This window comes from Mesorhizobium sp. CA8 (genome assembly GCF_020164955.1).
GTDB lineage: Bacteria > Pseudomonadota > Alphaproteobacteria > Rhizobiales > Rhizobiaceae > Mesorhizobium.
This window is the reverse complement of the sequence record NZ_JAIUHG010000039.1, coordinates 1-48,883: the sequence shown is the minus strand read 5'-3', so window position 1 is coordinate 48,883 and position 48,883 is coordinate 1. Positions and strand designations below refer to the sequence as shown.

The following is a 48,883-nucleotide window of genomic DNA, read 5'->3' as shown; positions in this document are numbered from 1 at the left end:
CGTGAACCGCTTCGACGCAAACTGAAGCGGACAAATGATGTGCTACCAAACCGGACAACTTGATTAGCTACCGACACCCCTCGCCTTGAGGTCGGCCAAGATTTTTTCGCGACGCGAACAAAATCTTTCTCCCGAGGCGGCAACGCCGGTATCAGATTAGTTGATTGGTGCCAAAAGCAGGCCAAGACCGATATTTCTTTGTGATTCCAGCGACTTTCGGCTCCTCTCCGCATCCGCGATGCCGGCGGCGCGACCTTGCCGGTTGATCACGAAGATTGGCAATCTGTAACGTTTCAGTATATTGAGCCGAGCCGCAAACTGAAGGTCGCGCAAATGTCACCGCCGCACGATTGCCGGTCGGCCCCGCGACTGCTATGCGCCTGACGGGCGGGACGATGGATAGACGGATAACGAAGAAGGGCGACGACGACACGTCGGGCAAGGAACGGCCGACGCTGAAGACGCTTGCCTTCATGACCGGGCTGGGCGTCACGACGGTCTCGCGCGCGCTGAAGGATGCGCCCGAGATCGGCGCCGAGACCAGGCGTCGCGTCCAGCTCGTCGCCAAGCAGATCGGCTATCGCCCCAACCGCGCCGGCGTACGTTTGCGGACCGGCAAGACCAACGTCATCTCGCTCGTGCTGAACACCGAGCACGAGCTGATGAGCTTCGTCTCGGACATCATCTACGGCGTCACCGAGGTGATCGCAGACACGCCCTACCATCTGATCGTCACGCCCTATTCGCGCTCGCAGGACCCGCTGGACCCGGTGCGCTATCTGGTCGAGACGGGCTCGGCCGATGGCGTCATCATCTCACGCACCCAGCCCAACGATCCGCGGGCGCGCTATATGCTGGAGCGCGGCATTCCCTTCGCCACGCATGGCCGCACCGACATGGGGCTGGTGCATCCCTATCACGACTTCGACAATTACACCTTTGCCGGCGAAGCCGTGCGCTATCTCGCCGGCAGGGGCCGCAACCGGCTTGCGCTTGTGACGCCGCCGGTTGGCCTCACCTATTACGGCCATACGATCGCCGGCTTTGCCGATGCGCTGAGCGAGGTGGGCGCCAGCGAAGTGCCGTTCAACACCGTCTCCATCGACCAGTCGATCGAGCAGATCAGGATGCGCACAGCGCAATTGATGCGGCGCAAGGACCGGCCGGACGGCTTCGTCAGCAGCGCTGCCGCCGCGACGCTCGCCATCGTGGCCGGCATCGAGGACGCCGGGCTGAAGCTCGGCCGTGACGTCGACGTGGTGTCGAAACAATCGTCGGAGCTGCTGCATCTGTTCCGGCGAGAGCTGCTCGTCGTCAACGAGAATTTCCGGCTGGCCGGCTCCGAACTCGCCCGCGCGGTGCTCGGCTGGATCGGCGGCGCCGACCCCGGCTCGCTGCAATCTCTCAGTACGCCGAGCGAGGTTTTGCCCTATCGCGGTTGATTGGCGCGACTTGAGGGGCAGGTCAGGCCGAGTCGAAAATGGTGGCTTCCGAGAACCGGGGCGGAGCGTACTTAAAGTACGTGAGCACCGGAAGCGCAGGAAGCCGCCATTTGCAGGCCGGCCTCACCTGGCCCTAGGCGGCCCCACTGCCCCATGGGCCATGAAACGCCCCCTCTTCCCCGACGCGCTCGAAGCCGTGCGCGCCGAAGAAGTCGCGCTGCGCCTGGATCAGGTTCGAGGTGCCGCGTCCTTGGCGGTAGCTGTCGAAATAGGCGAGCGCCGACGACAGCGCCGGCACCGGCGAGCCGGCTTCGGAGGCGCGCGCCACGATGCGCCTCAGCGACGGATGCGCCTCCTTCATCATGGCAATGAAGGCCGGCGCCATCAGCAGATTGGTGGAAGCGCTGCCTGAACCGAACGCCTCGGCCATCGTGTCCAGCATCTGCGAGCGGATGATGCAGCCGGCGCGCCAGATCCTGGCGATGGTCGGCATCGGCAGGTTCCAGTTGAATTCCTTGGAGGCGCCGCTCATCACCGCGAAGCCTTGCGCGTAAGCCGCGATCTTGCCGGCGAACAATGCCAGCTCCAGGTCCTTGAGCAGCGCGCCCCTGTCGCCGGAAATCTTTTCGACGCCGATATTGCCATAGGCCTTTTCCGCCGCCTGCCGCTCATTCTTGATCGAGGACAGCACGCGCGCCGCGACCGCCGCCTCGATCGCCGTCGCCGGAATGCCGAGCTGCTGCGCTTCGATGACCGACCATTTGCCGGTGCCCTTCTGCCCGGCGCGGTCGAGGATAATGTCGGCAACCGGCTTGCCGGTCTTGGGATCGTCGGCGGCGAGAACTTTTGCGGTGATCTCGATCAGGTAGGAGTTGAGCCGGCCCTTGTTCCATTCTTCGAAGACCTTGCCGATCTCCTTCGGCGCCATGCCCAGGCCGTCGCGCAAGATGCCGTAGATCTCGGCGATCATCTGCATGTCGGCATATTCGATGCCGTTGTGGATGGTCTTGACGAAATGGCCGGCGCCGTCGGTGCCGAGCCAGGCGGCGCAGGGCTCGTCCTTGAACTTGGCCGAGATCGCGGTCAGCACCTTCTCGACCCGCTTCCAGGACTCTTCGGTGCCGCCGACCATGATCGACGGACCGTGGCGCGCGCCCTCCTCGCCGCCCGACACGCCCATGCCGATGAAGGTCAGGCCCGAGCCGGACAGCTCCGAGAAGCGCCGCATCGTATCGCGGAAATTGGCGTTGCCGGCATCGATGACGATGTCGTTGTCAGACAGCACGCCGCGCAGCGCCGCGATCTGCTCGTCGACCGGCTTGCCGGCCAGCACCATGATGATGATCGGCCGCGGCGGGCGGATCGCCGCGGCGAGTTCCTCCAGGCTGTAGCAGGCAACGACCCTGTCCTTCAGCGAACCGGCGCTCTCTACGAACGCATCGGTGCGCGACGGTGTGCGGTTGAAGACGGCAATGCGATGCCCATGCTCGGCGATGTTGAGCGCCAGGTTGGAACCCATCGTGCCAAGGCCGATCAGGCCGATTTCGGCTTTTTCCATCGTTTCTTCCCTGCGTTCGGATGCTTATTATGGGTTGCGTCCTGGAGAACGCCTTTCCCAGATGAATGACGGGCCTTGGCGGCTGCGTCAACCGTCTCGCAGGCCGGCCTCACCTGAATATCACTCACCGCGGATATCGATCGGCGCCTCGATCTTCACCATCTCGAAGTCCGAAACGAGGATATCGAGCCGGGCGTTCCAGCGGCCGGGGAGCGGGATAGCGAGATTGTCGATACGCCAGGTGCCGTCGCCGGGTTTTCTCGCCGGCCGCTTGATCGGCTCGATGCCGGAATCCGGCTTCGACAGCACCAGCGTCACCGCCTTGGCGTCGAGAGGCCCGAAATCGCCGGTCATGATCATAATCGAAGCGGCGACCTCGCCGGCATGGCCTGGCGTGATGCTGAGATCGGCCATCGCCTTCAGCGCATGGACGTGGATCGACACCGGCTGCGCGGCGGCAATCGCCAGCGCGCGCGGCGGCGGGGTGAAGCGCCAGCCGTCGGCGACGCCGAAGATGGCCAGCACGATCAGCATCTCGATACCGATCGAGCGCACCATCCGCCGCTGCACCTCGGTGTCGCCGGCCTGGGCGGGCGCTGTCAACGTCCAGCGGTTGATGGCGGCCAACGTGAACAGGAAGAGGAGCAGGGTGAGCTTGAGCAGCAGCAGCCGGCCATAAGCAGTATGGATCAACGCCGCCGGCTGCTGCACCTGGATGATCGCCAGCACGATACCGCTGGCGGCAAGGACAGCCACGACCGGCAGGATCGCGCGGGAGAAGCGCCGCAGAAAGACCTTTGCTTCCGCCGGCTGCTGCCGCAACGCCAGCCCGAGCGGCGCCAGCGAACCGGCCCAGAAGGCGATTGCGGTGCCGTGCAGGAACACCAGTGGCCGCGTCAGCCATTGCGGTTCGGCGGCGCTGGCATGGCCGCTGACCGCAAGGGCGGCGCCGACAGCGAGCAGTGCTGCGCTTGCCGACAGCTTGCGAAGACCTGATGGACCGGCAAGCGAAACCAGCGCGAGACCGAGCGCGATCAGACCGATCACCACCGTCCAGACGAAGCTCGTTTCCAGCGCGGTCCTCCAGACTGTCGGCGCCGCAAACTGGGCGAGCGGCGCGCCAAGCCCATCCAGCCCTTGCAACCCGAGCGACAACGGCGCGCTGGCGAGGCCGAAAAGCAGTGCCGCGGCGACAAAGCGCTGGCCGCAGCGCCGGTCCTCGGCCAACCAGGCAAGCGCGAATGCGCCGCCGACGCCGAGAAAGAGGCCGGCATAGAGAAACAACCTGGCCACCCAGACCATCGCGCGCAGCGTCCAGTCTACGGCTTCGCCCGCCACCGGCGCGGCACTTGGCGCGCCGATGGAAAAAAGCGCTGAACCGCCGACCGGATGGCCGTCGACCGACACCACCCGCCAGCTCAGCACATGCGTGCCGGATTTGAGCGTTTCGGGATTGTCGATCTCGACCGTCTGGTCCTTGAGACGGAAGGATGTCAGCGCAAGCTGCGAGCCGTCCGGCCGCACAAGCGTCAGCACAAGCGGCGAGACAGGCTCGCTGAAGGTCAGTGAGAATTGGCCGGGACCTTGCGTCAGCACGGCGCCGTCAGCCGGGTCGGTCGCGACGAGCGCCGCATGCGCCAAGGCGCGGCCGGGCATTGCCAACACCAGCATCGCCACGAGCATTGCCACCAGCCAGGCAAGCGAGCCGGCAAGCATGCGGTTCATCGAGGAAGGCAGTGCTGCGTTCATGCCGTCATAACAGGAAATGGTGGCGCGCCCCGAGGGAGCGCGCCAACAGAGATCATTTCTTCGGCAGCAATTTGATGCCGGGCGCCGGCGTTTCCAAGGCATCCTCATCCTGGCCAGCCGCCGGGATCTCGATCCAGCGCTCGGCGGCATCGCCGCATTCCTGCACCACCGGGAAATAGAGCATCTGGCCGGCCGGCAGATCGGCCGCCAGCGAAGCGCGAAAGACGAACTCGTCATAGAATTCGTCGGGCAGATTGCCGCCGCTCCAGTCCACTTCCTTGACGCCAGTGGTCAACGTCTCGCCATAGAGCTGGTAGGATTTCTCGTATTTGCCCTTCTTGACCTGCAGCGTCCAGCCGGGCTTGGGCATCGGCTTCACCGCGATGACGCCTTCGGGGATCTGCACACGCACGGCGGTCGTCGCCTTCCCCTCGCAGCCATGCGGCACGCGCAAGACCGCCTTGTAGGTCGAGCCGACGGCCGCTTCCTGTGTTTCGAGCGTAATATGGGCGAGCGCGGCATTGGTCCCGAACGCGCAAAGCACGCCCGCCGCCAAAAGATACTTTTTCATGAATTGTCCCTCTGATTTCGAATTGGCGGATTATTCGGCGTGATCCATGTCGCCCATATCGCCACTGCCCGTCTCGCCCATGCCTTCGACGGCGAACTCGACCTTGACGCTGCCGGCCTTCTCGAAGGTCAGCGTCGCGGGGAATTTCTCGCCCTGCTTCGGCTGCCGCTTCAGGCCGGTGAACATCAGGTGGTAGGCGCCTGGCTTCAGCGCGACCTTGCCGCCGGCCGGGATCTCCAGGCCGCCCTCGACCGGTCGCATGATCATGACGCCGTCCTTGACGCCCATCTCATGCAGCTCGGCCTTTTCGGAGATGTCGGAGGAAATCGACAGCAGCCGGTCCGGCACGCTGCCTTTGTTGACCACGGTGAAATAGCCGCCGGCCACCTTGGCGCCGGGCGGCGTCGCCCGAGACCAGGGATGCTCGATCTCGAGATCGCCGACCTTGAACTCATGCGCGAGGGCGGCGGGAATGCAGGCGAAGAGCAAAAACAGGGTGAGCACTGCAAGACCAACGCGCTGCTGGAGGTGAAACGGCGGCGCGCCGCGAAGGGCGAAGGCTTGCGCCTTGGGAAGAAGATTGGACATGGTTGCTCCATGAGTACGGGATCGCGCCGGAATGCGGCCGCGAACAGTCTGATCTTTGGATGAATAGGCCTGCGGAAGGTTCCGCGGATCAGACCATCGCCGGCGGCGCGCGAGGATTGGCCGGAGAGCGGTCGCGGGCGAAATCCTGGTGCCGGAAGGCCGGAAGCTGGAAGGCGACGGCCTCGAAAAGCTGGGTCCTGGCCAGGGCGACGGCCTCTGGCGGCGGCATATGCGCCGCCGAAACCATGTTGCAGCCGACCGAGCAGCAGGCCGGCAGATGTTGTTGGTGGGAATCGCCGCCGGGGAGTTTTACAGCGCCTTCATGCGTGCAGATGACGTTGCCGAAGGCGTCGACCTGCGAAGGCGCGCCGAAGGCGAAAGGGCCGAGAGAGGTCTGAAGCAATAGAAGCAGCGCCGCGACGAACGCGGCCGGCATGCTCCATCGTCTCAGGCGGATATCCAACGCAAAGCCTCTCCCGGAAACGCGTCGACGGTAGCACGGGGAATGCGCGCGGGAAATCGGCAAAACCGCGCTGCGGCAACGCGGCGCGACAGGTCGTCGTGGATCGCGGCCCGCCTGTCAGGCGGGCTGCATCTGCCGCCCTTCAGGAATGGAGGTCAGCAGCGTCTGGCGCGCCGACTTCAGGTGCTTGCGACAGGCGGCGTCCACCTTGCCGGGATCGCGGGATTTCAGCGCCGCGATGTAGGCGAGATGCTCCTGGATAGCGACCTCGTTGCGCTGGCGCTCCTCAGCCTTGTTCCACTGATAGTGGTAGTGGAAGATCATAGCGATGACATCGTAGAAGTCGACGATGAAGCGATTGTGCGAGGCGCGGTGGATCAGCCGGTGGAAGCGCTCGTCGAGCTCGGAGAATTCGTTGAAGCGCGTGGCGATCTCGCTGGCGAGCTGGCGATGCTCGAGCTCCAGCCGGTCAAGATCGGCCCATACCGCGCTATCTTCCGGCAGCGCGGCGAAAGCCGCCGCCGAACGCAGCTCGAAAATCTCGCGGATCTCGGTCAGCTCCAGCGCGAAGGCGCGTGTGAAACCCTTCAGCACCCAGTGGCTGTTGCGCCGCTTCTCGATCAGCCCGAAGCGCGAGAAGCGGATCAGGAATTCGCGCACGCTGGTGGTGCCAACGCCGATCTCGCGCGCCAACTCCAGCTCGTTGATCTGCATGCCGGCTTCCGCGCCGCCCGCAAGCAGGCGACGCATGAAGGAGCGCTCGATGATCTCGGCCAGCGAGTCGGTCTCCTCCTCGGGGAAGAAATCCTCCGGCCGCGGCGCCCTGAGCACCGTCTTGTTGCGCTTGTTCCAGTCGATCAGCCCGGTTTCTTCCATGCGCGCAAGGATGCTGCGCACCGTGGTACGGCTGACGCCGAGCAGCGTGCCGAGCTCCGGTTCCGACGGCAGGCTCTTGGTCTCGTCGAGCAGCCGCAGACAGCGGTTATAGGCGTCCTTGTAGACGTTGTTGCTCTTCGACATGCCCCGTATCCCCAGCGCTTGCGGCGGCCTGCCGGAAGCGCGATATGATCGGTGTACCTAGCGCAAGCTTCCGAAAAGCGGAACGCCTTTCGCCGGCTTGCCGGAAAGACAATCATGCGCGTCCCAACGATGCGCATTGCCCGCGACGAAAAAACAATTGACGCAAAAATGTTTTTTCCCGATAAAAGACATTACCTTTAAACGGGCGCAAGTCAATCCGCCCGCATTCCCAGGATCACCCAGGACAGCCGCCCGTGAACGTTGCAAACACCATTCTCCTTTCTCCCGCCGACAATGTCGCCGTCGCCAATGGCCGTCTCGAGATCGGCGCCGCATTGCCGGGCGGCGCAAAGGCTATTGCGGTGATCGAGCCGGGTCACAAGGTCGCGATCAAGCCCATCGCCGCGGGCGAAGCGGTGGTGAAGTACGCGCAGGCGATCGGTCGCGCCACGCAAGACATCGCGCCCGGCGAGCATGTCCATTCGCACAATCTGGTTTTCGAGAGCGGCCGCCTGCCGGTGGTGCCGCCGAGCGAGGCCGAGCACGCCACCGAGGCCGACCGCAAGCGCACCTTCATGGGCTATCGGCGCGCCGATGGCCGCGCCGGCACGCGCAATTTCATCGGCATCATCGCCAGCGTCAATTGCTCGTCTACCGTCTGCCACGCCATTGCGGACGAAGCCAACCGCACGCTGCTGCCGAAATATCCCGGCATCGACGGTTTCGTGCCGATCGTGCACGGCCAGGGTTGCGGCATGAGCGCCACCGGCGACGGTATGATGGTGCTGCACCGCACGCTGGCCGGCTATGCCCGCCATCCGAATTTCGGCGGCGTGCTGATGGTCGGGCTCGGCTGCGAAGTCAACCAGCTCACGCTGTATGGTCAGAAGGGCGCGGCTGCAGGAAAGCGGCATTTCAACATCCAGGAGGCCGGCGGCTCGCGCAAGTCGGTCGAGAAGGCGATGGGCGTGCTGGCCGAGATTGCCGAGGAGGTCGGCCACCTGCAACGCGAGCCGATCCCGGTCTCGGAGATCGTCGTCGGCCTGCAATGCGGCGGCTCTGACGGCATGTCCGGCATCACCGCAAACCCGGCGCTGGGCGCCGCCGTCGATATCCTGGCCGGCTGCGGCGGCATCGGCATCCTGTCGGAAACGACCGAGATCTACGGCGCCGAACATCTGCTCGCCTATCGCGCCGCCTCGCCTGAGATCGCCGCCAAGCTCGACGGCTTTGTGAAATGGTGGGAGGACCACACCGCCAAACACGGCGCCTCGATCGACAACAACCCCTCGCCCGGCAACAAGCGCGGCGGCCTGACCACGATCCTCGAGAAATCGCTGGGCGCGGTCGCCAAGGGCGGCCAGACACCGCTCAACGGCGTCTTCGGCTATGCCGAGAAGGTGTCCGGCAGTGGCCTGGTGTTCATGGACACGCCCGGTTACGACCCGGTCTCGGCGACCGGACAGGTGGCCGGCGGCGCCAACGTCATCGTCTTCACCACCGGCCGCGGCTCCTGCTTCGGCTGCCGCCCGACGCCGTCAATCAAGGTCGCCACCAATTCGACCATGTATCACCAGATGGAAGAGGACATGGACGTCAATTGCGGCGTCATCGCCTCGGGCGAGAAGACGATCGCCGGCATGGGCCGCGAGATCTTCGAGCTGATCATCGAGACCGCGTCCGGCCGAAAAACCAAGAGCGAGGCGTTCGGCTACGGCGACAACGAATTCGTGCCCTGGCATCTCGGCGCAACGCTTTAGCGCCTGATCCCGAAAAGTGGGAACGAAACGTCATCCTGATCCAGTCCCCAGGCCGGTCGTCGCGACGGAAGCGCTACCGACAGCAAGGACGCCGGCTTCACAATTGCGCGACTTCGTGATGGAATGAATATTCCACATTGACAGTACCGTGAAATTATCGTTCCATAGCGACAAGGAGGAACGGAAGCGCCGATATGTATTAGGGAGGAGCAAACCTCGTCCCGGATCACATGAACGGCACCAGACACCGCTTGCATCGGTCATGGCGATGCATTATCAACAAAAGGCAATCTGTTTTTTATTGATAAAGTTCTGTTTTTGGACTCGCCTATCCAGACGGAGCTTCCGCAACCTTCACCAGGCGACCTTAGGGAGGAACCTAATGAAATTCGTGACCAGCCTTCTGAACCGCCGCGCCTTCGTGGCCTTGGCCGCAGCGTCGATGCTTGCCGGCGCAATGCATTCCGCGCCCGCTTCGGCAGCCGACGTGACCATTCCGATCATCGTCAAGGACACCACCTCTTTCTACTGGCAGATTGTGCTGGCCGGCGCGCGCAAGGCTGGCAAGGATCTCGGCGTCAACGTGCCGGAGCTCGGCGCGCAGGCCGAAACCGACGTCAACGGCCAGATCTCCATTCTCGAGAACGCCGTCGCCAGCAACCCGGCGGCAATCGTCATCTCTCCGACCGAGTTCAAGGCGCTCGGCAAGCCGATCGACGAGGCAGCTTCCAAGGTCAAGGTCATCGGCATCGACTCCGGCGCCGACTCCAAGGCCTTCACCTCCTTCCTGACGACCGACAACGTGCAGGGCGGCCGCGTCGCTGCTGACGGCCTCGCCGCCGCCATCGGCGCCGCCAATGGCGGCAAGGTGGAAGGCAAGGTCGCGCTGATCACCGCGCTTCCCGGCGCCGGCTCGCTCGAGCAGCGCAAGCAAGGCTTCATCGAACAGATCAAGGCCAAGTATCCGGGCCTCCAGCTTGTCGCCGACAAATATGCCGACGGCCAGGCCACCACGGGCTTGAATATCGCCACCGACCTGATCACCGCCAATCCTGACCTCAAGGGCATCTTCGCCTCGAACCTGATCATGGCGCAGGGCGTCGGCCAGGCGATCGCCGAAAACAATCTCGGCGGCAAGGTGGCGCTGATCGGCTTCGACAGCGACGAAAAGCTGATCAAGTTCCTCAATGACGGCGTCATCTCGGGTCTGGTCGTCCAGGATCCGTACCGGATGGGTTATGACGGTATCAAGACCGCTCTGGCCGCCTCGAAGGGCGAGAAGGTCGAGGCCAACGTCGACACCGGCGCGAACCTCGTCACCAAGGATAACATGAAGGATCCGAAGATCGACGCTCTGCTCAACCCGAAGCTCAAGTGAGCAGCGTTGCGACAGTCGTTTCCGGGGCCTTGCGCCCCGGAAACATCCATCGGGGCGATTTGGAATTCGCCGGCCTGATTTAGGCTCCGACTTCAAGATGCGCGCCAGACGCATCGCTGCGGACCCAACGGTTGAGACCAATCTGGGAGGATTGTCATGACGTCGACGGCGCAGGACCTGCACCCCGCCCCCACGCTGGCCCCGGGCAGGACAATCCTCGAGCTCAACGGCCTGGAAAAGCGCTATCCCGGCACACATGCGCTGAAGCCCGTGCACCTTGCCTTCAAGGCGGGCGAGATCCACGCCATCGTCGGCGAGAACGGCGCCGGCAAATCGACCCTCATCAAGCTCCTGACCGGCGTCATGCCGCGCACTTCCGGCGAGGTGATCTGGGAAGGCAAGCCGACCGCCTTGGCCACGCCGCATGAGGCGATGGCGCTGGGCATCAACGCCGTCCACCAGGAGGTGGTGCTGTGCCGCCATCTCACCGTCGCCGCCAACATGTTCCTCGGCGAGGAGGAGTCACGCTTCGGCCTGCTGCAGCAGCGCGCCATGGTGAAGGACGCGCAAAAGATCATTGACGGGCTGGGCTTCGACCTGCCGGCGCATGTCATGCTCGGCGATCTCACCATCGGCCAGCAGCAGCTGATCGCCGCGGCGCGGGCCACCGTGCGCGGTACGAAGTTTCTGATCTTCGACGAACCGACCGCTTACCTCACCCGCAAAGAGGCCGACCAGCTCTTCGAGCTGATTCGCCGCCTCAAAGGCGAAGGCGTCACCATCATTTATATCAGCCACCGCATGGAGGAAGTGTTCGAGCTCGCCGACCGCGTTTCCGTGCTGCGCGACGGCACTCTGGTCGGCACCCGCAACATCGCCGAGACGGACGAGCCCGAGCTGGTCAAGCTGATGATCAACCGCTCGATCGAACAGATCTACCACAAGGAGCATTTCACCCCCGGCGCGACCATCGTCGAGACGAAGAACCTCTCCGGCAAAGGCTTCGAGAATGTCTCGGTGACCGTCCGCGCCGGTGAGATCGTCGGCCTCTACGGACTGATCGGCGCCGGGCGCAGCGAGTTCGTCACCACGCTCTATGGCCGCCACAGGAAATCGGCCGGCCAGATCCTGTGGCAAGGCAAGGAAGTCCAGGTCAATTCCGAGCATGACGCGATCCGGCTCGGCATGGCGCTGGCCCCGGAAAGCCGCCGCGACCAGGGCCTGTGCCTCAATTTGCCGGTTGGCATGAACCTCAACCTGCCGATCTACAAACGCATCTCCAGCAATTTTCTGATCTCCGGCGCCAAAGAAAAGGCCGAGGCCGACCGCCAGATCGCCGATCTCAGGATCAAGACACCGACGCGCCATGCGCTGGCTTCAAGCCTCTCAGGCGGCAACCAGCAGAAGATCGTCATCGGCAAATGGCTGGCGCATGGCGCCAAGCTGTTCATCTTCGACGAGCCGACGGTGGGCGTCGATGTCGGCACCAAGGCCGAGATCTACCGCCTGTTCTCGACGCTCCTGTCCAAGGGCGCCGGCATCATCCTGATCTCGTCCTATCTGCCGGAAGTCTATGAGCTTGCCGACACGCTGCACGTGTTCCGGCGCGGCAAGCTGGTCGCGACCCATGGTTTCCGCACCGCCAGCCACGAGGACATTTTAGGTCAGGCACTGGCCGAGAAACAAGAAAAGTCGGGAGGACAAAAATGAGCACCGAGGCGATCGCCGCCGAAAAACCCAAGCGCAATTTCAACGCCCTCTTCGGCCTGACGCTGCTTGGCCTTTTGCTCCTGATGTGGATCGTGCTGGCAGTCGCCACGCCGTCCTTCGCCACGACGCTCAACATCACCAACCTTCTGCGTCAGGGCTCGCTGATCGCCATCCTCGCCGTCGGCCAGACCTTCGTCATCATCACCGGCGGCATCGATCTGTCGGTCGGCGCGGTGGTCGGCTTCACCACCGTCATTGTCGCGCTTTTGATCAACGCCGGCTGGCCGATCTGGGCGGCGGTGCTGGCCACCCTGCTGGTCGGTATCGCCATCGGCCTCTTCCACGGCTTCGGCATCGTCAAGATGGGACTGCCGCCTTTCATCATAACCCTGGCTACAATGACCTCGCTGCGCGGCATCGGCCTTCTGATGACGAACGGCAACTCGATCTCGATCAACAGCGACTCGTTCCAGGCTTTCTCGCGCGGCTCGCTCGCGGGCATCCCCTATCTGTTCTGGATGGTGATCCTGGTCGCCATCCCCTCCTACATCTTCCTGCATCACACGCGCTGGGGCCGTTACCTGTTCTCGGTCGGCTCCAACGCCGAGGCCGCGCGCCTGTCCGGCGTCAACGTGCCGCGCACCATCTTCATGGCCTACGTCCTGTCCGGCCTTCTGGCGGCCATTGTCGGCGTGCTCCTGGCCTCGCGCATCGGCATCGGCAACCCGACGCAGGGCGATACTTACGAGCTGCAGGCTATCGCCTCGTCGGTGATCGGCGGCACCTCGCTCTTCGGCGCCATCGGCTCCGTGCACGGGCCGCTGATCGGCTCCTTCATCCTTTCGACGATCAACAACGGCGCCAACCTGCTCAACGTCAACACGTTCTGGCAGCGCGTCATCACCGGCCTGCTGATCATCGTCATCGTCTACTTCGACGGCCTGCGCCGTCGCGGCAAATGACTCCTCCCTGAAACTAACGCGCCGGCCCCGCTCGAGCGAGGCCGGCGCTCTTTTGCTTGGATTTGCGACATGAAAGCCGTTGTCTGCCGTTCGCCCGGCGAGCTTGTCCTCGAAGATCGCGCCGACCCAGGCGCGCCGCCGCCCGGCTGGGCGCGCGTCGCGGTCAGCCATGTCGGCATCTGCGGCACCGACTATCATATCTTCGAAGGCAAGCACCCGTTCCTGGCCTATCCGCGCGTCATGGGCCACGAGGTCTCGGGCACGATCGTCGAGACGGGCGAAGGCGTCGATCTGGCCGTGGGCGAGCCGGTGATCATCAACCCTTATCTTTCATGCGGTAAATGCATCGCCTGCCGGCACGGCAAGCCGAATTGCTGCGTGAAGATCGAGGTGCTGGGCGTCCACCGCGACGGCGCCATGTGCGACGAGATCCTTGTGCCGGCCCAGAACCTTTATCCGACAAACGGCCTGTCGCTCGCCGATGCCGCGGCAGTCGAATTCCTGGCGATCGGCGCGCATGCCGTGCGCAGATCGCTCGGGCTGCCCGGCCAGCGCACGCTGGTCATCGGCGCCGGGCCGATCGGCCTCGGCACGGCGATCTTCGCGCGCATCGCCGGGCTCGACGTCAGCCTGCTCGACATGAGCGCCGAGCGGCTCGATTTCGCCGAAAAGCAACTCGGCTTTGCCGCGCTGGACGGCTCGAAGGCAGCGGCCGACGAACTGGTGCGGCAGGCAACTGCCGGTGAAGGGTTCGACCTTGTGTTCGACGCGACCGGCAACACGCAATCGGTGCAGTCGGCCTTCGCCCATGTCGCGCATGGCGGCACGCTGGTGCTGGTCAGCGTGGTCAAAGACGATATCGCTTTCTCCGATCCTGAATTCCACAAGCGCGAGATGACGCTGGTCGGCAGCCGCAATGCCCTCAAAGCCGATTTCGAGCATGTGGCCGCCTCGATCCGCAACGGCGCCGTGCCCTTGAACAAGCTGGTCACCCACCGCACCACGCTCGCCGGCACGCCGCGCGACCTGGCCAGATGGACGCATGAGAAGTCGGGCCTGATCAAGGCGGTTATAGAGGTGGGGTGAGACGCCGGTTCGCCGACACGAAAACTCCGTGGGTGACAGCACTGGATTTGGCAGAGCATGCCTTTGCGATTAGCCGAAACCTCTGTCACATCGTCATCCACGGGCGGAGCAAGGAGCGTAGCGACGCAGCGCAGACCCGAGGATCCATTCCGTGACGCCAACGCGTTGCAACGATCCAGAATTCTGCTCCGCTGCGCTCTACGGTCGAGGTTACGGAATGGATCCTCGGGTCTGCGCTCCGCTTCGCGTCGCTACGCCCGTGGATGACGACCTCTGGGTTTATCGCCTTCGGTGACGACGCGGAAACTAATCGCCGGCCGAGAGCCTAAGCTCCACCCGCTCCGCCGGAAAGCGCGACTCCGCGAACTGGATCGGCTCACCGTCGAGCGTCACGTTGACGGCAATGGTGACCAGCACGATGGCGCCGGGCTGCAGATCGAGGGCTGCAAGATCGTCGGCGTCGGCGTGTCGCGCCGACAGCACGGTCGAATGCCGCAGATAGTCGATGATGCCGAAGCGCTTCAGCGAGGCGGTGATCGACCCCGTCTCGGCCATCGCCGCCTCGATGCCGGCGAAGCGTTTGGCGTCGAACCATGTCGTTGCGCGCGAGACCGCATGACCGTCCGCCTCGCCGCGCGTCTCCAGGCGGATGACGGCCGCGCCCTTGGCGATGCCCAGCGCCTCGGCGATGCGCCGGCTGGCCGGCTCCGTCGACGACGACAAGAGCGCGATATGCCGCTCGCTCGTCTGCCCCTGCAGTCCGGTCGAGAAGCGGGTGCGCGCGCCGATCGGATAGGACAGCCGCTTGCGCGACAAGACGAAGGTGCCGCGTCCCTGCTCGGCCTTCAGCACGCCTTCCTGCACAAGCGCTGCAATGGCGCTGCGCACCGTGTGGCGGTTGACGCCGTAGCGCTCGGCCAGCACGATCTCGGGCGGCAGCGCCGCATTCTGGGCGAAATCACCATTGGCAATCGCCTGCAGGATCCTGTCGGCGATCTGCCGCCATAGCGACACGCCGTTGCGTCTCTCGATGCTGCTTGCCAGCCCGGTCATTTTCCCACCCCCAACGTCATCACCCTGAACTTTTGCACCCGTTGTCATCCACGCGTCATGGACTCCCGATACTAAGTGAGTATAATTTGTATAGTTGCCTATATCAATAGACAAATTCTCTATGCAAGGAGCGGTGCGATGCGAGGACGGGAAGCACGCGAGCAGGCCGGGCGGAAAGCCTTGATGGCGACGCTGGCGCACGCCGAAGCCGATGAGATTGCCCGCCTGTGGAACGAGTCGGGCCTGCCCTCCGAAGCTGAGCTTTTGCGCGGCCCCGAAACCGGATTGGTGACGGTGCGCGGACGGATCGGCGGCGGCGGCGCGCCCTTCAATGTCGGCGAGGCGACGGTCACCCGGGCCACGGTGCGGCTGCCGTCCGGGCAAGTCGGCCATTCCTATGCGCTCGGCCGCGACAAGGGAAAGGCCAGGCTCGCGGCGATCGCCGACGCGCTCTGGCAGGACCCGGTGCACCGCGAAACGGTCGAGACAAAGCTCGCCGCGCCTTTGCGCGCGGCGCTCGATGCGGCGCGCGAGACAAAGCGTGTCGAAACGGCGGCCACGAAAGTGGATTTCTTCACCATGGTGCGCGGAGAGGACTGATGGATATCGCCACGCAATCGATCGACGGCGGCTTCGCCGAGCCGGTCTTCAACGCCCAGGCGGTGTTCCGCGCCATCATGGACGCGATGGCCCGCCCCGGCACGGTCCAGCCGTTGCCGCAGCTCGCTCGCCCGCCGGCGCCGTTGTCGGCGACGGCCGGCGCCGTGGCGCTCGCGCTCTGCGACAACGACACGCCGGTCTGGCTCGACCCGCCGCTGCAGGCCGAAGCCCCGGTCAAGGCCTGGCTCGGCTTTCACACCGGCGCGCCCTTGGCCAACACGCCCGCCGACGCGCATTTCGCCTTGATCGCCAATCCGAAGGAGATGGCGGCGCTCGACGGTTTTGCGCAAGGCACGCAGGAATATCCCGACCGCTCGACCACGCTGATCCTCTTGGTCGACGACCTTGCCTCGGGCCCGTCGCTGCTGCTCGAAGGTCCAGGGATCGAAAAGACATCGATGATCGCGCCTCCAGGCATGCCGCGCCATTTCGTCGAGCAGTGGAAGCAGAACAACCAGCGTTTCCCGCGCGGCGTCGACATTATCCTGGCGGCGCCCGGCAGCCTCGCCTGCCTGCCGCGCACCACCCGCATCAAGACGATGGAGGCATGACATGTATGTCGCGGTGAAGGGCGGCGAAGCCGCCATTGCCAACGCGCACCGCCTGCTTGCCGATCGCCGCCGCGGCGACCGCTCGGTTCCGGCGCTGCGCCTCGACCAGATCGTCGAGCAGCTGGCGCTGGGCGTCGACCGGGTGATGAGCGAAGGCTCGCTCTATGATCGCGAGCTTGCGGCTCTCGCCGTCGTCCAGGCGCGCGGCGACATGATCGAGGCGATCTTCCTGGTGCGCGCCTACCGCACCACGCTGCCGCGCTTCGGCTACACCAATCCGGTCGATACCGGCGCCATGCAGGTAGAGCGTCGTGTCTCGGCCACCTATAAGGACCTGCCCGGCGGCCAGGTGCTCGGCCCGACTTTCGACTACACCCACCGCCTGCTCGATCCCGAGCTTGCCGCCGGCGCTGAGGTCGAGACGCCGGCGCAGCGTCCGGTCGAGCCGGAAGCCATGCCGCGCGTTTCCGCGATCCTCGCCCATGAAGGCCTGATCGAGGCCGATGGCGAGATGCCGCTTGACCACGTGCCTGGCGACATCACGCGCGAGCCGCTGCAATTCCCGATGGCGCGCGACATCCGCCTGCAGGCGCTGTCGCGCGGCGACGAGGGCTTTCTCCTGGCGCTCGGCTATTCGACGCAGCGCGGCTACGCCCGCAACCATCCCTTCGTCGGCGAGATACGCATCGGCGAGGTCGAGCTGGAACTCGACGTGCCGGAGCTGCCCTTCGCCGTGCCGCTTGGCTCCATCCGCGTCACCGAATGCCAGATGGTCAACCAGTTCAAGGGCTCGGCCAAAGCGCCGCCGCAGTTCACTCGCGGCTACGGCCTGGTCTTCGGCCAGAGCGAGCGCAAGGCGATGGCGATGGCGCTATGCGACCGGGCGCTGCGCGCCAGCGAGCTTGGCGAGGACGTCGTCGCCGCGGCGCAGGACGAGGAATTCGTTATCTCGCACTCCGACAATGTCCAGGCCACCGGTTTCGTCGAGCATCTGAAGCTGCCGCACTATGTCGACTTCCAGGCCGAGCTCGGCCTCGTGCGCCGCATGCGCGCCGAATACGAGGCGCGGGAAAACGAGGACAAGGCTGAAGACAAGAGGGAGGCCGCGGAATGACCGCGCAACCGACAGAGATCGCCACCTACAACTTCGCCTATCTCGACGAACAGACCAAAAGGATGATCCGCCGCGCCATCCTGAAGGGCATCGCCATTCCCGGCTACCAGGTGCCGTTCGCCTCGCGCGAGATGCCCATGCCTTATGGCTGGGGCACCGGCGGCGTCCAGGTCACCGCCTCGATCATCGGTCCCGATGACGTGCTGAAGGTCATCGACCAGGGCGCCGACGACACCACCAACGCCGTCTCGATCCGCGCCTTCTTCAAGAAGGTCGCCAAGGTCGCCGTCACCACCGAGACGGCGAATGCGACGATCATCCAGACCCGCCACCGCATCCCGGAGCATCCGCTCAACGCGGGCCAGGTGCTGGTCTTCCAGGTGCCGATCCCCGAGCCGCTGCGCTTCCTCGAGCCACGCGAGACCGAGACGCGAAAAATGCATGCGCTGGAGGAATACGGCCTCATGCATGTGAAGCTCTATGAGGACATCGCCAAGCACGGCCGCATCGCCACTACCTACGCCTATCCGGTCAAGGTCGAGGGCCGTTACGTGATGGATCCTTCGCCGACGCCGAAATTCGACAATCCGAAGATGCACCGCTCGCCGGCCTTGCAGTTGTTCGGCGCCGGCCGCGAGAAGCGCATCTACGCGGTGCCGCCCTTCACTGACGTCGTCAGCCTCGACTTCGAGGACCATCCCTTCGAGGTGCAGACCTTCGACCACCCTTGCGCGCTCTGCGGCGCCGAGAACGTCTATCTCGACGAGGTCATTCTCGATGACCATGGCGGTCACATGTTCGTCTGCTCCGACACCGACCACTGCGAGAAGCGGCGGGCCGGCGGCCATCACGGCCACCTTGCTCCCGAGACCCACCTCGCCTCTGAGAAAACGGAGCCGGCCAAATGACCGACGAACCGCTGCTGCGCGTTTCAGCGCTGTCCAAATTCTACGGCTCGCGCGTCGGCTGCGAGAACGTCACCTTCGACTTGTGGCCAGGCGAGGTCCTGGCGGTGGTCGGCGAGTCCGGTTCCGGCAAGACGACGCTGCTCAACTGCCTGTCGACCAGGCTGCTGCCCTCCTCCGGCACCGCCAGCTACCGCATGCGCGACGGCCAATGGCGTGAGCTTTACCGCATGAGCGAGGCCGAGCGCCGCTTCCTGATGCGCACCGACTGGGGTTTCGTCCACCAGAACCCGGCGGACGGGCTGCGCATGACTGTGTCGGCCGGCGCCAATGTCGGCGAGCGGCTGATGGCGGTCGGCGACCGCCACTACGGCAGGATCCGCGCCACCGCCGTCGACTGGCTGTCGCGCGTCGAGATCGACGAGGACCGCATCGATGACGAGCCCCGCGCCTTTTCCGGTGGCATGCGCCAGCGGCTGCAGATCGCCCGAAACCTCGTGACTGGGCCGCGGCTCGTCTTCATGGACGAGCCGACCGGCGGTCTCGATGTCTCGGTGCAGGCGCGCCTGCTCGACCTCCTGCGCGGGCTGGTCACCGATCTCGGGCTGGCGGCGGTCGTCGTCACCCACGACCTCGCCGTGGCCAGGCTCCTGTCGCAGCGCATGATGGTGATGAAGGACGGCCGCGTCGTCGAAAGCGGCCTTACCGACCGCGTGCTCGACGATCCGCGCGCGCCTTATACGCAGTTGCTGGTTTCTTCGATTTTGCAGGTGTGACGATGGCGCTTGAACACCCCCCTCTGGCCTGCCGGCCATCTCCCCCTCAAGGGGGGAGATCAGCAGCTTTCATGTCCCACTTGTTCTGCAACGCGGGAGAGTGGCGAAACCGAATGCGACAGGCGATCTCCCCCCTTGAGGGGGAGATGCCTGGCAAGGCAGAGGGGGGTGCTTTCCCGCCAACGACTGACGATTGGAGAATGTTCTGATGGCCACGCCTCTCGTTCTCTCGGACGTCGCCAAAAGCTTCACCATGCATCTGCGTAACGGCGTCACGCTGCCGGTGGTGAGGGGTGTCTCCTTCTCGATCCGCGCCGGCCAATGCGCCGTGCTCGGCGGCCCGTCGGGCGCGGGAAAAAGCTCGATCCTGAAGATGCTCTACGGCAACTACGCCGTCGATGAAGGTCAAATCATCGTCCAGCATGGCGGCGGATTGATCGACCTCGCCTCCGCCAGCCCGCGCACTGTGCTTTCCGTGCGCCGCCATACTATCGGCTATGTCAGCCAGTTCCTGCGCACCGTGCCGCGCGTTTCCGCGCTCGACGTGGTCGCCGAGCCGCTGGTCGAGCGCGGCGAGGATCGCGAAGGCGCGCGGGAAAAAGCACGCAGCTTGCTTGCGCAGCTCAATCTTCCCGAAAAGCTCTGGGCGCTGCCGCCCGCGACCTTCTCGGGCGGCGAGCAGCAGCGCGTCAACATCGCGCGCGGTTTCATAACCGAGCATCCGATCCTGCTGCTCGATGAACCGACCGCCTCGCTCGACGCGAAGAACCGCGATGTCGTGGTCGAGCTCATCGCCGCCAAGAAGACTGCGGGCGTCGCCCTGCTCGGTATCTTCCACGACCTCGACGTTCGTGAGGCTGTGGCCGACCGCGTCATCGACGTCACGGCCTTTGCCGCCGGAAAGATCGCCGCATGAAGAAGCTTTCGGAGGCGCCGCTGATCCATCCGACGGCGCAGGTCGAAAACTCGACGCTCGGCCGCTGGACCGAGATCGCCGAGGGCAGCCGCGTCGCCGAATGCGAGCTCGGCGACTATTCCTATATGATGCAGGACTGCGCCGTGTGGTGCGCGACCATCGGCAAGTTCTCCAACATCGCGGCAAGCGTGCGCCTCAACGCCACCAACCACCCGACCTGGCGGCCGACGCTGCACCACTTCACCTACCGCGCCTCCGACTATTGGGACGACGCCGAGCATGAGAGCGCGTTCTTCGCCGAGCGCCGCGCCAGGCGTGTCACCATCGGCCACGACACCTGGCTCGGCCATGGCTCGACCATCCTGCCCGGCGTCACCGTCGGCGATGGCGCGGCCGTCGGCGCGGGCGCCGTGGTGTCGAAGGATGTCGCGCCCTACACAATCGTCGGCGGCGTGCCGGCGAAGCCGATCCGCGAGCGCTTCGACCGCCGCACCGCCGAGCGCTACCAGGCTTTAGCCTGGTGGGATTGGGATCATGCAAGGCTGCGCGCTGCGCTCGACGATTTCCGCGAGCTGTCGGAGGAGGCGTTCCTGGAGAAGCATGGCGGCTAGGCGCGGTGAATGGTGAATGGTCAATAGTGAATGCAACGAAGCCCTTCTTCTCACCATTCACCATTCACCATTCACCATTCACCATTCACCATTCACCATTCACCATTCACCATTCACCACTCACCATTCACCATTCACACCGTTGACACATGACTCGGACAGGACGCCATTTCCCCAAGGAGATCGCGATGCTCGCCACAGCCAGACCCTCGCTCGCCGGATTTCTCGAAGGTACCAACCCGACAGCGCCGGTGCATCTCGGCACCCGTTACGACACCTCGGGCGACTTCCTCCCCGAACCCGGCAACACGGTCGTCAGTCACCTCATCAGCGACTCGCCTTCGCAAGCCGCGATCATCGAGGTGCGCGAGCGCATCCGCGCCATGCCGGACGCGGACCGCCTCGCCTTCACGCCGATCTCCAGCCTGCACATGACGCTGTTCCAGGGCATCATCGAATATCGGCGCCGGCTCCCCTACTGGCCCTCCGACGTGCCGCTCGACACCAGCATCGACGACATGACCCGCCTCTATCTGCAGCGCCTGGAGGGCTTTGAGGCCTGCCCTACGTTTCGTATCAAGACCATCGGCGTTACGCCAAACGGCCTTACGGTTGCCGGTGCTTCCGCTGAGGACGAGCGCATCCTGCGCCTGTGGCGCGACGCGCTGTCGGTGCCGTTCGGCTACCGCCATCCGGACCACGACGCTTACGTCTTCCACATCACCTTCGCCTATCAGATCCGCCGTCTAGCCGACGAGCGAGCCACGGCCTGGCAGGATCTGTTCGATGACTGCCTGTCGTTCCTCGAACGCGAGGCTCCTGTGATCGAGCTCAAGCCTCCGGCCTTCTGCAGCTTCAAGGACATGAAGCATTTCGAGGAATTGCTGGTGCTTGGTTGAATCTCTAAGCCTGTGGGACGTAACAAAACTGACATCAATCCGACACCCCAGCTTCATCGGCCTGCGCTAGCGAAGGTTAACAGACCTGCAAAAGCGCAACGGACTGGAGTTTTGGTATGTCAGCATCATCGGCCACGCTTGAGATCCGCGGCGTAACCCGACGATTTGGCAAGAACACCGCCGTCAGCGATATCAACATCTCGATCCCGCGCGGCCAGATGGTCGGCATCATCGGTCGTTCCGGCGCTGGCAAGTCGACGCTTTTGCGCATGATCAATCGTCTCATCGATCCGAGCCAAGGATCGATTTTTTTTGAGGGCGCGGAGGTTTCCAGCCTGCAGGGATCGCCGCTGCGGCGCTGGCAGCGCGACTGCGCCATGATCTTCCAGCAGTTCAACCTCGTGCCGCGCCTCGACGTGCTGACCAACGTGCTGCTCGGCCGCCTCAACCATCGCTCGACGGTTTCCAACCTGCTCGGCATGTTCACGCGTACCGAATGCGCCGAGGCCGTGGCCGCGCTCGAGCGCCTCGACATCGCCCGCACCGCGCTGCAGCCGGCCGGCACGCTGTCCGGCGGCCAGCAGCAGCGTGTGGCAATCGCCCGCGCCATGATGCAGCAGCCGAAGGTGATTCTGGCAGATGAGCCGATCGCCTCGCTCGACCCGCTCAACGCCAAGGTGGTGATGGATTCGCTGCGCGACATCAATCTGCGCGAAGGCATCACCGTCGTCACCAATCTGCACACGCTGGACACCGCGCGCGCCTATTGCAACCGCATCATCGGCATGGCTGCCGGCAAGGTCGTCTTCGACGGCGCCCCGGAGGACCTCGACCGCGACGCCGTGCGCACCGTCTACGGCGCCGACGCCAGCGGCGCCGAGATCTCCGAGGCGATCACATCGACCAGCGTGACCGTCAAGCCGAAGATCATCGCATCCGCCGGACCGCTCGAACCAGCCTTGCCTGGCTACTGACTCCGCCGCCCGGCCCAGCGGTCCGGGCAAATCGTGGATTTCAGCAGAGCAACCCGGATCGCCCGCCCGCGTCAAAGGCAAGACTTGAAAAATCAGAACGCCGTCGGCGCGCAGCCGGAGCAACAGGAGAGAGAGCAAAATGTTCAGAAAGATGGTTTTTGGGGCGGTTTCGCTGCTCGCCATGGCGGCCAGCGCCGCGCACGCCGCTGACATCAAGGAATTCCGCGTCGGCATCCTCGGCGGTGAGAACGAGACCGACCGTCTGCGCAACTACCAGTGCCTCGCCGATCACCTGAAGTCGGAATTCGGCTTCGAAAAGGTGTCGCTGTTCCCGGCCGCCGACTATGACGGCGTTATCCAGGGCCTGCTCGGCGGCACGCTCGACTTCGCCGAGCTCGGCGCTTCCGGCTACGCCAGCGTCTATCTCAAGGACCCGAAGGCGGTCACGCCGATCCTCACCACCAAGCAGACCGACGGCTCGACCGGCTACTACTCCATCGGCCTGGCACTGAAGACCTCGGGGATCACCGACATCAAGTCGGCCAAGGGCAAGAAGCTCGGCTATGCCGATCCGGATTCGACCTCCGGCTATCTGATTCCGCTGACCCAGATTCCGAAGGACACCGGCGCTTCCAACGAAACCTACTTCGCCTCGACCCAGTTCAACGGCGGCCATGAGAACAACGTGCTGGCCGTGCGCGACGGCAAGGTCGACGTGGCGGTGGACGATTCCTCCGGCATCGGCGATTTCAAGAACGGCTACACCTCCGGCACCTTCCACAAGGAAGTCGCCAAGGGCGCCGTCGACCCGAACGACTTCGTCGAAGTGTGGCGCTCGGGCCTGATCCCGAACGGCCCGCTGGTTGTCCGCACCGCGCTCGGCGACGACATGACCGCCAAGCTCACCGCTTTCTTCACCGCCCTGCCGGCCAAGGACAAGGCTTGCTTCGAAGGCGTCGAGGGTGGCGATTTCACCGGCTACGTCCCGGTGAAGCCGGACTTCTACAGCGTCATCGTCGAAGCCCGCAAAGCCGCTATCGGCGGCTAAAGGCATCTGGAAAAAGGGCGGCGTTCGAAACGCCGCCCTTTTTGCATATCCCGATCATGACATCAGCGACACTCCATTCCGATGCCACCCGCCAGCAGGCCGATGCCTGGCGGCGCCAGACCTCACTGCGCCGCTTCTACACCGCGCTGGGCGTCGGCCTGCTGCTTGTCGCCATGTGCGCGACCATGTGGTTCGCCGACGAAGCCAATGCCGGCCATTTCTTCGAGCGGCTGCCGCACATTCTTGATTTCCTGAGCTGGCTGGTCCCGAAGGACTGGAACGACGTCTGGCGGGCGCTGTTCGATATCGCCTCGCCCAACGACAAGGGCACGCAGGAATTCAACTTCCCGCTCGGCCGCGTCTACGTCTGGGGCGGCTTCTACATCCCCGAATATTTCGAGCTGATGCTGACCACGGTGAACGTGGCGCTGGTCTCGACCTTCATCGGCTTCGTCTTCGCCGTTCCCTTCTCCTTCATCGCTGCGCGCAACCTGACGCCGAGCCCGATCCTGCGGCTCGTCGTCAAGCGCTTCATGGAACTGTTGCGCGCCTTCCCCGAGATCGTCATTGCCGGCCTGTTCGCGGCGATCGTCTCGATCGGCCCCGTGGCCGCCATCATCGCCATCGGCCTGCATTCGATCGGCGCGCTGGGCAAGCTGTTCTACGAGATCAACGAGAACATCGATATGCGTCCGGAAGAGGGCCTGCGCGCCGTCGGCGCCAACTGGTTCGAGCGCGTGCGCTTCGCCGACCTGCCGCAGGTGTTGCCCAATTTCATGTCCTATACGCTGCTTCGGATCGAGATCAACGTGCGCATCTCGACCATCATGGGCGCGGTCGGCGGCGGCGGCATCGGCGAGGAGCTGAAGCTTTCCATTTCACGCGGCTTCGGCGCCAAGACCCTGGCGCTGGTGCTCCTGCTCTTCGTCACCATCTTCCTCGTCGACCAGTTCTCCGCCTGGCTGCGCCGCAAGCTCGTCGGTGAGCAAGCATTTTTGATGAGCGCTTGAAATGGCTATGGCTGCCGACGAAATAACCACGATTGAGCAACGCCATCCGCAGATATTCCAGCAGCCGGCCTACAAGCGCTTCTGGCCGCTGCTGCTGATCGCGGGCACCGTGCTCTATCTTGGCTATGCCTTGTGGTTCTTCAGCCTGCCGCAAGTGCTGCGCGAGTCGCATTGGGAGCGCCTGCCGCTCTTCCTGTCGCAATGGATCAGTTACGACCTGCAGCCGGAATTCCGGCTCGACCGGCCCGAAATCACGCCGAAATATCCGCGCTTCTCGGCGCTCGGCGAGAACCCCGATCCCGACTGGGTGATCAAGAACCCAGACGGCACCTTCACGGTTCAGATCGACGGCGATGCGAAATCCGTGACCTTCGACAAGACAAGGGCAACGATCACGGCCAATGGCGTGACCGTCCCGATATCGCTGACCGGCGGCAAGCCGGTGGTCACAGGTCCGGTGCCCGACTGGGTGACCGTCCATGACGACGAGAGCGTCGCCAAGATGGGCTTTGTCGGCGAGGTGCGCATCACCGTCGACCGCGTCAAGGTGCGCAAGCGCTTTCTCGGCTGGGCCAATTTCGTCTTCGACACGCGCTCGCCCTTCTTCGGCAAGTCGGCCGGCGAGGTGATCTCGCTCATCGCCTCCGGGCCAGAGCTCAAGCCGGGAACCTCGAACCTCGCTTTGGCCGCCGACAACATCTGGAACAATGCGCAGTGGCAGCATGGGGACGTCTGGACGAAGCTCCTGCAGACCATCGTCATGGCCTTCCTCGGCACGCTGCTCGGCGGTATCGTCGCCTTCCCGCTCGCCTTCTTCGCCGCCCGCAACATCACGCCGAGCGGGCTGCTCAGCCAGGTGCTGAAACGCTTCTTCGACTTCATGCGCTCGGTCGACATGCTGATCTGGGCGCTGTTCTTCACCCGCGCCTTCGGCCCCGGACCGCTGGCCGGCAGCGCCGCGATCTTCTTCACCGAGATCGGCACATTGGGCAAAACCTATTCCGAGGCGCTGGAAAACATCGACGACAAGCCGCGCGAGGGCGTGCTTTCGACCGGCGCCCACGGCCTGCTGGTGCAGCGCTACGGCGTGCTGCCGGAAGTGGTGCCGGTCTTCATCAGCCAGACGCTCTACCAGTGGGAATCCAACACTCGCGGCGCAACCATTATCGGCGCCGTCGGCGCCGGCGGCATCGGCCTGAAGCTTTGGGAAGCAATGCGCACCAATTCGAACTGGGCCAACGTCTTCTACATGGTGCTGCTGACGCTGCTCGTCGTCTTCATCTTCGACAACATCTCGAACTTCCTGCGCCGAAGGCTGAGCCGCACGCTGCACGATTACAACCGGCTGCAGGCTGCTCAGGGGTAACCTTGTGATGCAGAAGCGCAAGCATCGTCTCGCCTGCGCCAAGGTCGACCCCCACTCCGTCGAGCTTCGCTCGACACCTCTCCCCCGATCGACGGGGTAGAGGAAAGGCGCCAAGCTGTCCGAGTCGCGCCTGTCCTCGAAGGCCGAGGCTTACTTCCTCTCCCGGCGCCACCAGGCTCCCTTTCCTCTCCCTCCGGTGGGGGGAAAGGTGGCTCGGCGAAGCCGAGACGGAGTGGGGGAACCACCTGGCAACCGTTGCCAATGCAAATAGAAAATGGATCGGGCGCAGGGCGCTTACGCCGCCCTCTTCCACCCATCCCTGATATGCCGATAACCCTCGCGATAAACCGCCTCCGGGCTCTCCGCGAAATCGCGCCACACCTTCGTCGCCGCCGCCAGATCCTTGAGCGAGCGGCCGAAGGATTCGATCGTCAGCCAGTCGTCATAGCCGCTCCTGCGAATGGCGGAGAAAGTCTCCTTCCACGGGATGTTGCCGCGCCCCGGCACGCCGCGGTCGTTCTCGGAAATGTGGACATGGACGACATTGCGGCGATGCTTCGTATAGGCGCCGATCGGGTCGGCCTCCTCGATATTGGCATGAAACGTGTCGTACATCGCCTTGATGTGCGGCCGGTCGATCGCGTCGATATGCTCGCACAGATCGGCCATGGTGTTGACGAGATAGCATTCGAAGCGGTTGAGCGCTTCGAGCCCGATCGTCACGCCCTTCTTGCCGGCATGGTCGCCGATCGCGCGCTGCGAGGCGACCGAGCGCTTCCTTTCGGCGTTAGTCGGCCCGCTGCCTGAGAAGGCGCCGAGCGTGGAATGCAGCGGCCCGCTGAGAGTGTCAGCGCCGAGCGCGGCGCTGCAGTCGATCGCCCATTTCATATAGTCGATGCCGGCCTTGCGCGTCGCGGCATCCGGCGAGATCAGGTTCATCGCCGGATCGCCCATGGCCGAGACCGCGGTGCGCTCCAGTCCGATGCGGTCGAGCATCTCGCCGAGTTTTTTATAGTCGTCGGGCGCTCCGACGAAGACCGGTATTTCGACGCCGTCGAAGCCGGTCGCCTTGATGTCCTTGAGCAGCGCCTCGTGCTTCTTCGAGACGCTGGTGGTCCACAAGAACATGCACATGCCGATTTTCATCGACACCCCTCCCCTCTGACAGCCGGCTGATTGCACCGCCGGTCTCGCCACTCCCCCTCATCCGGCCGCTTCGCGGCCACCTTCTCCCCGCTGGGGAGAAGATAGGCGCCAACGCCTCCTCTCCCCTCCGGGAGAGGTCGGATTGCCCCGAACTGCTGTTGCAATTCGGCTGGCAATCCGGGTGAGGGGGCGCGTCGCCGACTACAATTTCGTCCACGCCCCATTCTTCTTCGACGACTTCACGCAGGCCTCGATGAAGGCCATGCCTTCGACGCCGTCCGCGATCGTCGGGAAGACCACATCCTTAGCCGGCTTGCCGCCTTTCTTGCGTGCCGCCCGGATGGCGCGTGCCGCTTCCTGGTAGATATTGGCGAAACCTTCGAGATAGCCCTCCGGATGGCCGGACGGCACACGGCTGACGCGCGCGGCCACGGGCATCGCGCCGGCGCCGGCGCGGGTGAGCAGCTGCTTCGGCTGGCCGAACGGCGTGTACCAGAGATAGTTCGGGTCGGCCTGCACCCATTCCAGCCCGCCCTTGGAGCCGTAGATGCGCAGCTTCAGCCCGTTCTCGTGGCCGGGCGCCACCTGGCTCGCCCAGATCATGCCCTTGGCCGGATGTTTGTTGCCGATTGGCTTGAAGCGCAGCATGACGTTGACGTTGTCGTCGAGCTGGCGCCCCGGCACGAAGGCGTCGAGATCGGCTGACAGCGTATCGAGCTCAAGTCCCGAGACGAAGCGAGCCAGGTTATAGGCATGCGTGCCGATGTCGCCGAGGGCCCCGCCGGCGCCGGCCTGCTTGGGGTCGGAGCGCCAGGAGGCCTGCTTCTGGCCGGTGGCGGCGAGGTCCTCGGTCAGCCAGTCCTGCGGATATTCCGACTGCACGATGCGGATGTCGCCGAGCATGCCCTTGGCCACCATCTCGCGTGCTTGCCGGATCATCGGATAGGCGGTGTAGTTGTGGGTCAGCACGAACACCTTGCCGGTCTTTTCGACCAGGTCGGCAAGCTTCTTCGCCTCGGCCAGCGACGTCGCCAGCGGCTTGTCGCAGATGACATGCATGCCAGCCTCGAGGAAGGCTTTCGCCGCCGGCACATGCACGTTGTTTGGCGTCACGATCGCCACCGCCTCGATGCCGTCGGGGCGCTTGGCTTCGGCCTTGGCCATCTCGGCATAGGAGCTGTAGCTGCGCTCCGGATCGAGCCCGAGTTCGGCGGCCGACGCCTTGGCCCGCGCCGGATCCGACGACAGCGCGCCGGCCACCAGCACGAAATCATTGTCCATGCGCGCCGCGATGCGGTGCACCGCGCCGATGAAGGCGCCCTGCCCGCCGCCGACCATGCCATAGCGGATCGGGCCGCCTCCCGCTTCCGACTTCGATGCGCCGACCATTTTTGTCCCTCCATTGTCTGAGATACCCCTTCCCCTCCCTGAGGGGAGGGTGGCCTGCAGGGCCGGGTGGGGTCGGTAGGTGCCGAGCTCTACGCCCGGCGACCCCTCCCCGATCCGCTGCGCGGATCGACCCTCCCCTCAAGGGGGAGGGAAGCCAAGCGTCAAATCCCCATCATCGCGCGCAGCAGCTTCTTGTCAGTCGTGCCGGCGGCGAAATCATCGAAAGCCTTCTCGGTCACCCGGATGATGTGATGCTGGATGAAAGGCGCGCCTTCAGCCGCTCCGTCCTCGGGATGCTTCAGGCAGCACTCCCATTCCAGCACCGCCCATGAATCGTAATTGTACTGGGTGAGCTTGGAGAAGATGCCGCCGAAATCCACCTGGCCGTCGCCAAGCGAGCGGAAGCGGCCTGCCCGGTTCACCCAGCCCTGGTAGCCGGAATAGACGCCCTGCCGCCCAGTCGGATTGAACTCGGCGTCCTTGACGTGGAACGCCTTGATCCGCTCGTGATAGATGTCGATGAATTCCAGATAGTCGAGTTGCTGCAAGAGGAAGTGCGACGGGTCGTAGTTGATGTTGCAGCGCTTGTGGCCGCCGACCGCGTCAAGGAACATCTCGAAAGTCGCGCCATCGAACACGTCCTCGGAGGGATGTATCTCGTAGCCGACATCGACGCCATTGTCCTCATAGACATCAAGGATCGGCTTCCAGCGCTTGCCGAGTTCACCGAAGGCTTCCTCGATCAGTCCGGCCGGCCTCTGCGGGAAGGGATAGAGATAGGGGAAAGCCAGCGAGCCGGTGAACGACACCGAGGCGTTCAGCCCGAGATTGCGCGATGCCTTGGCGCCGAACTCCATCTGTTCGACAGCCCATTTCTGCCGCGCCTTCGGGTTGTTGTGCACCTCGGCCGGCGCGAAGCCATCCATCTGGGCGTCATAGGCGGGATGCACCGCCACCAGTTGCCCCTGCAGATGCGTCGACAATTCGGTGATCTCGACGCCAGCGTCCGCGCAGATGCCTTTCACCTCGTCGCAATAGGCCTTCGACGACGCCGCCTTCTTGAGGTCGAACAGGCGCCCATCCCAGGTCGGGATCTGCACGCCCTTGTAGCCAAGTCCTGCCGCCCATTTGGTGATCGAAGGCAGTGAATTGAACGGTGCGGCGTCGCCCGCGAACTGCGCCAGAAACAGGCCGGGACCCTTCATCGTCGTCGGCATCGGCATCCTCCCTCGTTTGTTTTCGCGACCAAGCATAGCGCCGATTGAAGTGAGGGCCAGCCTGTATGGTCAATCCTGTCGGCGCCTATGCGCTGCGCCATTCTGGTATTACCAAATCCGGGAATTCGGTCAAGCGGCCGAAAACCGCTAACACGAGGCGAACTACCGAACAGGCAAGCGAAATTACCTCATGAAATCAGATTATTGCTTCGCCGATAGAGCTTGAGCCGCCCACTTCTTGCTGCGCATTAAAATTTGCTGTAGAGGTCATGGCAGGCCCAATTGGTCGAACCAGTTTGGAGGAAAATGCTGGCAACGCCTTGGGGAGGAATCATGCGGCCACCTCTGCCGGAGGCGCCGCGGCAAAAATGTGACAGGCGAATTCTGGGAAGGATAGACCATGCATCTTTCGACGCACAATTGGATGCGGGCGGAGCCGCTGGAGGTGACGCTCAAGCGCATCAAGAAATTCGGCTACGAATCGATCGAGATCTCCGGCGAGCCTGAGCAGTACAAGACCAAGGAGACGCGCGCGCTCCTGAAGGAGCACGGCATTCGCTGCTGGGGTTCGGTGACGCTGATGCTGGGTGAGCGCAACCTCGCCGCCAAGGACCAGGGCCAGCGCGAGCGGTCCGTCCAATACGTCAAGGACGTGCTCACCATGGTGAGCGAGCTCGACGGCGAGATCATCACGCTTGTGCCCGCGACCGTCGGCAAGGTCGTGCCGGACGGCACCGAGGCGGAGGAATGGGGCTGGGTGGTCGACGCCACGCGCGAATGCTTCACGCACGCCAAGAAGGTCGGCGTCAGGATCGCTGTCGAGCCGCTCAACCGCTTCGAGACCTACCTCTTCAACCGCGGCGCCCAAGCGCTGGCGCTCGCCGATGCGGTGAGCCCCGAATGCGGCGTCTGCCTCGACGCCTATCACATCCACATGGAGGAATTTAACGTCTATGACGCGATCCGTCAGGTCGGAAAGCGCCTGTTCGATTTCCATGTCGCCGACAACAACCGCTTCGCCGCCGGTCTTGGCCAGATCGACTGGCCGAAGATCGTGCGCACGCTGAAGGAAGTCGGCTATGACGGCGCGCTGACCAACGAGTTCGTCGCGCCCGTCGACCGCACGCCGGCGGCGCCCTATCCGGAGATGGTCGAGCGCAATCCGGTCGACATCTCGCCCGAGCAGCTCAAATTCATCCAGGACCACGGCTCCAGCGTGCTTACGGAAAAATTCTACACCGACCAGATGCGCATCACCGCCGAAACGCTGCTGCCGCTCATCAAGCAGGCCTCCGATTGAAACCTGTCCCTTCCACCGGTGGGCGGAGGGGCCGAAGGGACAAAATGCGCATCAAAAGCGTCCAGGCCTGGTGGGTTCGTATCCCGATCGAAGTCGCGAAGCAGCATCGCAGCGACTTCGGTCAGGTGACGACGTTCGACGCCGCCATTCTGCGCATAGACACCGACGACGGCCTGGTCGGTTGGGGCGAGGGCAAGAACGCCGCCGGCAGCGCCGGCAGCTATGGCGCGCTCGTCCATATGCTCAACCATGAGATCGGCCCGCAGCTCATCGGCCGCGACCCGGCCGACATCGGCATCATCTGGGAAATGCTCTACAACGGCGTGCGGCATGAGACGGCCGCACATGCCGGCCATGCCATGCCGCAGCTGGCGCGGCGCGGCATGAGCGTGGCGGCGATCAGCGCCGTCGACATCGCGCTCTGGGACATCCTCGGCAAGTCGCTCGGACAGCCGGTTTGGCGGCTGCTCGGCGGCCGCAAGGTCGAGCGCATGCAGGCCTATGCCTCGGGCGGCTGGGCCGCGGCCGATGCGATCGGCGAGCAGTTGAAATCCTACATCGCCAAAGGCGGCTTCAAGGCGCTGAAGATGCGCATCGGCGCCATGGATGGCGCCCCGCATGTGTCGGCAGCCCGCGTTCGTGCCGCGAAGCAGTCGATCGGGCCGGATGTCGATCTAATGGTCGACGCGCACGGCACCTACACCGTGGCCGAGGCCAAGCGCTTCATTAAGCTCACCGCCGATCTCGACCTTGCCTGGTTCGAGGAACCGGTGGTCGCCGACGACAAGCCGGGCATGGCCGAGGTGCGCGCCTCGGGCTCGACGCCGATCGCCACCGGCGAGAGCGAGGCGACGCGCTACGCCTTCCGCGATCTGGCGGTGCTGAAGTCGGCCGACATCTTGCAGCCGGATCCCGCCTTCTGCGGCGGCATCAGCGAGGCGATGAAGATCGGCACCATCGCCAGCGCCTTCAACCTGCGCTTCGCGCCGCATCTGTGGGCCGGCGCGCCCTGCTTCTTTGCCGGGCTGCATGTGTGTGCCGCCTCGCCCGCCAGCTTCATCATCGAATATTCACTCGGCGCCAACCCGATGATCCACGACCTCGTCGAGGAGACTGTCGAAGCCAAGGACGGTATGATAGCGATCCCTGAAAAGCCTGGCTTGGGATTCACCATCTCCGAGCGATACCTGGAGGCGCACGCGCAACGTATCTGACGATGAAAGAAAAGAACCTTCTAGCGGAACTCGCCGCCTATCTCTTCTCCAACTCGGACAAGGAGTCCGGCCGCACGCCTTCGGAGCGAGAGCTGGCGGAGCATTTCGGCGTCAGCCGCGGCCAGATCCGCGAAGCGCTCGCCATCCTCGAAGCCATGCGCATCGTCGAGCGGCGCGCCAAGTCCGGCATCTATATCGACACCAAGCAGGCGAGCGTGGAAGCGCTGGCGCTTTTTGCCCGCGCCGGCCTGCCGCTCGATCCGGTGCAGATCTACGAGACCGTCGAGTTGCGCAAGATCCATGAGATCAAGGCGGCCGAGCTTGCCTGCTCGCGCGCCACCGAAGAGAACTTCGAGCGCCTGCGCGAGATCCTGAAGGCTTCCGAAGAGCGCATCGCCGCCGGTGAAGGCCTCGCCAAGGAAGACCGCGAGTTCCACCTCGAGATCGTGCGCGCGACCAAGAACAGCGTCTTCCACAACATCTGCAGCGTCTATTACCTGATGGGCGAGCAGCGCCTGCCGATCTATTTCAACGATCCCGAACGCAGCGTGCGCTCGCATGCCGAGCACATCCAGATCTACGAGGCGCTGCTGCGCCGCGACGGCAATCTCGCCCAGGCCCTGATGAATGCCCATTTGCAGGGCGCCGAGAGCTACTGGAAGGGGATCATCGAAGGCCGCGGGAAGGAACCGAAAAGCGCGGCGCTCGAGAAGGCTTGAGCCGATGCGCAAGATCCTGTCGACGCATCCGCTGCACTCACGCGCCACGGCGATGCTGGCCGGCGCCGGGCGGCTTGCGATCGCTTCCGCGCTCGATGCCAAAACACTGACCGCCGAGGCCCGCGACGCCGACATCGTCATCGTGCGCGCGCCGCTGCCGCCGGAGCTGTTTGCTGGCGCGGCGAATTTGCGCGCCGCGATCCGCCACGGCGCCGGGCTGGACATGATCCCTGTCGAGGCGGCGACCGCCGCCGGCGTGCTGGTCGCGAACGTGCCTGCCGTCAACGCCCGCTCGGTCGCCGAGCATGTGATGTTCACCGCCCTTGCGTTGCTGCGGCGCTTCCGCGTGATGGACCGCGACCTGCGCGCCAAGGGCTGGCTTGCCGGGCGCGAGCACGCCAACTTGACCAGCGAGCTGGCCGGCAAGACGATCGGCATCGTCGGCCTCGGCGCGGTCGGCCAGGCCGTCGGCCACATCGCCGCGCACGGCTTCGACCTCAATGTCGTGGCGACCACGCGCAGCCTGCGTCCGGCGCCCGAGCGTGTCGGCTTCCTGTCGATCGACGCGCTGGTCGAGCAAAGCGACATCATCGTGCTCTGCTGCCCGCTGACGCAGGAGACGCGCGGCCTGATCAGCCGCGAGCGCATCGGCCGCATGAAGCCCAATGCGCTGCTGATCAATGTCTCGCGCGGTCCGGTGGTGGACGACGAGGCGCTGATCGAAGCGCTGCGGGAGGGGCGTATCGGCGGCGCCGCGCTCGACGTCTTTTCCACGCAGCCGCTGCCGCCCAACCATCCTTATTTCGGCTTCGACAATGTCATCGTCACCCCGCATATGGCCGGCATCACCGAGGAATCGATGATGCGCATGGGCGTCGGCGCCGCTGGCGAAGCGCTGCTGGTGCTCGCCGGCAAACTGCCGGTCAACCTGCGCAATCCGGAAGTCATCGAGCACTACCGTCGACGCTTCCCGGTCGGCGAATAGTTCCGCGGTGAGCATCGCGACGGTGCAGACCTGAGATGCTGGCGAGACAGCAACCCCCTCTGTCCGGCCAGCCTTTCCTGACTTGCATCCTGATGGCCTCCGCAGTTAACGGCCAAGCAAAGCCTCGACAGCGGCGGCAATGCGCAGCAGCCGACGATCATCCCCATGCTTGCCCACCAGCATCAATCCGGCCGGCAGCTTCGTGCCGGGCATCGGCAGCGAGATCGCGCAGAGGTCGAATTGGTTGGCGACCTGCGTGTTGCGCAGGAGCAGCCCTTCCGTCTTGTCGCGCAGCGCTTCGTCCCCGGCCATGGCGGCGATGGAGGGCGCGACCATCGGCACGGTCGGCAATGCCAGCAAATCGACCGCCTCCAGCCGTTCCGCCATGGCCGCCGCGAGCTCGCAGCGGCGGCGGATCGTGCGGATATAGGCGGAAGCGGGAACGGCCAGCGCGCGCGTCAATGGCCCGGTGACATGCGGATCGACCGGCACCGAGGCGCCGCTCGCCAGCCAATCGGCATGCACCTCCGCGCCTTCCATGGACGCGATGGTCCCGCGCCTGGTGGCAGCCCGCATCTCGGCGATAAGATCGTCGATGGACAAATCGGCAGGGCGGGCGCCGGCCCGCCCGATCCTGTCGATGCAGGCCTCGAAAGCTTCGGCGACGTCGGCTTGCGTCTCGCCGAACAAGATGCCGCGCGGAATGCCGACGCGCAGGCCGGCGAGCGAAACCGGCTGAAGGGCCACCGGCTCTTCCCCCGCCATGATCGCATCGGCGATGGCGCAATCGGCGACGCTGCGGGCAAGCGGACCGATCGAATCCAGCGTCATCGACAGCGGAAAGGCGCCCGTCAAAGGCACGCGCCGCGCCGTCGGCTTGAAGCCGACGACGCCGTTGAGCGAGGCGGGGATGCGCACCGAACCGCCGGTGTCCGAACCGATGGAGATGTCGCTCGTGCCCTCGCCGACCGCAACGCCCGCTCCCGACGACGAGCCGCCCGGGACAAGGCTGGCGTCGGCGGCATTGCCTGGCGTGCCGTAATGCAGATTGTCGCCGATCGCGGTGAAGGCGAATTCGGTCATGTTGGTCTTGCCGAGAATGACCGCTCCCGCCTGGCGCAGCCTTTGCACGATTACCGCGTCCCGTGTCGCCGGCGCGGATCGGCGCCCCGGCCGTCGTCGGTTCGCCGGCGACGTCGAACAGATCCTTGATCGAAACGATGCGTCCGTCGAGCGGCCCAAGGCTGATGCCGGCCATGCGGCGGGCGTCGGACGCATCGGCGGCTGCCCGCGCGGCCTCGGCATAGAGCTTCGTATAGACCCTCTCGTCTCCCGCCCGATTGGCAAGACGTGACAGGATGATTTCAAGACGGTCGCGGATCGATTGCATTTTCGGTGTCGGGCCTTGCAAAATTGCAACGTCTTTTAGGCGTGCGGCCTGATGTTGGCCGGCGAAGAGATAACCCGGCAAGTGTGCCTTTGCACCCTGCCAGCGATGGAAAGATGCTGATGCTGTACAAAGGCAGCTGCCACTGCGGCAAGGTAGCGTTCGAGGTCAAGGGTGAGATCGGAGGCGCGGTGCGCTGCAACTGCTCGATCTGCCGGCGCAAGGGGGCGCTGCTGTGGGCCGTGCCGCATGAGAAGCTCAATCTGGTCGCCTGGGGCGACGACCTCGGCCGCTACACGTTCGGCAAGCGCCAGATCGCGCATCGCTTCTGCCGCACCTGCGGCATGCATCCCTTTGCCGAGGACGTCGGCGAAGGCGACGGGCGGACGGCCTACATCAACATCAACTGCCTCGACGATGTTGATATCACCGCAATCGAGGTGTTCGAGTTCGACGGCCGCTCGGCTTGAAGCCAATTAACGGCCCGACGAGAGCCGCCGGGCCGATGCTCGCAAGGGCGAGCGAGCTGGCCTATTCGGCGGCCGGCTTGGGCCCCATCAGGAAGGCCACCAGTGCCGCCAGCAAGGTCGCCGGCTAAGCCCGACTTCTAGCCGGCGTGCCGCAGGCTGACGCCGCTGCCCTTGTCGAACATCACCACCTTGTCCGGGTTCCAGGCAAAGCGCACCGGCTGTTCGATCGCGACATCGGTCCTGGCCGGCACGGTCGCCCGCAGCATCGTGTCGCCGATCCTGAGCGTCAGGATCTTCTCCACGCCATGGTTCTCGACATCGTGGACGCGTGCCTCGACCGGCGCGCCGCTCTCCAGATAGACGTCCTCCGGACGAATGCCGAAGACGAGCGGGCGACCATCGGTCGCGCCGCTCGCCCGGCCCCCGCCAAAGCTCTTGGCGCCAATTGTGAGCGGCAGTTCGAAATTCACCGGCGCCATCACTGCGCGGTCGTTAACCAGCCTGCCGTCGATGAGGTTCATCGGTGGCGAGCCGACGAAGCTCGCGACATAGGTGTCGCGCGGATTGTTGTAGATCTCATGCGGCGTGCCGGTCTGGACGATCCGGCCATGGTTGAGCACGCCGACCTTGTCGCCCATCGACATGGCCTCGATCTGGTCATGCGTGACGAACAGGAACGTGGCGCCGAGCTGCATCTGCAGGTTCTTCAATTCCGTGCGCAGCGCTTCGCGCAGCTTGGCGTCGAGCGCCGACAGCGGCTCGTCCATCAGAAACACGCGCGGCTTGCGCACGATCGCGCGGCCGATCGAAACGCGCTGCATCTCGCCGCCGGAAAGCCGGTCGGTCTTGCGGTCGAGCAGATGCTCGATACGAAGCGTGCGGGCAGCTCGGGCGACGCGGTCCTTGATCTCGGCATCCGGCAGCCGGCGGATCTTCGGCTTCAGCGGGAATTCGAGGTTCTGCCGCACCGTGTAGCGCGGATAGAGCGAATATTGCTGCAGCACCAGCGCCACGTCGCGTTCGGCCGCGCCCCAGTCGGCGACGTCGACGCCATCGATGAAGACCTGGCCCTCGGTCGGCTTTTCGAGCCCTGCAATCAACCGCAACGCCGTCGTCTTGCCGGCGCCGGTTTCGCCGAGCAGCACAAAGAATTCGCCGTCGGCGATGTCGAGGTTGAGTCCGATCAACGCCGTGTGGCCGCCGAACTTCTTGGTGATGTTCTTCAGTTCGATATGGGCCATTACAGCCTTACTCCGAGTGACTTGCCACTTGCCGTGTCGAAGAAATGCGCCTGCTCGGGATCGATGCGCACATGGACCTTTTCGCCGGGACCCGAGACGTAACCGGCCTTGGTGCGGGCGCGCAGCATCTTGGAGCCGATCTTGAGGTCGACAATGTCGAAGGATCCGAGCGGCTCGATGATGCTCGCCTCGACCGGCATGTAGCCCGGCGCCGCATCGTGCCGGACGAGTACCCCCTCCGGACGGATGCCGAGCGTCAGCCCGCCATTGGCTGCATGCCCGTTGAGCTTGGACAGGAGCTGGCGCGGGAACTCGAAGCCGGCCGGCGCATCGCCAACGGTAACGGAGGCAGCGCCCGCCTGATCCGCGACACTGGCCTCGGCGATGTTCATCACCGGGCTGCCGACGAACTGCGCCACGAACAGGTTTGCCGGATGCGAATAGACATCGTCCGGCGTGCCGACCTGCTGGATGAAGCCTTCATGCATGATGACGATGCGGTCGGCGAGGCTCATCGCCTCAATCTGGTCGTGCGTGACATAGATCGTGGTCGACCCTTGCTTGACGTGCAGGCGCTTGATCTCGGCGCGCATCTCCTCGCGCAGCTTGGCGTCGAGCGCGCCGATCGGCTCGTCCATCAGCATTGCCTTCGGGCGCCGCACCAGCGCACGACCGATGGCCACGCGCTGCATGTCGCCGCCCGAGAGCGCCGACGGCCTCTTGTCGAGCAGATCGGTGATGCGCAGGACCCGGGCGACCTCGCGCACGGACTTGTCGACCTCGCCGCTGCTCATGCGCGTTGCGCGCAGCGGAAAGGCGACGTTCTCGAACACCGTCATATGCGGGTAGAGCGAGAAGGACTGGAACACCATGGCGATGTCGCGATCAGCGGCCTTGAGGTGCTGCACCGCCTTCCCGTCGATCAGGATGTCGCCCTTGTCGATCGTCTCCAGCCCGGCTATCGCGCGCAGCGTCGTGGTCTTGCCGCAGCCCGACTGTCCGAGCAGCACGATGAATTCGTTGTCGGTGATGGCGAGGTCCAAATTGTGGATGACCTGGACGGCACCGAAGAATTTCTCGATGCCGCGAAGTTCGATCTGTGTCACTACCGGGCTCCCTCATGCGCCGCGGCGCCGGTTTCCTCGCCGCGCTCCGGCGGAATCTTCGACGTGATGTTGAAGCCGATCAGCCCGGCCAGGATGATCGTCACGCCGTAGGAATGCAGGTTAAGGCTCCATGGCTGGCAGAGCGCGACGATGCCCAGCACCATGAGTATCTGCGAGGCCGGCAACAGGTATTTTTCGTTGATGGCGCGAAAACTCATTTGCGGATCGCTCCGAACGTCACGCCGCGCAGCAGATGATTGCGCAGCAGGAAGGTGAAGATCGCAACCGGCAGCAGGAACAGGAAGGTGCCCGCCGCGATCGTCGTCCAGTCCGGCAGGCCGGAGCCGATCTGCGACGGAATGAAGGGCGGCGCCGTCTGCGCCCGCCGGTTGGTCATGATCAGAGCGAAGGCGTATTCGTTCCAGGCGGTGATGAAGCAGAACACGGCGGTGGCGGCGATGCCGGTCGCGGCCTCGGGCAGCACGATCTTGAAGAAGGCCTGCATGCGCGTGTAGCCGTCGACGAGTGCTGCCTCCTCATACTCCTTCGGGATCTCGTCCATAAAGCCCTTCATCAGCCAGACCGAGAAGGACAGGTTGAAGGCGACGTAGAGGATGATTAGCCCGATATGCGAATCGTTGAGGCCGACCATCCGGTACATCAGGAACATCGGGATCGCGACCACCACCGGCGGCAGCATGCGCGTCGACAGGATGAAGAACAGCAGATCCGCTTCGCCGGCGATCTTGAAGCGGGAGAAGCCGTAGGCGGTGAAGGTTCCCATACCCACCGCCAGCACCGTGCTGATCACCGCCACGATCAGGCTGTTCATGAACCGGTCGGGATATTGCGACAGCTGAACGTCCTTGCCGACCTTCAGCACGCGCTCCCCGCCGTCATAGATGCGCTTCTCCCACCAGGGCGCGGCATCATAGGCTTGCGGGTCGACGGGTTTCTGCATCTGCACGCGCTTGGTAAAGAGCCGCACGAACGGTGTCACCTCTGGCTCGAACAGCACGGTCGGCGGCACGCTGACGGCGAGTTCCTTCGGCTTGAAAGCCGTGGAGGCGATCCAATAGATCGGCGCCAGAAAGACCAGCGTAGCTATCAGCACCGCGGCGATGGCGATGCGGTTGAAGGCGACCTCGGAAGAAGTGCGGACGGCGGCCATGTCAGCGCTCCTTCACCTTGTTGAGATACTTCACGTAGAGGTTGGTGATGGCCAGCACCATGATCAGCACGATGTAGGCCAGCGCGCAGGACTTGCCCGTGTCCCATTGCTGGAAGGCCTGCTTGTAGAGCCGGATCGCGATCAGCTCGGCCGTCGGCTGGGTGGTCATCGTGTAGGCAATGTCGAAGGTCTTGAAGGCTTCCATGGTGCGGAAGATCAGCGCGATCAAAAGGATCGGCGAAACCAGCGGCAAGGTGATGCGGGTGAAGGTATACCACCATCCGGCACGGTCGATCGCGGCCGCTTCGTAGAGATGCTGCGGCACCGCCGAGAGTCCGGCGAGTGAGAGCAGCATGACGAAGGGCGACCACATCCAGATATCGGTGATCGCGACCGCGTAGAGCGCGCTGTCGGGATTGGAGAGCCAGGCGAAGTCGCCAAGCCCGAACACATAGTTGATCGGTCCCCAGGACGGGCTGTAAAGCAATTGCCAGAACAGGCCGACGACCGCCGCCGACATCATCATCGGCAACAACAGAAGCGTGGTGATCAGGCCCTTCATCGGGAAGCTGCGGTTGAGCAGAAGGGCGAGGCCGAAGCCAACGATCATCTGCCCGGCCACGGACACGATGACGTATTTGGCCGTGATGACGAAGTTCGACCAGATGTGGTCGTCGCTCAGCAGCTCGCGATAATTCTGTAAGCCGACGAACTGCCAGGGCTCCGCGCGGTTGGCCGCGAAATTGGTGAAGGAATAGCCGAGCGAATAAATCAGCGGAAAAATGTTGAAGACGATCAGAAAGATCAGCGTCGGGATGATGAACAGGTTGCGGATGGTCAGATCGGACCAGCCGCGCGCGGCGGCCCTGGACGCGGGATCAAGATTGGTGAGGGCTACCGAAGCCAACTTTGTCTCCTGAAAATAGGAATGCCGGAGGGGAAACCCTCCTCCGGCATTCTGACTGTGATGCTTACTTGTAGCGGTTGTACTTGGTGAAGGTCGCCTTCCAGTCGGCGGCGGTCTTGTCGAGCGCCTCCTGGGCGGTGCCCTTGCCGCCGACCACGAACGGATAGATGTTCTGGTTCAACTGATCGAGCACTTCGGCGTATTCAGGCGTTGCCCAGAAGTCCTTGACCATGAACATCGTGTCGTAGAACGCCTTGTTGTAGGGCGTTGCGTTCTGGAAGGCTTCAGACTTCAGCACGGCCTGACTGCATGTGTAACCGCCGAGCTCGGCCCACTTCTTCTGCGTCTCGTCCTTGATGAACCACTCAAGGAACTTCATCGCCTCGTCCTTATTCTTCGAATACGAGACGACGGAGATGCCCTGGCCACCGAGAGCGGCGAAGCGCTTGCCGTCGGGCCCGGCCGGATTGGCGAAGAAGCCGGTGACGTCGGCATAAGGGTTAGTGGCTTTATTCACCAACGGCGGGAAGAAGGCGAAGAAGTTCATGCTCATCGCGGCGAGGCCACCTGTGATCGCCTGATTGTCTTCCACGAAGAAGGTCTTGCCCCAGCCCGGAGGCGTGAACTTGTAGAGTTGCTTGTACATGTCGAGGCCAGCGGCAGCCTCTTTCGAATTCGTGATGCCGTCGACCTTATAGGTTGCGTAGTCGCCGAGATCGCCGCCATAGCTGAAGATGGCGCTTTCGACACCCATCGCCATCGCGTCATAGGAGTTGTCGGTGTAGATAGCGACGCCGTAGCGCTTCTGGTCCGGACGGTAGAAGAACTCGGCGATGTCGCGCAACTGCGCGTAGGTCGTCGGCACGGCGAGGTCGTAGCCGTATTTGGCCTTGAAGGCTTCCTTCTCCTTCGGGTCCTCGAACCAATCCTTGCGATAGGACCAGCCGATGGCATCGCCTTCCAGCGGGATTGCCCAGTACTTGCCGGAGCCGCCGGGATACTCGGCATAGTATTTGATGGTGGCCGGCGCCATCACGTTGCCAAGCTTGTGCTGGTTGAAGAAGTCGGTCAGGTCGACATAGTGGCCTTGCGTCGAACCGGCGCCGAGCCATTGCGAATCGCCGACGACCATGTCGTAGGCGTCGCCATGCGCGTTGAACTCGGTGAAGGCCTTGGTCTGGAAGTCGGGCCACGGCGTCGTCTGAACCGTAACCTTCACGCCGGTTTCGGCCGTGTAGTCGTTGACGAGTTCCTGCAGGTAGTTGGCCGGATCCCATTCCGCCCAGAAGATGGTGAGCTCCTTATCCTGCGCGCGGACGGACGTCCCGCAGGCAAGCGCTAGGCCGATACCAGCAAGCACGCTGGTCACTAACTTGCGCATAGTTTTCCTCCCTTGTGCGCATTCTACCGTGTCATGCGGGGACGGCAGCGAAGCCGGCCCTGGTAGTTCCTCCTGTGATGGCATCTCTCCGGTTCCAGGCCTCCTCGCCCTGCCGGAAATAGATCGCAGCCTTCACTTTCGATCCGCTTTATTCATCTTGATCTGGTATTACCAATTCTGCCTTGACGTCAAGCGCTTTCTTGAGTGGCCGACGGCAGCCAAATAAGCCAAATATTACGACATCTGCCTGTTTTCCCACGTTTTTCCTACTCCTTGATATGCAAAGGCCTTGTGACGAGCCGTTCACTCCAATTAACATTCAAAACTGTCCCAGCAATCTGGTCGAACCAGATTTAACCGATCGTCGCCTCAGGCGTCGCCGACATTCCTGTCGATTTTGCATCTGATTCCGCCATTGCGGCGCGCACCAGCGCGCCCGCCGCCCATTGCGCCACCGACACCATCTCGGCGCTATCCAGTCCCCAGATATCCTTCAGCACCGTCACCACCTCGACCCCGAACATCAGCGACAGCGCCTGCGCCAGGCGTTTGAACTGGCGGGGCTTCAGGCGGCCCTTGAGCGGCCCGATCGCATCCTTCAACAGGTCGACGCGATGGCCGCGCGTGAAGGCAGGCTCCGATCCGAGCGTGCCTGCCTGGCGCCGCGCCCATTGATCGAGGGACAGTTTCAGCGCCGCCTTGAACGTCGCCTCGAAGGCCTCGATGCGCGGCATCGCGGTCGCGAACAGATCCGCCACGCGCCGCTCGGCATCGTCGGATGCCGACTTCCAGGTGAGGATCGGGCCGAGCCCTTCATCGACTACAGCCTGCACCAGCGCCGCCTGGCTGGGGAAATAGCGGTAGGCGGTCGCGCGCGACACCTCCGCCGCCTCCGCGACCTCGCTGACCGAAGGGGTCATGCCGGACTGCATCAGCCTCGTTGCCGTTTCCAGCATCAGCCGCCTTGTGCGGGCGCGCGGCCCCTTTTCGACGGCCGGCGCCTGGGCGGCATCATCGCTGGAGGCGGCTTGTTGACGTGAGACATCCATGTCAATACGATACGCGCGTCTCAAAAATTTGCAATGGCGCGACGCCGGGCAATAACGGGGTCCCCACCAGCGACGAGGTTTTTGCCGAGGAGCTTAAGGGTGGGGCAAAAAATACGGTCCCCACCAGCGACGACGCTTTTGCCGAGAAGCTTTAGGGTGGGGCAAAAAAGGCCGGCGGCAAAGCCGGCCATGCCGGACGGGGAACCGCGGATGAAGCGCATCTATGTGATCGGCACCGCCGACACCAAAGGCGAGGAACTCGCCTTCCTGGCCGATGCCGTCGCCAAGGCCGGCGGCGCGGTCGTCCGTGTCGATATCGGCACGCGAGGCGCGACCGTCCCGGTGGATATCCCTGCCAGCGAGGTCGCCGCGCATCATCCCAAGGGAGCCGGCGCTGTTCTCGGCATCGACGATCGCGGCACCGCCGTTGCCGGCATGGGCGCGGCCTTCGCCAATTTCATCCAGTCACGTGACGACATCGCCGGGGTGATCGGCATCGGCGGCGGCGGCGGCACCTCGATCGTCACCGCCGGCATGCGGGCGCTGCCGCTCGGCCTGCCGAAGATCATGGTCTCGACATTGGCCTCCGGCGATACCGCGCCTTACGTCGACATCTCCGACATCATCATGATGCCGTCGGTCACCGACATGGCGGGACTGAACAGGCTCTCCCGCATTGTGCTGCACAATGCCGCCCAGGCGATCGCCGGCATGGCTGCGAGGCCCGCCTCGACCGACGCCGGCAAGCCGGCGCTGGGGCTCACCATGTTCGGCGTCACCACGCCCTGTGTGACCGCGATCGTCGAGCGCTTGCGCGCCGACTATGACTGCATGGTCTTCCATGCCACCGGCACCGGCGGCCGCTCAATGGAGAAGCTCGCCGACAGCGGTCTGCTGGCGGGTGTCCTCGACATCACCACGACCGAGGTCTGCGATTTCCTGTTCGGCGGAGTGCTGCCGGCCACGGAAGATCGCTTCGGCGCGGTTGCCCGTACGAAATTGCCCTATGTCGGCTCGGTCGGCGCGCTCGACATGGTCAACTTCTGGGCGCCGCCGACAATCCCGGAAAAATATCGTGGGCGGCTCTTCTACGAGCACAATCCCAATGTCACGCTGATGCGCACCACCGCCGAAGAATGCCGCCGGATCGGCGAATGGATCGGCGGCCGCCTCGCCCGATGCGACGGTCCGGTCCGTTTCCTGATTCCGGAGAAGGGCGTATCGGCGCTCGATATCGAAGGCGGCGCCTTCTTCGATCCGGAAGCCGACGCCGAGCTGTTTGACGCCATTGAGCGCACGATCGGTCCGACCAGGGACCGCACCGTCACCCGCCTGCCGCTGCACATCAACGACCCCGCCTTCGCCAAGGCTGCGGTCGAGGCATTTCTCGACATCGCCAGGACATGAGAGACGACAAGCATGGCTGCCATCCCACGCAAAACGATACTGGAGAAATTCCGCAAGATGATCGCCGACCGTGTGCCGATCATCGGCGGCGGCGCCGGCACCGGCCTGTCGGCCAAGGCCGAGGAAGCCGGCGGCATTGACCTGATCATCATCTACAATTCCGGCCGCTACCGCATGGCAGGGCGCGGTTCGGCCGCCGGCCTGCTCGCCTATGGCAACGCCAACGAGATCGTCAAGGAGATGGCCTATGAGGTGCTGCCGGTGGTGAAGAAGACGCCGGTGCTGGCCGGCGTCAACGGCACTGACCCCTTCGTCATCATGCCGCTGCTTCTGGCCGAGTTGAAGACGATGGGCTTTTCCGGCGTGCAGAATTTTCCGACCGTCGGCCTGTTCGACGGCACCATGCGCCAAAGCTTCGAGGAGACCGGCATGGGTTTTGGGCTCGAGGTCGACATGATCGCCGAGGCGCACAAGCTCGACCTGCTCACCACACCTTATGTCTTCAACCCCGACGAGGCGCGCGCCATGACGAAAGCTGGAGCCGACATCGTTGTCGCCCATATGGGTGTGACGACCGGCGGCTCGATCGGCGCCACCTCGGCGAAAACGCTCGACGCCTGCGTGAAGGAGATCGACGCCATTGCCGATGCGGCGCGCTCGGTGCGCAAGGACATTATCCTGCTTTGCCATGGCGGGCCGATCTCGATGCCGGAAGACGCGCGCTACATCCTCGAGCGCTGCGAGGGGCTGCACGGCTTCTATGGCGCAAGCTCGATGGAACGGCTGCCGGCCGAAGCGGCGATCGCCAGGCAGACGGCGGATTTCAAGGCGGTTTCGCTGGAGCATCGGACCCAAAAGTGGAAGCCGGTCTAGGGAAAATCCGATGCTCCGACAAAAACGAAAAGGAAGGCATGAGGCAATGGCCGATAAGAGCAAGGTGTTCGTCTACCCGAAGGATGTCAGCGCCTTCGGCTTTGATTGGGGCAAGCTGTCGCTCACGGTCGCGCCGGAAGTGAACGGCGCGGAGAGCTTTTCCGGTGGCGTCGTCGACCTGCCGCCCCGCAAAGGGCATACCCGCCACAACCATCCGGGCGCCGAAGAGATCATCTTCGTCATCTCCGGCAATGGCGAGCAGATGGTCGAGGACGAGAACGGCAATCCGGTGGTGGCGAAAGTCGGCCCCGGCTGCACCATCTACGTGCCGGAAAGCCGCTTCCATTCGACGCTGAACACCGGCGACCAGCCGATGCAGCTCTTCGTCGTCTATTCGCCGGCCGGACCGGAGCTGGCGCTGCGCGACCTGCCGGATTTCAGGCTGCTGCCGGCGGGTCAGTAACGGTCTTTCCTTCTCCCCCTTCTACGGGGAGAAGGTGCCCGAAGGGCGGATGAGGGCAGCGCCGACCTTCTCCTTAAGAAATCCCGCCCCGATTCCACCCGCGCCCGCGATCCCCGAACATCACATAGCCGGCGTCGGTTACCGCCACCGTGTCCTCCAGCTTGATGAAGCCGCGCGACGGGTGAAGCATGGTCGTCTCTACCGACAGCACCATGTTCTTTTCCAGCGGCTTGGCTGCATAGGTGCCCTCATAGGCGACCGGGTGATTGGTCATCAGGAACGGCGCCTCATGCGTGATCAGCCCCATGCCGTGAGCGAAGAAATCCGTGTAGGCCGCGACCTTCGAAGCCTTCAGCACGCTCTCCGCATGCGCGATCATGTCTCCGCCCAGTATGCCGGCCTTGACCTTGGAAAACGCCGCCTGCTGCACCGCTTCGACTTCGGCCAGAAGATCCTCGAGCTCGGCATCCGGCTCGCCAAGCACACCCATCCGGCAGAGGTCGCCGATATAGCCGTGGTAGTTGCCGCCGGAATCGATCGACATCACTTCGCCCTTCTTCCACGCCTGGCTGGACGCGGCGCGGTTGTGGCTGGAACCCAGCGTCAGCAGGCAATATTCGAAATGCGCGCCGCGACTAGTCTCCTCGCGCCTCAGCCGCTCGATGATGTCGGTCTTGCTCGTGCCCTCGCGCGCCCAGCCAATCGTCGCCAGCATGGAATCGGTGATCAGCTCGGAAGCGATGCGCAGTTGTTCGAGTTCCGCCTCGGTCTTGATGGCGCGCATACGCTCCAGCATGTCGGTCGCGTCGATCAGCTTTGCATCCGGCAGCGCCTTGCGGATCAGCGTGTAGGCATCCGACGGCAGGAAGGCCGGCTCGATGCCGATGCGGGCGGCTTGCTTGCCGATCTGTTTGAGATGCTCCACCGCCAGATTGGCGGCATCGAGCGTGCCCCAGCAGGCGGCATGCAAGGTCGGCGTCCAGAACGGATGATTCTGATGTTCGCCGCCTTCCATCTTGTTGCCGATATAGGCTGCATGTTCCGGCCCGCCCTTTTCGTAAAGGACGATCGGCAAATAGCGGCTGTGACCGATCGCATCCATCGCCGCGAAGAAGATGAACCTGTAGCCGCCGAGCAGATATTGCGTGTTGTGCTTGGAGGTGGCGAAGAGCACGTCGATGCCGGCCTCTTCCATCAGCCGATCCACCCGCGCCTGATCGAACGGGACATTGCTGACCTCGGCTTTGCCCGGAGCGATGTTCATCTGCCTCTCCTTGTTTTCATCGGCCTCAGGAGCGCCGAACGTCATGATGTATGGCTGTGGCCAAATCTGCATCTTTTTGGCCACTCTGGTCCAGCCAGAATTGATCGCTTTGCGCCAAAGGCGGTTTCTGTCCAAATCCCGATCACGCTTCTCTGAAATCTGGTCCTGCCAGATAAGAGCGTGAGAGCCTCTTTCGGCTGGCTGGTCCAGCGGACGGAAATTTCAAAGCCAAGCCATGATGCGCCAAATCCGTCTCTGGCGAAACCTTTGCCAAGGGCCATAATCACCGGATTGCAGCGCCTGCTAAGGCGCGAAGAGGGGAGTTTGAGCGATGTCCGAATTGACGATTTCACGCCGCGGCCTGCTGGCCGGCTCGGCGCTGCTGCTGGCCTCCACCGCATTGCCCACCATCGGCCTTGCGCAGACGCCCAAGAAGGGCGGCCGGCTGATCGTCGCCGCGGATTCCGAACCGCGCAACCTCAACCCGGCGATCGTCGCCTCCAACGGCGTCTTCTTCATTTCCAGCAAGATCGTCGAGACGCTGGCCGAAGCCGCCTTCGATGGCAAGGACGGGCTGCAGCCGCGGCTCGCGCTTTCATGGGAAGGCGCTGCCGACGGCCTGTCGGTGACCTTCAAATTGCGCGACGGCGTCAAATGGCATGACGGCAAGCCCTTCACCTCGGCCGACGTCGCCTTCTCGGCGCTGCAGATCTGGAAGCCGCTGCAAAATCTCGGCCGCACCGTATTCAAGGACCTGGAGGCCATCGACACGCCGGACGAGCTCACCGCAATCTTCAAATTCGCCAAGCCGACGCCGTTCCAGCTGATCCGCAACGCACTGCCGGCGCTGTCGAGCGTCGTGCCGAAGCACCTCTATGAGGTGGGCAAGATCGAGGAGAACCCGGCCAATAACGCGCCCGTCGGCACCGGTCCGTTCAAATTCGCCGAATACAAGGCCGGCCAATATTACCGGCTGACCCGGAACGACGCCTATTGGGGCAAGGACGAGCCTTATCTCGACGAGATCGTCTACCAGGTGCTCCCTGATCGCACGTCCGCCGCCGCGGCGCTCGAGGCGGAAGAGATCCAGCTCGCCGCCTTCTCCGCCGTGCCGCTCGCCGACCTCGACCGCATCTCCAAGGTGCCCGGCCTGAAGGTCATCACCAAAGGCTATGAGGGGCTGACCTACCAGCTCGTCGTCGAGATCAACCACCGCCGCAAGGAGCTGGCCGATCTGAAAGTGCGGCAGGCGATCGCGCATGCCATCGACAAGGATTTCGTCGTCAAAACGATCTTTCTCGGCTACGCCGCGACCGCAACCGGCCCGGTGCCGAAGAACGATCCGCAATTCTACACCGCCGACGTGCCGACCTATCCCTTCGATATCGCCAAGGCCAATGCGCTGCTGGACGAAGCCGGCTACAAGCGCGCAGACGACGGCAAGCGCTTTGCCCTGAAGCTGCTGCCGGCGCCCTACTTCAACGAGACGAAGCAGTTCGGCGATTACCTGCGCCAGGCGCTCGCCGCGATCGGCATCGACGCCGAGATCGTCAACAACGACTCCGCCGCGCACATCAAGGCCGTCTATACCGACCACGCTTTCGATCTCGCCGTCGGCCCGCCGGTGTTCCGTGGCGACCCGGCGATCTCGACCACCATCCTAGTGCAGAGCGGCATTCCCGACGGCGTGCCCTTCTCCAACCAGGGCGGCTACAAGAACGCCGACCTCGACGCGCTGATCGCGAAAGCATCGGAGACACTCGATCCGTCGGCCCGCACGGAGCTCTACAAGGAATTCCAGAAGAAGGTCGCGGCCGATTTGCCGCTGATCAACGTCGCCGAGTGGAGCTTCATCTCCGTCGCCCGCGATACGGTCGGCAACATCGCCAACAACCCGCGCTGGGCGGTATCGAACTGGGCGGACACTTATTTGGAATCGTGACACACTCGCGCGGATGAGAGTTCGCGAGAGAATGGGAACTTGGGCAAAGGCCGAGTTCCCGCCCACCCCCCTCTGTCCAGCC

General features: G+C 64.0%; 46 protein-coding genes and 1 pseudogene. 27 read left to right on the top strand and 20 right to left on the bottom strand.

Annotated elements, in window-relative coordinates:
- Positions 1-395: 395 nt before the first annotated feature.
- Positions 396-1,442 (top strand): LacI family transcriptional regulator, encoded by a 1,047-nt coding sequence (locus LB553_RS28885; protein WP_224518368.1) that lies wholly within the window; start codon positions 396-398, stop codon positions 1,440-1,442.
- A 133-nt stretch (positions 1,443-1,575) separates the two neighbouring features.
- On the opposite strand, the gene gndA is transcribed toward LB553_RS28885, so the two are convergent.
- The 6 genes from gndA to LB553_RS28855 form a co-directional block, all read right to left on the bottom strand.
- On the bottom strand, positions 1,576-3,000 hold the full coding sequence (gene gndA / locus LB553_RS28880) for an NADP-dependent phosphogluconate dehydrogenase (RefSeq protein WP_224518367.1): 1,425 nt from the start codon (positions 2,998-3,000) through the stop codon (positions 1,576-1,578).
- 120 nt (positions 3,001-3,120) lie between these two features.
- Positions 3,121-4,683 carry a copper resistance CopC/CopD family protein gene (locus LB553_RS28875; RefSeq protein ID WP_412033388.1) on the bottom strand — a complete coding sequence of 521 codons (1,563 nt, stop codon included), beginning with the start codon at positions 4,681-4,683 and terminating at the stop codon, positions 3,121-3,123.
- Between the two features lie 118 nt (positions 4,684-4,801).
- On the bottom strand, positions 4,802-5,320 hold the full coding sequence (locus LB553_RS28870) for a YcnI family protein (protein ID WP_224518365.1): 519 nt from the start codon (positions 5,318-5,320) through the stop codon (positions 4,802-4,804).
- A 30-nt stretch (positions 5,321-5,350) separates the two neighbouring features.
- The gene (locus LB553_RS28865; RefSeq protein WP_224518364.1) at positions 5,351-5,908 is read right to left on the bottom strand and encodes a copper chaperone PCu(A)C; all 558 of its coding nucleotides are present in this window, start codon (positions 5,906-5,908) and stop codon (positions 5,351-5,353) included.
- Positions 5,909-5,996: 88 nt separating this feature from the next.
- Positions 5,997-6,344 (bottom strand): DUF2946 family protein, encoded by a 348-nt coding sequence (locus LB553_RS28860; protein WP_224518363.1) that lies wholly within the window; start codon positions 6,342-6,344, stop codon positions 5,997-5,999.
- 144 nt (positions 6,345-6,488) lie between these two features.
- Positions 6,489-7,391: a GntR family transcriptional regulator gene (locus LB553_RS28855; protein ID WP_140544539.1), complete on the bottom strand. Its 903-nt coding sequence runs from the start codon at positions 7,389-7,391 to the stop codon at positions 6,489-6,491.
- Positions 7,392-7,645: 254 nt separating this feature from the next.
- Between LB553_RS28855 and LB553_RS28850 the strand changes: the two genes are divergently transcribed.
- The 5 genes from LB553_RS28850 to LB553_RS28830 all read left to right on the top strand — a co-directional run bounded on the left by LB553_RS28850 (position 7,646) and on the right by LB553_RS28830 (position 14,287).
- Complete coding sequence (locus LB553_RS28850; RefSeq protein ID WP_224518362.1) at positions 7,646-9,151, top strand: UxaA family hydrolase; 1,506 nt, start codon at positions 7,646-7,648, stop codon at positions 9,149-9,151.
- A 382-nt stretch (positions 9,152-9,533) separates the two neighbouring features.
- The gene (locus LB553_RS28845) at positions 9,534-10,529 is read left to right on the top strand and encodes an ABC transporter substrate-binding protein (protein WP_224518361.1); all 996 of its coding nucleotides are present in this window, start codon (positions 9,534-9,536) and stop codon (positions 10,527-10,529) included.
- A gap of 156 nt (positions 10,530-10,685) precedes the next feature.
- Positions 10,686-12,239 (top strand): sugar ABC transporter ATP-binding protein, encoded by a 1,554-nt coding sequence (locus LB553_RS28840; protein WP_224518360.1) that lies wholly within the window; start codon positions 10,686-10,688, stop codon positions 12,237-12,239.
- The gene (locus LB553_RS28835) at positions 12,236-13,201 is read left to right on the top strand and encodes an ABC transporter permease (RefSeq protein ID WP_224518359.1); all 966 of its coding nucleotides are present in this window, start codon (positions 12,236-12,238) and stop codon (positions 13,199-13,201) included. Before LB553_RS28840 ends, LB553_RS28835 begins: the two co-directional genes overlap by 4 nt.
- A gap of 69 nt (positions 13,202-13,270) precedes the next feature.
- Positions 13,271-14,287 carry a zinc-binding alcohol dehydrogenase family protein gene (locus LB553_RS28830; protein WP_224518358.1) on the top strand — a complete coding sequence of 339 codons (1,017 nt, stop codon included), beginning with the start codon at positions 13,271-13,273 and terminating at the stop codon, positions 14,285-14,287.
- 306 nt (positions 14,288-14,593) lie between these two features.
- Here the strand turns inward: LB553_RS28830 and phnF are convergent, their stop codons facing one another.
- Complete coding sequence (gene phnF, locus LB553_RS28825; protein WP_224518357.1) at positions 14,594-15,340, bottom strand: phosphonate metabolism transcriptional regulator PhnF; 747 nt, start codon at positions 15,338-15,340, stop codon at positions 14,594-14,596.
- Positions 15,341-15,478: 138 nt separating this feature from the next.
- On the opposite strand from phnF, the gene phnG reads away from it, so the two are divergent.
- The 12 genes from phnG (at position 15,479) to phnE (LB553_RS28765) (ending at position 26,170) form a co-directional block, all read left to right on the top strand.
- Entirely contained in the window at positions 15,479-15,940 is a 462-nt protein-coding gene (phnG, locus tag LB553_RS28820; protein WP_224518356.1) for a phosphonate C-P lyase system protein PhnG, read from the top strand.
- The gene (gene phnH / locus LB553_RS28815) at positions 15,940-16,551 is read left to right on the top strand and encodes a phosphonate C-P lyase system protein PhnH (RefSeq protein ID WP_224518355.1); all 612 of its coding nucleotides are present in this window, start codon (positions 15,940-15,942) and stop codon (positions 16,549-16,551) included. The genes phnG and phnH overlap by 1 nt, the downstream gene beginning before the upstream one ends.
- A 1-nt stretch (position 16,552) precedes the next feature.
- A complete protein-coding gene (locus tag LB553_RS28810; RefSeq protein ID WP_224518354.1) occupies positions 16,553-17,665 on the top strand; it encodes a carbon-phosphorus lyase complex subunit PhnI in 1,113 nt (370 codons plus the stop codon).
- Entirely contained in the window at positions 17,662-18,573 is a 912-nt protein-coding gene (locus LB553_RS28805) for an alpha-D-ribose 1-methylphosphonate 5-phosphate C-P-lyase PhnJ (protein ID WP_224518353.1), read from the top strand. Before LB553_RS28810 ends, LB553_RS28805 begins: the two co-directional genes overlap by 4 nt.
- Positions 18,570-19,346 carry a phosphonate C-P lyase system protein PhnK gene (gene phnK, locus LB553_RS28800; RefSeq protein ID WP_127868328.1) on the top strand — a complete coding sequence of 259 codons (777 nt, stop codon included), beginning with the start codon at positions 18,570-18,572 and terminating at the stop codon, positions 19,344-19,346. The genes LB553_RS28805 and phnK overlap by 4 nt, the downstream gene beginning before the upstream one ends.
- 208 nt (positions 19,347-19,554) lie before the next feature.
- Complete coding sequence (gene phnL, locus LB553_RS28795; RefSeq protein ID WP_224518352.1) at positions 19,555-20,262, top strand: phosphonate C-P lyase system protein PhnL; 708 nt, start codon at positions 19,555-19,557, stop codon at positions 20,260-20,262.
- A complete protein-coding gene (locus LB553_RS28790) occupies positions 20,259-20,873 on the top strand; it encodes a DapH/DapD/GlmU-related protein (RefSeq protein WP_224518351.1) in 615 nt (204 codons plus the stop codon). Before phnL ends, LB553_RS28790 begins: the two co-directional genes overlap by 4 nt.
- Positions 20,874-21,061: 188 nt before the next feature.
- The gene (locus tag LB553_RS28785; protein WP_224518350.1) at positions 21,062-21,772 is read left to right on the top strand and encodes a DUF1868 domain-containing protein; all 711 of its coding nucleotides are present in this window, start codon (positions 21,062-21,064) and stop codon (positions 21,770-21,772) included.
- 116 nt (positions 21,773-21,888) lie between these two features.
- On the top strand, positions 21,889-22,746 hold the full coding sequence (gene phnC, locus LB553_RS28780; RefSeq protein WP_224518349.1) for a phosphonate ABC transporter ATP-binding protein: 858 nt from the start codon (positions 21,889-21,891) through the stop codon (positions 22,744-22,746).
- Between the two features lie 139 nt (positions 22,747-22,885).
- Complete coding sequence (gene phnD, locus LB553_RS28775) at positions 22,886-23,794, top strand: phosphonate ABC transporter substrate-binding protein (RefSeq protein ID WP_224518348.1); 909 nt, start codon at positions 22,886-22,888, stop codon at positions 23,792-23,794.
- A 56-nt stretch (positions 23,795-23,850) separates the two neighbouring features.
- Positions 23,851-24,804 (top strand): phosphonate ABC transporter, permease protein PhnE, encoded by a 954-nt coding sequence (gene phnE, locus LB553_RS28770; protein ID WP_224518347.1) that lies wholly within the window; start codon positions 23,851-23,853, stop codon positions 24,802-24,804.
- Between the two features lies 1 nt (position 24,805).
- Positions 24,806-26,170, top strand: coding sequence for a phosphonate ABC transporter, permease protein PhnE (gene phnE, locus LB553_RS28765; protein ID WP_224518345.1), 1,365 nt, complete (start codon positions 24,806-24,808; stop codon positions 26,168-26,170).
- A gap of 294 nt (positions 26,171-26,464) precedes the next feature.
- On the opposite strand, the gene LB553_RS28760 is transcribed toward phnE (LB553_RS28765), so the two are convergent.
- The 3 genes from LB553_RS28760 to LB553_RS28750 form a co-directional block, all read right to left on the bottom strand.
- The gene (locus LB553_RS28760; protein WP_224518344.1) at positions 26,465-27,316 is read right to left on the bottom strand and encodes a sugar phosphate isomerase/epimerase family protein; all 852 of its coding nucleotides are present in this window, start codon (positions 27,314-27,316) and stop codon (positions 26,465-26,467) included.
- A gap of 201 nt (positions 27,317-27,517) precedes the next feature.
- Entirely contained in the window at positions 27,518-28,705 is a 1,188-nt protein-coding gene (locus LB553_RS28755; RefSeq protein WP_224518342.1) for a Gfo/Idh/MocA family protein, read from the bottom strand.
- Positions 28,706-28,866: 161 nt separating this feature from the next.
- Positions 28,867-29,922 (bottom strand): sugar phosphate isomerase/epimerase family protein, encoded by a 1,056-nt coding sequence (locus LB553_RS28750; RefSeq protein WP_224518340.1) that lies wholly within the window; start codon positions 29,920-29,922, stop codon positions 28,867-28,869.
- A gap of 400 nt (positions 29,923-30,322) precedes the next feature.
- On the opposite strand from LB553_RS28750, the gene LB553_RS28745 reads away from it, so the two are divergent.
- Genes LB553_RS28745 through LB553_RS28730 form a run of 4 tightly spaced genes read left to right on the top strand, consistent with a single transcriptional unit; the run spans position 30,323 to position 34,140 of the window.
- Positions 30,323-31,222: a sugar phosphate isomerase/epimerase family protein gene (locus LB553_RS28745; protein ID WP_224518338.1), complete on the top strand. Its 900-nt coding sequence runs from the start codon at positions 30,323-30,325 to the stop codon at positions 31,220-31,222.
- Positions 31,223-31,266: 44 nt separating this feature from the next.
- Complete coding sequence (locus tag LB553_RS28740) at positions 31,267-32,436, top strand: mandelate racemase/muconate lactonizing enzyme family protein (RefSeq protein WP_224518335.1); 1,170 nt, start codon at positions 31,267-31,269, stop codon at positions 32,434-32,436.
- 2 nt (positions 32,437-32,438) lie between these two features.
- Positions 32,439-33,155: a FadR/GntR family transcriptional regulator gene (locus tag LB553_RS28735; RefSeq protein WP_224518333.1), complete on the top strand. Its 717-nt coding sequence runs from the start codon at positions 32,439-32,441 to the stop codon at positions 33,153-33,155.
- 4 nt (positions 33,156-33,159) lie between these two features.
- A complete protein-coding gene (locus LB553_RS28730) occupies positions 33,160-34,140 on the top strand; it encodes a hydroxyacid dehydrogenase (protein WP_224518332.1) in 981 nt (326 codons plus the stop codon).
- 105 nt (positions 34,141-34,245) lie between these two features.
- Here LB553_RS28730 and LB553_RS28725 read toward each other — a convergent pair.
- Positions 34,246-35,530 (bottom strand): annotated as a pseudogene (locus LB553_RS28725) (amidase).
- 119 nt (positions 35,531-35,649) lie between these two features.
- On the opposite strand from LB553_RS28725, the gene LB553_RS28720 reads away from it, so the two are divergent.
- Positions 35,650-35,997 carry a GFA family protein gene (locus tag LB553_RS28720; protein ID WP_224518329.1) on the top strand — a complete coding sequence of 116 codons (348 nt, stop codon included), beginning with the start codon at positions 35,650-35,652 and terminating at the stop codon, positions 35,995-35,997.
- A gap of 137 nt (positions 35,998-36,134) precedes the next feature.
- Here LB553_RS28720 and LB553_RS28715 read toward each other — a convergent pair whose 3' ends face one another.
- The 8 genes from LB553_RS28715 to LB553_RS28680 form a co-directional block, all read right to left on the bottom strand.
- Positions 36,135-37,238 (bottom strand): ABC transporter ATP-binding protein, encoded by a 1,104-nt coding sequence (locus LB553_RS28715; protein ID WP_224518327.1) that lies wholly within the window; start codon positions 37,236-37,238, stop codon positions 36,135-36,137.
- Positions 37,238-38,344, bottom strand: a complete 1,107-nt coding sequence (locus tag LB553_RS28710; RefSeq protein WP_224518325.1) for an ABC transporter ATP-binding protein — start codon at positions 38,342-38,344, stop codon at positions 37,238-37,240. The genes LB553_RS28715 and LB553_RS28710 overlap by 1 nt, the downstream gene beginning before the upstream one ends.
- Entirely contained in the window at positions 38,344-38,562 is a 219-nt protein-coding gene (locus LB553_RS28705) for a hypothetical protein (protein ID WP_224518323.1), read from the bottom strand. The genes LB553_RS28710 and LB553_RS28705 overlap by 1 nt, the downstream gene beginning before the upstream one ends.
- Positions 38,559-39,515, bottom strand: coding sequence for a carbohydrate ABC transporter permease (locus tag LB553_RS28700; RefSeq protein WP_224518320.1), 957 nt, complete (start codon positions 39,513-39,515; stop codon positions 38,559-38,561). Before LB553_RS28700 ends, LB553_RS28705 begins: the two co-directional genes overlap by 4 nt.
- Before the next feature lies 1 nt (position 39,516).
- Positions 39,517-40,422: a carbohydrate ABC transporter permease gene (locus LB553_RS28695; protein WP_224518318.1), complete on the bottom strand. Its 906-nt coding sequence runs from the start codon at positions 40,420-40,422 to the stop codon at positions 39,517-39,519.
- A gap of 64 nt (positions 40,423-40,486) precedes the next feature.
- Entirely contained in the window at positions 40,487-41,803 is a 1,317-nt protein-coding gene (locus LB553_RS28690; protein WP_224518316.1) for an ABC transporter substrate-binding protein, read from the bottom strand.
- A 353-nt stretch (positions 41,804-42,156) separates the two neighbouring features.
- Positions 42,157-42,852, bottom strand: a complete 696-nt coding sequence (locus LB553_RS28685) for a TetR/AcrR family transcriptional regulator (RefSeq protein ID WP_224518315.1) — start codon at positions 42,850-42,852, stop codon at positions 42,157-42,159.
- Between the two features lie 20 nt (positions 42,853-42,872).
- Positions 42,873-43,073 carry a hypothetical protein gene (locus LB553_RS28680; RefSeq protein WP_224518313.1) on the bottom strand — a complete coding sequence of 67 codons (201 nt, stop codon included), beginning with the start codon at positions 43,071-43,073 and terminating at the stop codon, positions 42,873-42,875.
- Between LB553_RS28680 and LB553_RS28675 the strand changes: the two genes are divergently transcribed.
- From LB553_RS28675 to LB553_RS28665, 3 genes are read left to right on the top strand one after another with little or no spacing between them, the layout of a single operon-like run.
- Positions 43,063-44,259, top strand: a complete 1,197-nt coding sequence (locus LB553_RS28675) for a Tm-1-like ATP-binding domain-containing protein (RefSeq protein ID WP_224518311.1) — start codon at positions 43,063-43,065, stop codon at positions 44,257-44,259. The genes LB553_RS28680 and LB553_RS28675 overlap by 11 nt on opposite strands.
- Positions 44,260-44,271: 12 nt before the next feature.
- On the top strand, positions 44,272-45,132 hold the full coding sequence (locus LB553_RS28670) for a phosphoenolpyruvate hydrolase family protein (RefSeq protein ID WP_224518309.1): 861 nt from the start codon (positions 44,272-44,274) through the stop codon (positions 45,130-45,132).
- Positions 45,133-45,178: 46 nt separating this feature from the next.
- Positions 45,179-45,595 carry a cupin domain-containing protein gene (locus LB553_RS28665; protein ID WP_224518307.1) on the top strand — a complete coding sequence of 139 codons (417 nt, stop codon included), beginning with the start codon at positions 45,179-45,181 and terminating at the stop codon, positions 45,593-45,595.
- A gap of 73 nt (positions 45,596-45,668) precedes the next feature.
- Here the strand turns inward: LB553_RS28665 and LB553_RS28660 are convergent, their stop codons facing one another.
- Positions 45,669-46,859: a M24 family metallopeptidase gene (locus LB553_RS28660; protein ID WP_224518305.1), complete on the bottom strand. Its 1,191-nt coding sequence runs from the start codon at positions 46,857-46,859 to the stop codon at positions 45,669-45,671.
- Between the two features lie 331 nt (positions 46,860-47,190).
- Between LB553_RS28660 and LB553_RS28655 the strand changes: the two genes are divergently transcribed.
- On the top strand, positions 47,191-48,801 hold the full coding sequence (locus LB553_RS28655; RefSeq protein ID WP_224518303.1) for an ABC transporter substrate-binding protein: 1,611 nt from the start codon (positions 47,191-47,193) through the stop codon (positions 48,799-48,801).
- Positions 48,802-48,883 lie beyond the last annotated feature (82 nt).

Bases quoted from the DNA above. Each gene is read 5' to 3' on its own strand.
- LB553_RS28885 (WP_224518368.1), top strand. From the start codon at position 396: ATGGATAGACGGATAACGAAGAAGGGCGACGACGACACGTCGGGCAAG.
- gndA (WP_224518367.1), bottom strand. From the start codon at position 3,000: ATGGAAAAAGCCGAAATCGGCCTGATCGGCCTTGGCACGATGGGTTCC.
- LB553_RS28875 (WP_412033388.1), bottom strand. From the start codon at position 4,683: ATGCTCGTGGCGATGCTGGTGTTGGCAATGCCCGGCCGCGCCTTGGCG.
- LB553_RS28870 (WP_224518365.1), bottom strand. From the start codon at position 5,320: ATGAAAAAGTATCTTTTGGCGGCGGGCGTGCTTTGCGCGTTCGGGACC.
- LB553_RS28865 (WP_224518364.1), bottom strand. From the start codon at position 5,908: ATGTCCAATCTTCTTCCCAAGGCGCAAGCCTTCGCCCTTCGCGGCGCG.
- LB553_RS28860 (WP_224518363.1), bottom strand. From the start codon at position 6,344: ATGCCGGCCGCGTTCGTCGCGGCGCTGCTTCTATTGCTTCAGACCTCT.
- LB553_RS28855 (WP_140544539.1), bottom strand. From the start codon at position 7,391: ATGTCGAAGAGCAACAACGTCTACAAGGACGCCTATAACCGCTGTCTG.
- LB553_RS28845 (WP_224518361.1), top strand. From the start codon at position 9,534: ATGAAATTCGTGACCAGCCTTCTGAACCGCCGCGCCTTCGTGGCCTTG.
- LB553_RS28840 (WP_224518360.1), top strand. From the start codon at position 10,686: ATGACGTCGACGGCGCAGGACCTGCACCCCGCCCCCACGCTGGCCCCG.
- LB553_RS28835 (WP_224518359.1), top strand. From the start codon at position 12,236: ATGAGCACCGAGGCGATCGCCGCCGAAAAACCCAAGCGCAATTTCAAC.
- LB553_RS28830 (WP_224518358.1), top strand. From the start codon at position 13,271: ATGAAAGCCGTTGTCTGCCGTTCGCCCGGCGAGCTTGTCCTCGAAGAT.
- phnF (WP_224518357.1), bottom strand. From the start codon at position 15,340: ATGACCGGGCTGGCAAGCAGCATCGAGAGACGCAACGGCGTGTCGCTA.
- phnG (WP_224518356.1), top strand. From the start codon at position 15,479: ATGCGAGGACGGGAAGCACGCGAGCAGGCCGGGCGGAAAGCCTTGATG.
- phnH (WP_224518355.1), top strand. From the start codon at position 15,940: ATGGATATCGCCACGCAATCGATCGACGGCGGCTTCGCCGAGCCGGTC.
- LB553_RS28810 (WP_224518354.1), top strand. From the start codon at position 16,553: ATGTATGTCGCGGTGAAGGGCGGCGAAGCCGCCATTGCCAACGCGCAC.
- LB553_RS28805 (WP_224518353.1), top strand. From the start codon at position 17,662: ATGACCGCGCAACCGACAGAGATCGCCACCTACAACTTCGCCTATCTC.
- phnK (WP_127868328.1), top strand. From the start codon at position 18,570: ATGACCGACGAACCGCTGCTGCGCGTTTCAGCGCTGTCCAAATTCTAC.
- phnL (WP_224518352.1), top strand. From the start codon at position 19,555: ATGGCCACGCCTCTCGTTCTCTCGGACGTCGCCAAAAGCTTCACCATG.
- LB553_RS28790 (WP_224518351.1), top strand. From the start codon at position 20,259: ATGAAGAAGCTTTCGGAGGCGCCGCTGATCCATCCGACGGCGCAGGTC.
- LB553_RS28785 (WP_224518350.1), top strand. From the start codon at position 21,062: ATGCTCGCCACAGCCAGACCCTCGCTCGCCGGATTTCTCGAAGGTACC.
- phnC (WP_224518349.1), top strand. From the start codon at position 21,889: ATGTCAGCATCATCGGCCACGCTTGAGATCCGCGGCGTAACCCGACGA.
- phnD (WP_224518348.1), top strand. From the start codon at position 22,886: ATGTTCAGAAAGATGGTTTTTGGGGCGGTTTCGCTGCTCGCCATGGCG.
- phnE (WP_224518347.1), top strand. From the start codon at position 23,851: ATGACATCAGCGACACTCCATTCCGATGCCACCCGCCAGCAGGCCGAT.
- phnE (WP_224518345.1), top strand. From the start codon at position 24,806: ATGGCTATGGCTGCCGACGAAATAACCACGATTGAGCAACGCCATCCG.
- LB553_RS28760 (WP_224518344.1), bottom strand. From the start codon at position 27,316: ATGAAAATCGGCATGTGCATGTTCTTGTGGACCACCAGCGTCTCGAAG.
- LB553_RS28755 (WP_224518342.1), bottom strand. From the start codon at position 28,705: ATGGTCGGCGCATCGAAGTCGGAAGCGGGAGGCGGCCCGATCCGCTAT.
- LB553_RS28750 (WP_224518340.1), bottom strand. From the start codon at position 29,922: ATGCCGACGACGATGAAGGGTCCCGGCCTGTTTCTGGCGCAGTTCGCG.
- LB553_RS28745 (WP_224518338.1), top strand. From the start codon at position 30,323: ATGCATCTTTCGACGCACAATTGGATGCGGGCGGAGCCGCTGGAGGTG.
- LB553_RS28740 (WP_224518335.1), top strand. From the start codon at position 31,267: ATGCGCATCAAAAGCGTCCAGGCCTGGTGGGTTCGTATCCCGATCGAA.
- LB553_RS28735 (WP_224518333.1), top strand. From the start codon at position 32,439: ATGAAAGAAAAGAACCTTCTAGCGGAACTCGCCGCCTATCTCTTCTCC.
- LB553_RS28730 (WP_224518332.1), top strand. From the start codon at position 33,160: ATGCGCAAGATCCTGTCGACGCATCCGCTGCACTCACGCGCCACGGCG.
- LB553_RS28720 (WP_224518329.1), top strand. From the start codon at position 35,650: ATGCTGTACAAAGGCAGCTGCCACTGCGGCAAGGTAGCGTTCGAGGTC.
- LB553_RS28715 (WP_224518327.1), bottom strand. From the start codon at position 37,238: ATGGCCCATATCGAACTGAAGAACATCACCAAGAAGTTCGGCGGCCAC.
- LB553_RS28705 (WP_224518323.1), bottom strand. From the start codon at position 38,562: ATGAGTTTTCGCGCCATCAACGAAAAATACCTGTTGCCGGCCTCGCAG.
- LB553_RS28700 (WP_224518320.1), bottom strand. From the start codon at position 39,515: ATGGCCGCCGTCCGCACTTCTTCCGAGGTCGCCTTCAACCGCATCGCC.
- LB553_RS28690 (WP_224518316.1), bottom strand. From the start codon at position 41,803: ATGCGCAAGTTAGTGACCAGCGTGCTTGCTGGTATCGGCCTAGCGCTT.
- LB553_RS28685 (WP_224518315.1), bottom strand. From the start codon at position 42,852: ATGGATGTCTCACGTCAACAAGCCGCCTCCAGCGATGATGCCGCCCAG.
- LB553_RS28675 (WP_224518311.1), top strand. From the start codon at position 43,063: ATGAAGCGCATCTATGTGATCGGCACCGCCGACACCAAAGGCGAGGAA.
- LB553_RS28680 (WP_224518313.1), bottom strand. From the start codon at position 43,073: ATGCGCTTCATCCGCGGTTCCCCGTCCGGCATGGCCGGCTTTGCCGCC.
- LB553_RS28670 (WP_224518309.1), top strand. From the start codon at position 44,272: ATGGCTGCCATCCCACGCAAAACGATACTGGAGAAATTCCGCAAGATG.
- LB553_RS28665 (WP_224518307.1), top strand. From the start codon at position 45,179: ATGGCCGATAAGAGCAAGGTGTTCGTCTACCCGAAGGATGTCAGCGCC.
- LB553_RS28660 (WP_224518305.1), bottom strand. From the start codon at position 46,859: ATGAACATCGCTCCGGGCAAAGCCGAGGTCAGCAATGTCCCGTTCGAT.
- LB553_RS28655 (WP_224518303.1), top strand. From the start codon at position 47,191: ATGTCCGAATTGACGATTTCACGCCGCGGCCTGCTGGCCGGCTCGGCG.